40 protein-coding genes and 9 pseudogenes are annotated in these 57,671 nt (G+C 62.8%); 31 read left to right on the top strand and 18 right to left on the bottom strand.

The window, feature by feature from the left end:
• Window positions 1-185: 185 nt before the first annotated feature.
• Complete coding sequence (locus X741_RS140960; RefSeq protein ID WP_031258776.1) at window positions 186-2,846, bottom strand: EAL domain-containing protein; 2,661 nt, start codon at window positions 2,844-2,846, stop codon at window positions 186-188.
• A 552-nt stretch (window positions 2,847-3,398) separates the two neighbouring features.
• On the opposite strand from X741_RS140960, the pseudogene X741_RS1000000169080 reads away from it, so the two are divergent.
• Window positions 3,399-3,763 (top strand): annotated as a pseudogene (locus X741_RS1000000169080) (Tn3 family transposase); the annotation flags it as partial.
• 496 nt (window positions 3,764-4,259) lie between these two features.
• Complete coding sequence (locus tag X741_RS140970; protein WP_051410521.1) at window positions 4,260-5,969, top strand: adenylate/guanylate cyclase domain-containing protein; 1,710 nt, start codon at window positions 4,260-4,262, stop codon at window positions 5,967-5,969.
• 568 nt (window positions 5,970-6,537) lie between these two features.
• Here the strand turns inward: X741_RS140970 and X741_RS140975 are convergent.
• Window positions 6,538-7,944, bottom strand: coding sequence for an FAD-binding oxidoreductase (locus X741_RS140975; protein ID WP_023780135.1), 1,407 nt, complete (start codon window positions 7,942-7,944; stop codon window positions 6,538-6,540).
• A gap of 86 nt (window positions 7,945-8,030) precedes the next feature.
• On the opposite strand from X741_RS140975, the gene X741_RS140980 reads away from it, so the two are divergent.
• Window positions 8,031-9,062 (top strand): helix-turn-helix domain-containing protein, encoded by a 1,032-nt coding sequence (locus X741_RS140980; protein WP_023780134.1) that lies wholly within the window; start codon window positions 8,031-8,033, stop codon window positions 9,060-9,062.
• Window positions 9,063-9,275: 213 nt separating this feature from the next.
• Window positions 9,276-11,045 (top strand): adenylate/guanylate cyclase domain-containing protein, encoded by a 1,770-nt coding sequence (locus tag X741_RS140985; RefSeq protein ID WP_023780133.1) that lies wholly within the window; start codon window positions 9,276-9,278, stop codon window positions 11,043-11,045.
• Between the two features lie 448 nt (window positions 11,046-11,493).
• On the opposite strand, the gene X741_RS140990 is transcribed toward X741_RS140985, so the two are convergent.
• Window positions 11,494-13,218: an adenylate/guanylate cyclase domain-containing protein gene (locus X741_RS140990; protein WP_032928292.1), complete on the bottom strand. Its 1,725-nt coding sequence runs from the start codon at window positions 13,216-13,218 to the stop codon at window positions 11,494-11,496.
• A gap of 196 nt (window positions 13,219-13,414) precedes the next feature.
• On the opposite strand from X741_RS140990, the pseudogene X741_RS01000000167205 reads away from it, so the two are divergent.
• Window positions 13,415-14,425: pseudogene (locus tag X741_RS01000000167205) on the top strand (IS256 family transposase); the annotation flags it as partial.
• A 21-nt stretch (window positions 14,426-14,446) separates the two neighbouring features.
• On the opposite strand, the gene X741_RS140995 reads toward X741_RS01000000167205, so the two are convergent.
• On the bottom strand, window positions 14,447-16,279 hold the full coding sequence (locus tag X741_RS140995) for an adenylate/guanylate cyclase domain-containing protein (protein WP_023780128.1): 1,833 nt from the start codon (window positions 16,277-16,279) through the stop codon (window positions 14,447-14,449).
• A gap of 358 nt (window positions 16,280-16,637) precedes the next feature.
• Here X741_RS140995 and X741_RS141000 point away from each other — a divergent pair, with 358 nt between their 5' ends.
• Window positions 16,638-17,594, top strand: coding sequence for an IS481 family transposase (locus X741_RS141000; protein ID WP_031250500.1), 957 nt, complete (start codon window positions 16,638-16,640; stop codon window positions 17,592-17,594).
• Between the two features lie 11 nt (window positions 17,595-17,605).
• On the opposite strand, the gene X741_RS141005 is transcribed toward X741_RS141000, so the two are convergent.
• Entirely contained in the window at window positions 17,606-18,277 is a 672-nt protein-coding gene (locus tag X741_RS141005; RefSeq protein WP_023780126.1) for a GntR family transcriptional regulator, read from the bottom strand.
• Window positions 18,278-18,410: 133 nt separating this feature from the next.
• On the opposite strand from X741_RS141005, the gene X741_RS141010 reads away from it, so the two are divergent.
• From X741_RS141010 to X741_RS141040, 8 genes and pseudogenes are all read left to right on the top strand, one after another.
• Window positions 18,411-18,998: an amino acid synthesis family protein gene (locus X741_RS141010; RefSeq protein ID WP_023780125.1), complete on the top strand. Its 588-nt coding sequence runs from the start codon at window positions 18,411-18,413 to the stop codon at window positions 18,996-18,998.
• Window positions 18,991-20,790 carry an alpha/beta fold hydrolase gene (locus tag X741_RS1000000171585; protein ID WP_023780124.1) on the top strand — a complete coding sequence of 600 codons (1,800 nt, stop codon included), beginning with the start codon at window positions 18,991-18,993 and terminating at the stop codon, window positions 20,788-20,790. Before X741_RS141010 ends, X741_RS1000000171585 begins: the two co-directional genes overlap by 8 nt.
• Window positions 20,787-21,824 (top strand): LLM class flavin-dependent oxidoreductase, encoded by a 1,038-nt coding sequence (locus X741_RS141020; RefSeq protein WP_023780123.1) that lies wholly within the window; start codon window positions 20,787-20,789, stop codon window positions 21,822-21,824. Before X741_RS1000000171585 ends, X741_RS141020 begins: the two co-directional genes overlap by 4 nt.
• A gap of 10 nt (window positions 21,825-21,834) precedes the next feature.
• A pseudogene (locus tag X741_RS01000000167200) lies at window positions 21,835-23,375 on the top strand (aldehyde dehydrogenase).
• Between the two features lie 58 nt (window positions 23,376-23,433).
• On the top strand, window positions 23,434-24,438 hold the full coding sequence (locus X741_RS141025; protein ID WP_023780120.1) for an ABC transporter substrate-binding protein: 1,005 nt from the start codon (window positions 23,434-23,436) through the stop codon (window positions 24,436-24,438).
• A 59-nt stretch (window positions 24,439-24,497) separates the two neighbouring features.
• Entirely contained in the window at window positions 24,498-25,358 is an 861-nt protein-coding gene (locus X741_RS141030; protein ID WP_023780119.1) for an ABC transporter permease, read from the top strand.
• A 1-nt stretch (window position 25,359) separates the two neighbouring features.
• Window positions 25,360-26,160: an ABC transporter permease gene (locus X741_RS141035; RefSeq protein WP_023780118.1), complete on the top strand. Its 801-nt coding sequence runs from the start codon at window positions 25,360-25,362 to the stop codon at window positions 26,158-26,160.
• Entirely contained in the window at window positions 26,157-27,233 is a 1,077-nt protein-coding gene (locus X741_RS141040; protein WP_023780117.1) for an ABC transporter ATP-binding protein, read from the top strand. The genes X741_RS141035 and X741_RS141040 overlap by 4 nt, the downstream gene beginning before the upstream one ends.
• 387 nt (window positions 27,234-27,620) lie before the next feature.
• On the opposite strand, the pseudogene X741_RS141045 reads toward X741_RS141040, so the two are convergent.
• From X741_RS141045 to X741_RS141070, 7 genes and pseudogenes are all read right to left on the bottom strand, one after another.
• A pseudogene (locus X741_RS141045) lies at window positions 27,621-28,625 on the bottom strand (IS91 family transposase); the annotation flags it as partial.
• A gap of 104 nt (window positions 28,626-28,729) precedes the next feature.
• Window positions 28,730-29,719, bottom strand: coding sequence for a tyrosine-type recombinase/integrase (locus tag X741_RS141050; protein WP_023780115.1), 990 nt, complete (start codon window positions 29,717-29,719; stop codon window positions 28,730-28,732).
• On the bottom strand, window positions 29,716-30,621 hold the full coding sequence (locus X741_RS141055) for a tyrosine-type recombinase/integrase (RefSeq protein WP_023780114.1): 906 nt from the start codon (window positions 30,619-30,621) through the stop codon (window positions 29,716-29,718). Before X741_RS141055 ends, X741_RS141050 begins: the two co-directional genes overlap by 4 nt.
• Entirely contained in the window at window positions 30,621-31,853 is a 1,233-nt protein-coding gene (locus tag X741_RS141060) for a tyrosine-type recombinase/integrase (protein WP_245272787.1), read from the bottom strand. The genes X741_RS141055 and X741_RS141060 overlap by 1 nt, the downstream gene beginning before the upstream one ends.
• 148 nt (window positions 31,854-32,001) lie before the next feature.
• Window positions 32,002-32,193, bottom strand: a pseudogene (locus X741_RS1000000169065) (transposase zinc-binding domain-containing protein); the annotation flags it as partial.
• 3 nt (window positions 32,194-32,196) lie between these two features.
• A pseudogene (locus tag X741_RS141065) lies at window positions 32,197-32,406 on the bottom strand (tyrosine-type recombinase/integrase); the annotation flags it as partial.
• 142 nt (window positions 32,407-32,548) lie between these two features.
• A complete protein-coding gene (locus X741_RS141070) occupies window positions 32,549-33,550 on the bottom strand; it encodes a LacI family DNA-binding transcriptional regulator (RefSeq protein ID WP_023780110.1) in 1,002 nt (333 codons plus the stop codon).
• 194 nt (window positions 33,551-33,744) lie between these two features.
• On the opposite strand from X741_RS141070, the gene X741_RS141075 reads away from it, so the two are divergent.
• The 5 genes from X741_RS141075 (at window position 33,745) to X741_RS141095 (ending at window position 38,461) form a co-directional block, all read left to right on the top strand.
• Window positions 33,745-34,785 carry an ABC transporter substrate-binding protein gene (locus X741_RS141075; RefSeq protein WP_031250494.1) on the top strand — a complete coding sequence of 347 codons (1,041 nt, stop codon included), beginning with the start codon at window positions 33,745-33,747 and terminating at the stop codon, window positions 34,783-34,785.
• Between the two features lie 35 nt (window positions 34,786-34,820).
• Window positions 34,821-35,858, top strand: coding sequence for an ABC transporter ATP-binding protein (locus X741_RS141080; RefSeq protein WP_023780108.1), 1,038 nt, complete (start codon window positions 34,821-34,823; stop codon window positions 35,856-35,858).
• The gene (locus tag X741_RS141085) at window positions 35,855-36,742 is read left to right on the top strand and encodes an ABC transporter permease (protein WP_023780107.1); all 888 of its coding nucleotides are present in this window, start codon (window positions 35,855-35,857) and stop codon (window positions 36,740-36,742) included. Before X741_RS141080 ends, X741_RS141085 begins: the two co-directional genes overlap by 4 nt.
• Window positions 36,743-36,812: 70 nt before the next feature.
• The gene (locus X741_RS141090) at window positions 36,813-37,526 is read left to right on the top strand and encodes an ABC transporter permease (RefSeq protein ID WP_245272786.1); all 714 of its coding nucleotides are present in this window, start codon (window positions 36,813-36,815) and stop codon (window positions 37,524-37,526) included.
• 80 nt (window positions 37,527-37,606) lie between these two features.
• Window positions 37,607-38,461, top strand: a complete 855-nt coding sequence (locus X741_RS141095) for a 5'-methylthioadenosine phosphorylase (RefSeq protein ID WP_023780105.1) — start codon at window positions 37,607-37,609, stop codon at window positions 38,459-38,461.
• Window positions 38,462-38,856: 395 nt separating this feature from the next.
• On the opposite strand, the gene X741_RS141100 is transcribed toward X741_RS141095, so the two are convergent.
• Window positions 38,857-39,780 (bottom strand): SMP-30/gluconolactonase/LRE family protein, encoded by a 924-nt coding sequence (locus tag X741_RS141100; protein ID WP_023780104.1) that lies wholly within the window; start codon window positions 39,778-39,780, stop codon window positions 38,857-38,859.
• A gap of 131 nt (window positions 39,781-39,911) precedes the next feature.
• Here X741_RS141100 and X741_RS141105 point away from each other — a divergent pair, with 131 nt between their 5' ends.
• From X741_RS141105 to X741_RS141115, 3 genes are read left to right on the top strand one after another with little or no spacing between them, the layout of a single operon-like run.
• On the top strand, window positions 39,912-41,480 hold the full coding sequence (locus X741_RS141105; RefSeq protein ID WP_023780103.1) for a sugar ABC transporter ATP-binding protein: 1,569 nt from the start codon (window positions 39,912-39,914) through the stop codon (window positions 41,478-41,480).
• A gap of 9 nt (window positions 41,481-41,489) precedes the next feature.
• Window positions 41,490-42,557 carry an ABC transporter permease gene (locus X741_RS141110; RefSeq protein ID WP_013894030.1) on the top strand — a complete coding sequence of 356 codons (1,068 nt, stop codon included), beginning with the start codon at window positions 41,490-41,492 and terminating at the stop codon, window positions 42,555-42,557.
• Between the two features lie 13 nt (window positions 42,558-42,570).
• Window positions 42,571-43,668 (top strand): substrate-binding domain-containing protein, encoded by a 1,098-nt coding sequence (locus X741_RS141115; protein ID WP_023780102.1) that lies wholly within the window; start codon window positions 42,571-42,573, stop codon window positions 43,666-43,668.
• Between the two features lie 49 nt (window positions 43,669-43,717).
• Here X741_RS141115 and X741_RS141120 read toward each other — a convergent pair whose 3' ends face one another.
• The 3 genes from X741_RS141120 to X741_RS141130 form a co-directional block, all read right to left on the bottom strand.
• Window positions 43,718-44,737, bottom strand: coding sequence for a LacI family DNA-binding transcriptional regulator (locus tag X741_RS141120; protein WP_031250491.1), 1,020 nt, complete (start codon window positions 44,735-44,737; stop codon window positions 43,718-43,720).
• Window positions 44,738-44,785: 48 nt separating this feature from the next.
• The gene (locus X741_RS141125) at window positions 44,786-45,820 is read right to left on the bottom strand and encodes an L-idonate 5-dehydrogenase (RefSeq protein WP_023769175.1); all 1,035 of its coding nucleotides are present in this window, start codon (window positions 45,818-45,820) and stop codon (window positions 44,786-44,788) included.
• Between the two features lie 73 nt (window positions 45,821-45,893).
• Window positions 45,894-46,841 (bottom strand): 2-hydroxyacid dehydrogenase, encoded by a 948-nt coding sequence (locus tag X741_RS141130; protein ID WP_023769176.1) that lies wholly within the window; start codon window positions 46,839-46,841, stop codon window positions 45,894-45,896.
• Window positions 46,842-46,919: 78 nt separating this feature from the next.
• Between X741_RS141130 and X741_RS141135 the strand changes: the two genes are divergently transcribed.
• The 4 genes and pseudogenes from X741_RS141135 to X741_RS141145 all read left to right on the top strand — a co-directional run bounded on the left by X741_RS141135 (window position 46,920) and on the right by X741_RS141145 (window position 49,400).
• Window positions 46,920-47,675 carry an SDR family oxidoreductase gene (locus X741_RS141135; RefSeq protein WP_023780101.1) on the top strand — a complete coding sequence of 252 codons (756 nt, stop codon included), beginning with the start codon at window positions 46,920-46,922 and terminating at the stop codon, window positions 47,673-47,675.
• Window positions 47,644-48,181 (top strand): annotated as a pseudogene (locus X741_RS04790) (gluconokinase). The gene X741_RS141135 and the pseudogene X741_RS04790 overlap by 32 nt, the downstream one beginning before the upstream one ends.
• Window positions 48,178-49,062, top strand: coding sequence for an NAD(P)-dependent oxidoreductase (locus X741_RS141140; protein ID WP_031250489.1), 885 nt, complete (start codon window positions 48,178-48,180; stop codon window positions 49,060-49,062). The pseudogene X741_RS04790 and the gene X741_RS141140 overlap by 4 nt, the downstream one beginning before the upstream one ends.
• Window positions 49,059-49,400: a hypothetical protein gene (locus X741_RS141145; protein WP_023769180.1), complete on the top strand. Its 342-nt coding sequence runs from the start codon at window positions 49,059-49,061 to the stop codon at window positions 49,398-49,400. Before X741_RS141140 ends, X741_RS141145 begins: the two co-directional genes overlap by 4 nt.
• Before the next feature lie 94 nt (window positions 49,401-49,494).
• On the opposite strand, the gene X741_RS141150 is transcribed toward X741_RS141145, so the two are convergent.
• A complete protein-coding gene (locus X741_RS141150; protein ID WP_023780098.1) occupies window positions 49,495-50,613 on the bottom strand; it encodes an FAD-binding oxidoreductase in 1,119 nt (372 codons plus the stop codon).
• Window positions 50,614-50,727: 114 nt separating this feature from the next.
• Between X741_RS141150 and X741_RS141155 the strand changes: the two genes are divergently transcribed.
• The 5 genes and pseudogenes from X741_RS141155 to X741_RS04830 all read left to right on the top strand — a co-directional run bounded on the left by X741_RS141155 (window position 50,728) and on the right by X741_RS04830 (window position 57,476).
• Window positions 50,728-51,633 (top strand): LysR family transcriptional regulator, encoded by a 906-nt coding sequence (locus X741_RS141155; RefSeq protein WP_023769071.1) that lies wholly within the window; start codon window positions 50,728-50,730, stop codon window positions 51,631-51,633.
• Window positions 51,634-51,721: 88 nt separating this feature from the next.
• Window positions 51,722-53,800 carry a hydantoinase/oxoprolinase family protein gene (locus tag X741_RS141160; RefSeq protein ID WP_023780097.1) on the top strand — a complete coding sequence of 693 codons (2,079 nt, stop codon included), beginning with the start codon at window positions 51,722-51,724 and terminating at the stop codon, window positions 53,798-53,800.
• 4 nt (window positions 53,801-53,804) lie between these two features.
• Complete coding sequence (locus X741_RS141165; RefSeq protein WP_023780096.1) at window positions 53,805-55,790, top strand: hydantoinase B/oxoprolinase family protein; 1,986 nt, start codon at window positions 53,805-53,807, stop codon at window positions 55,788-55,790.
• Complete coding sequence (locus X741_RS141170) at window positions 55,787-56,089, top strand: (2Fe-2S)-binding protein (RefSeq protein WP_023769073.1); 303 nt, start codon at window positions 55,787-55,789, stop codon at window positions 56,087-56,089. Before X741_RS141165 ends, X741_RS141170 begins: the two co-directional genes overlap by 4 nt.
• Window positions 56,086-57,476, top strand: a pseudogene (locus X741_RS04830) (FAD/NAD(P)-binding oxidoreductase). The gene X741_RS141170 and the pseudogene X741_RS04830 overlap by 4 nt, the downstream one beginning before the upstream one ends.
• A 20-nt stretch (window positions 57,477-57,496) precedes the next feature.
• Here X741_RS04830 and X741_RS0135885 read toward each other — a convergent pair.
• Window positions 57,497-57,671: pseudogene (locus X741_RS0135885) on the bottom strand (D-amino-acid oxidase); the annotation flags it as partial.

Below are 57,671 nucleotides of genomic sequence, written 5' to 3'. Positions count from 1 at the left end.
CAGCGATGAACGCCGTCAAGGGCTGAAGGGCTGCATTTTGGTAACTTGGTTCCGAAACCGGAAGGGCAAGTTACGGGCCCACGTCAGTCATTCCAGCCATCCGATCCGTTGACCAAGCGGACGTGGCTGGGCCGAGACGGCTGGCAAGCTTGTACCTTTCGGTTGAAAATCGCCCATTTCAGGTATTAGGATGCTGTGCGCCTTCGAGGGCTGCTTAAGAACTCCACGATGCCGTGTGCGTTCATCGGCCGGCTCAGCGCATAGCCTTGCAGGATGTCGCAGCCCAGGTCCTTAAGGATCTTGGCCTGCTGCATCGTCTCGACACCTTCGGCGATGACTTCCACCCCCAAGGACCTTCCAATCTGCACGATCGACTGTACGACCTGCCGCTGCTGGGCTGACTCTGCGATTGGACCAATTAGCTGGCGTGCAATTTTCAGCCGTCGCGGCTGAAGTTTCATCAAGCTGACAATCGAGGCGTGGCCGGTGCCGAAATCGTCAATTTCTATATCGATTCCGAGTTCCTTGATCTGGTTAACGTTCCAGACCACAAGCTCATCATTGTCGTCGAGGAAGATCGACTCTAGAAGCTCGAACGAAACGGTCCCGGGTTTTATTGAAAGCGAATTCAGGCTATTGATCAGCTCCCCGTCCTGCAACCGCGTCGCGGAGACGTTCACCGAAGCGCGCGGCATCGACAGGCCGGCTCTTTGCCACCGATCGAAGTCTTGGAGAGTTTGTTCGAGCACCAGCCGGTCGATGATCGAAACGACATTCAACTCTTCCGCAATCCTCAGGAACCAGGCTGGCGTCTGAAGCCCGGCGATCGGATGGTTCCAGCGCGCCAGTGCCTCGACGCCCGCAACCTCTAACGTTTTCGCGTGGAACTGCAGCTGGTAGTGCGGAACAAATTCGTTGCGTTCCAACCCCGCGAGGATCTCATCGGCGACCCGTTTGGTCCGAACGATCTCGGACTGGAGATCTTCGGTGAAGAACTCATATCGATTGCGTCCCTGGCTCTTGGCCCGGTAGAGGGCTATGTCCGCGTTGACCATCAAGCGTGGGCCGTCGACGGGACCGTCCGCTTCGACCGCGATGCCGATGCTGACCCCGATACGACATTGGTGGTCTTTATAGGGCACCGGCTGTCGCAATCTCTGTAGAATGCGATCGGCCAGCTGGCTGAGTTGGTCAGTTGAGATATCGCGGGTGCACAGTACGACAAACTCATCGCCTCCCACGCGGGCAACGAAGTTTCCTGACCGAACAGTTGATGTCAGCACATTCGCGGTATGGATTAGCACGGCGTCGCCAACCGAATGTCCAAGTGTGTCATTGATTTGTTTGAAACGGTCGAGATCAAGATGCAGAAGTGCAGCGCCGCCGGCAGCCGTTGAATCTGCGACAGCATGCCTTTCCAGCATAGTGTCGAGGTAGCGGCGATTTGGAAGACCAGTCAGCATATCGTGTAGTGCGGTATGCTCATTGCGCGCTGTCGCCGCCTCTAGCTCAGCATTCCTCGTTTCCGCGAGGTTTTTTGCTTGCTCCAACTCCCGGGTCAGGGCCACATCCGCCGTCACGTCCCATTCCGCTCCGACCATTTTGTGATTGGTATCATCCCTGTAACTTTTGGCACGCGCGCGAAGATGTCGAACTACACCATTGGGAAGCACTACACGATATTCCGATGAGTATAGGCCGGTCGCAATCCCTTGTGCGAAATCCTGCTTGGCGTGCTCAAGATCGTCAGCGTGGATCGACCTCGACCACTCTTCGAAGGTCCTCGGTTCGCCATCCGCCGGCTTTCCATAGATTTCGTTCAGGCGGTCGTCCCAGGATATGATGTCCGAGTCGAGATCCTGCTCCCACACACCAATTTGTGATGCGTCAAGCGCAAGCTCCAGCCTTTCGGAGAGCTGTGCAAGCCGTCGTTCGCTGCGCCGTAGATCAGCATAGTGCTTATGCCGTTGCTCGAGAAGCAGCCCTGCAATGACGATTGGAACCAGTACCAGAGCGCCGCCGATGAGCATTGCAAGTCGCAAAATCCAGGCGCTGCGGGGCGCCGCATTCCAACCACCTTTGGGTATAGCGGCAATCTTCCAGGATCCTGTTGGCAATCGCACCTCGGCCGTGACGGGATTGCTTTCCATCACGTGCGCGGGACCGTAAAATCGCGCGCCGCTTTGGCCGAGAGCGTCCTTGCCCGTCAGCGCGATCTCGATCGGCAGTTTCTTGTCTAAAAGACCGCTGTCCTCGTACAGCCTCTGAATGTCGATCACGGCAGCCACTATGCCCCAGAACGTCTCGGTAGGGCGGTCACGGTCAAGGAAGACAGGAAATCGCCCGATAAATGCCTGACCTCCTTGTTTGAGTTCTACCGGTCCGGCCAACACCAGTTGTTTGGTATTGCGTGCCCGAAGTACTGCCTCACGCTGTTCTTCATCCTTGCGAAAGTCCAGTCCAATGGCCTTCTCATTGCCTTGCATCGGATACATCAACGAGATGACCAGGCCAGGGGCAGCGGCGATGTTTCTGAGGTGTATCTTCTCGCGAAAGAGGCTCTCTGCCAGCTGGGCAAAGCGGTCTTGGCTCATATTCGGTTCGGTGACGATCGTCGCGACCAGACCGCGCACGAGTTGAAGGTCTCCATTGACGTTGCCCTCAAGATTGGCGCGGATGAGGTTCATCTCCTTCGCGACGTCAACGCGCAATGCCTGATCGGCAACAATGCTGTTTTGATGGTCGGCAAAAATTCCAGCGAGCAACAGCACGATAAGGGCAATCACTGCCGGGACACGGGTCCAGGTCAGCAAAGCGTGGAAGCGCTGATGAATAGCATTTGCCAACGTGGAGTCTCGGTCAGAGCAACTTCCTATTGGCGCAGCATACCGGAGCACACTTAATCGATTCTTGGTGCTTCCAGTCAATATTTAGCAAGGCACATAGAGAGCGAGATCACATGGCAGTCCCGACGGCCTTTCGCGTCTCCAACAGCCTCTGACGTGCGTCGCAGGTGTCGGGCAGCGCAGCCGACCCATAGGCCGAGCGGGGGGCAATCCGGATGACGCCCTGCCGGGCGCACAAATTGGTCTTCGCGCTCGCTCGCCGATCCGGGCAAAGCGCCGCCAGGTCTATTTCGAGCTGCAGCCGGTGATCTATGACGATTGCCCGACCTTTCTCCCGGCCGTCGCCAGTTGGATCGACGCGGCGCGCCAGGAGGTGAAAGGCTTCGTGGCCGCTGTCGCAGTTCGGTGGCAAAAAGCTGCCCGCCGCCTTGCGGCCCCAAAGCCGCCTCGTCGATTAGCATTAGACCACTTGATCCTTTACAATGAACCAAAGGGCGAACAACGAGGAAGGCATGCGCGAGCGCTTCCAGCTGGAGGCGATGAGCGTGACCACTTCAGCGACGCTGCCAAGCCGGCCTCAACAAGGGCGAGGTAGCGCACAAACTCAAACGCGGAGTCTTCTTCCATGAGCGTGGCGAACTCCGCGACCGGTCGTTCGAAAGTCGGGCATTCCGCGCATCGGGCCTCAATCTAGTCGTCAGCGCGATCGTACACTGGAACACTGTCTATCTCGACCGCGCAGTCACAGAGCTCAAACGAGCGGGAAGGAACATCCCAGATACACTGTTGAAGCATATCTCGCCGCTGAGTTGGGAGCACATCAACCGACGGGCATCTACACCTGGGACAGCGAGCAACATCTCCCGGAAGGCTTCAGGTCGCTTCGGCTCCCGGCCGGGCTAAGGCGCGCCGCATAACGTTCCTGCTCCGTTCGACCTTAGCGTACGGATTTCGCACTGCTCTTGTTCCGACCCCAGCTAGCAACTCAAGGCCTGACTGATCGTTCGGCAGCCGGTGACCGGATCGTCGCGACCCTGTCGCTTCGACAAGGTCACCAGGTTGGTGCCGCCGCCATGGCGCAGCGACGGAAACAGGATACCGCGCAGCCGGGTCGTAATGACCAGGTCAGCAAGCTTCCACGATGAAGGTACTTGCTGTCGATACGAGCGATCTGGCACCAGGCACAATCCCAACGCCGCTGTCGGGCGTTTATCGGGGCGACAACGGCAATTGTTAGCTGATCGCACGCCAGGGCGCTGTCTCCGGCGTGAAGGGCGAACCACGCTCGCCAAAAACCTGCTCGACCGGCTGAGGCAAGTTTCTGGCAGACATTTGCGCCTTGTTGTAGATTGGTTGGGGCGATGGGAACGAAGAGGTTGGTCGGCAGTGGTCGGAAACGCTGCGCAGCGCCGTTTGGCTGCCATCCTAGTGGCCGACGTGGTTGGTTACTCCCGCCTCATGGAGGCGGATGAGCTCGGCACTTTTGATGTGATCAAGGAACGGCGAAGGGAGATCGTGGTGCCGGCCGTTCGAGAGCACGCCGGTCGAATTGTCAAGTTCATGGGCGACGGAATCCTGGCCGAATTTGCTAGCGCAGTAAATGCGGTGAGTTGTGCGCTTGAACTTCAGCTCCGCATGGCCAAGGCAAATGAAACGCTAGCAGATGCTAATCGGATCAGATTGCGGATAGGCATTAACCTGGGAGACATCATAGAGGACGAGTCGGATGTCTACGGTGACGGTGTTAACATCGCCGCTCGGCTTGAAACCCTGTCCGAGCCGGGAGGTATTTGCATTTCGGGCCAAATGTACGACGCGATTCAAGGAAAGCTCGAGATTTCAATCGAGGACATTGGGGAAAGCTCCCTCAAGAATATATCCCGGACAATTCGCGTCTATCGCATCAGGCCCAAAGATGCAGAAGGAGTCCAAGAAGCCCAATTTTTAAGGGTCAACGAGCGTACGACAGTGGCGGTATTGCCATTCGCAAATATGTCTGGCGACCCAGCACAAGACTATTTCTCCGATGGAATTACCGAAGACATAATCACGGAGCTTTCCCGCTATCAACATCTGTCAGTGATTGCACGTAATACGACAGCTCTGTTTAAGGATCGGTCCGTAAACGTGGCGGAGATAGGCCGCAAGCTTCGGGCTGATTTTGTGATCGAGGGAAGCATCCGCCAGGCCGGCAACAGGGTGCGTGCTACAGTTCAACTCATTGACGTTCAAACTGGGACTCATGCGTTCGCAGAAAAATTCGATCGAAGAATTGAAGACATATTTCAAGTTCAGGACGAGATCGTTGATGCTATTCTTGGCCGGCTTTTTTATAATTTGGATGAAGCAGCAAGCAAAGCTCGTCAGCGAAATCCGACGACAAGCACCACCGCTTATAGTTTGTGGTTGCGCAGCAGGCAGGCTTCTAGAAATGGCGATGAGGAGGATGCTATAAGCTGCCTGAATCAGGCGATCAAAATTGATCCTCAATATGCGAGAGCGTTGGCCATGTTGAGTGGCCTATATGGCTATAGACGATTTACCGGATCCGCACGTGACACTCATATGAAAATCGCCGAACTATCTCGCGGATACGCTGAAAGAGCTATCGCTGCCGACAAGACAGACGCCTACGTGCTTGAACAGGTAGCAGCTGCGTACCTAATGCTCGGGGATGGAGACAATGCAAGACGATATTCTGATAGTGCAAGTTTACTCAATCCGCGTGACATCTCCACGGCCGCCACACGGGCACTAGTTCTCGCGTTCATAGGCGAACGCAATCGCGCACGGGAAATAATTGAACGTGTATGTCGGGCTGAGCCACGCGTACCGCCGGGATGGACCGTTATCTTGGCAGACGTACAGTATCTAATGCGTGACTTTGAAGGAGCCCTTAATACCTACAGAACAATTAACGGCGCACCTTTCTATGTAAGATTGCTTCAGTCGATGTGCCTTTCCCAACTGGGGAGGATCGATGAGGCAAAAGCAATTCTAGGCGAGGCACCGACAGGTTTCGATATTCCAGCATTCGCCTGCAATTGTGCAGGCATGTGCGCACTGGCCGAAGACCATGAATTGTGGCTCGAGGGGTTTCGCAAAGCAGGCGTAGACGTGTGAGCGTCGTGTTCCGTTCTCAGTTATTGAAGACGCTTCTGCTCAGACTCAATGCTCAGTCTCGTCCACATCGACCGAGGCAATTTTTGTCGTCACCCGCTCGAGTTCCTCCACACTTGCGGATAGCCGCGTTCTCAGACTGGCGGTCCCCTATAGCATTCACTGCGCCCACTCTCCGAACACCGCCATGCCGTCACGAGCCCATCATGGTGGGCCTGGAATCGATCCTCGCAGCTTGCCGAAGGTTCTGCGGCCACGGGACCTCGTCGATCCAACGCTGAAGGTCGAGCCAATCAAGGTGAAGACACGGGACTTCCGATAGTGCTCGCATCGTCCGTGCTCAGCGGTAAACGCAAAAGTCGCCGTCTGAGATAGGGTGGAGAGCGGCCACCAAAGGTCAGTGACCATCGACTGCTTCGCGCCTCAATCTCGGTCGTTGCGGACAGATCTGTCACTGATTGAAAGCCGACATCGTGGCGATGACGCTGGGCGTCCCTCGCGGCTCAGCGCGTTCAAAGCCACTACGACCCAGGCAAGAGTCGCTACCGTACGCCCGACTTGAAGTTGCGCGTCAGTGCATTGGCAGGATGTTCTGGTTGAGGCGGAACAGATTGTCCGGATCGTATATCTGCTTGATCTTGGCGAGCCGCGCGTAGGCCTCGGCTCCCAGGGCGTCGCGCACGAGATCCGCTCCTTCGCCATGGCCGGGGAAGTTCAGATAGAGGCGCCCGGTCGAGTAGCGCTGCATCTCCTGCCAGAAGCTGCGAACCCAGCCGATGTTCGCATCGTCCTCGTCAGCGCCTGGCCAGATGGCGTCGAGGCTGAGCATGAAGGGCATGGAGCGGTCGCCGAAGGCGGTCGCATCGGCTGGGACGCGCTGGACGAAACCGCCGAACTTCCAGATCGAGGCGAAGGTCATTTCGGAGGGTCGCTTCGCCATCCGCGCGGTGATCTCCCCGATGACCTCGTCGTCGAGGCGCGAGAGGTAGGTGGATTTCCAGTAGCAGCGGTCGCGGCCTTTCGGGAACAGCCCGTCATAGAGCGACTGGATGGTGCGATATGGCATGCGGCCGCTGAAATCGACGAGCGGTTCCCCAAAGCTGCGCAACGGCGCCATGACCCGCTCGCCCTCGTCGGCCGGTCCGTCATAGACATGCGCGAGCGCCAGGACGCGCCGGCCCCTTGCATGCTCGGGGATCGAGGGATCGTCCGGCAGCGTGGAGAATTCCGCCAGGCCGCTTAGGCGATCGGGTGCGGTCTGCATGAAGTCGCGCCAGAGTGGAATGATCTCGTTGGCGCGCTCTTCGGGATAGGCCGGACCGCATAACATCAGCTCCGGCTCGATCGGGTGCAGCTTGAACTCGAAGCTCGTCACCACGCCGAAATTGCCGCCGCCGCCGCGCAGCGCCCAGAAGAGACCCGGGTTCTGCGTCGCGTCGGCACGGATGAGGCGGCCATCGGCGGTCACCAGATCGGCCCCCAGCAGATTGTCGACGCTGAGGCCGTGGCTGCCGCGCAGCCAGCCTATGCCACCGGAAAGCGTCAGGCCGGCAACGCCCGTCGCCGAGATGAGGCCGCCTGGCGTGGCGCGATCATGCGGGGTGGTGGCCGCATCGACATTGGCCCAGGTGGCGCCGCCCTCGACGAAGGCGCGATCGAGGCCGGGCGCGACCCGCACGCCCTGCATCAGCGACATGTCGATCATCAGCCCGCCGTCGCAGACGGCGTAGCCTGCAACATTGTGGCCTCCTGAGCGGATCGCGATCGCCAGCCGCTCTTCGCGCGCGAAATTTACCGACGCCTCGACATCGGCAGAACTCCGGCAGCGCGCGATGAGAGCGGGACGTCGGTCGATCATGCCGTTCCAGACGATCCGCGTCGTGTCATAGGATGGGCTCGACGGCTCCAGCACCTCGCCGCGCATGACGGCACGGAAGCTTTCGATGCTCGATGGTGCAAGGGTAGCGGTGGCGGCCATGTGGCGGTCTCCTCGTTTCACACACGCTAGCGCGGCGCGGGCACGGCCACTAAAGTCGAAAATGCTGAAAGGCGGTCATTTCTGCCATGGTTGAACAGATCGGCCCATTGAATGTGGCGATCCTTGCCGTTCCGGAGGCTACCGCCTCCACGATCTACGGCATGTTCGACCTGTTTTCCTCGCCCGGCAGGGATTTCCTGTTCATCACCAGCGGTGTGGCGGGCATGCCGCGCATGCGGCCCTATGTGGTTGCTGGGGACGGCAGCCCGTTTCGCGCTGCAAACGGCATCTGGGTGCGCCCAGATCACAGCCTTGCCGATTGCCCGCCACCCGACATCGTCTGTATTCCAGATTTCTTCGTCAATCCGGGAGAAAGCGTTGCCGGGCAGTATGACGCCGAAGCCGCGTGGCTGAAGCGAGCGCATGACGACGGCGCTATGCTGGCCAGCGCATGCTCGGGCGCGGTGCTGCTCGGCGAGGCCGGGCTGCTCGACAATCGCGAGGCCACCATTCACTGGGGCTATGTCGAGACGCTCACGAACAACTATCCTGGCGTTAAGGTGAAGCCGGGCCAGTCGCTCGTGCTGAGCGGCGAGGTCCAGCGCATCGTCATGGCCGGGGGCGGCTCAAGCTGGCAGGATCTCGCCCTCTATCTGATCGCGCGCTTCGTCAGCCTCAGGGAGGCGATGGAGGTCGCCAAGGTCTACATGCTGCAGTGGCACGACATGGGCCAGCAGCCCTTCGCCGCGCTGATGCGCTTTCGGCAGACCGACGACGCGGTGATCAACCGGTGCCAGAAATGGGCGGAACTCAACTATCGGACTCCGTCCCCCGTCGCCGCCATGACAAGGTTGTCAGGCTTGTCCGAGCGCTCCTTCGTGCGCCGCTTCGCCAGGGCTACGGACATGAAGGCGATCGACTACATCCACGCGCTCAGGCTCGAGCAGGCCAAGCAGATGCTGGAGACGGGCGATCTCCCTGTCGAAGCGGTGGCGAATGAAGTCGGCTACGAGGACGCGAGTTTTTTCGGGCGGCTCTTCCGCCGCAAGGTCGGGCTGACGCCGGCGCAATATCGCATTCGCTTCGGCGCTCTCCGGCGAGCTCTGAGCCGCGATTGAATCTCAACCGTCGCGGCGCGATGCCCACATTCCGCTTTGCGCCCAATTGCAGTCATTCGCACGGCCCAGTCCATTGACCAAAAGCGGACATCGCCAATGGCCAGGCCTCAGGCTGTTGTCTGCCCAAGGGTCTGGAACGACTGGAACCCAATGGCTCGGAGCTATCTTCCTTTGCCTCACCAGTAGTGCCAGACTGGATGGAGGGAGCATGACATGAGGGAGACGCGCAAAATCGCAGCGATCCTCGTCTCGGATGTGGTCGGCTACAGCCGGCTAGCCGGCGCAGATGAAGATCGCATCTTGGCACGGCTGCGGGCGCTGCGCAGCGATCTCATCGATCCCACCATCGCCGTTCATCGTGGTCGCGTCGTCAAGCGCACCGGCGACGGGAGCCTCGTCGAGTTCGGCAGCGTGGTGGAAGCAGTGCGCTGCGCGATCGAAGTGCAGAACGCCATGCTTGAGCGCAACGCCGGGGTGCCGGATGAACGCCGCATCGAGTTCCGGATCGGCATTCATTTGGGCGACGTCGTGCAAGAAGGCGATGGTGACCTGATGGGTGATGGCGTCAACATCGCCGCACGCCTGGAAGGCATCTGCGAACCCGGCAATATCTGTCTTTCCGAGCAGGCTTATTGGCAGGTCAAGTCAAGGCTCGACATCGCGATCAACGATCGCGGTGCGGTTCAGCTCAAGAACATCACCGAGCCGATCCGGGTTTATTCGCTACAGGTCGGCGTTCCCTCCAAGGCAAAGCCCGCGGCACCAACTGGACCGTCCCTTGTTCTAGAGAAGCTTTCACAACCGCTCGCACCTCCCGACAAGCCTTCGATTGCTGTGCTGCCTTTTATCAACATGAGTGGTGACCCTGAACAGGAGTTCTTTACCGACGGGCTGACGGAGGACATCATCACCGATCTGTCGAATGTGTCCGGCTTCTTCGTCATCGCCCGCAACTCCACTTTTGCCTATAAAGGCAAACCAACCGACGTACGTCAGATCGCTCGCGATCTGGGCGTCAAATATGTTCTCGAGGGCAGCGCCCGGCGATCCAACAAGCGGTTGCGCGTCAACGTGCAGCTTATTGATGCCGGAGAAGGCGGCAACCACGTGTGGGCCGAGCGCTTCGACCGCGAAATTGCCGACATCTTCGACGTTCAGGACGAGGTGACGCGACGCGTTGTTGAAGCGATCTCTGGTAAGCTTGGTGAAAAGAAACTTGTTGCCCGTACCCGACCGTCAAATCTCGAAGCCTATGATCTTTGTGTTAGGTCGCGAGGCAAGTGCAACAATTCCAGGTCCGACAACAGGGAGGCGTGTGCTGACCTGGAACGTGCCCTTCAGATCGATCCAAACTACTGCGAGGCGCACAGCAATCTTGCCATCTCACTGCTATTTGGCTGGATTATCTGGGGAGAGCCACAGGAGCCCGGCCGCGCAAATGCTCTGATACACGCGCAAAGGGCAGTGAAAATCGATCCCGACGATTCCCACGCTCGCAGGATCCTGGGCTGCGTCCAGCTCTACGAGCGCAATTGGGATGAAGCAAAATCCCAATTCGATGCTGCCGTTCGACTTAATTCCAACAATGCAGATGCGGTTGCCTGGACGGGTGAGCTGCAAATCTACTTAGGCGATCCGCAAGCAGCGCTGATAGCTTGTGGCGCGGCGCTCCGTATAAATCCCCGCCCACCCGGTTGGTATTTCTGGATCATGGGAATTGCGCAGATTTCCTCCGGTCACTATGAAGAAGCTGTGGCGTCCTTGAGCCGGGAAGAAACGTACGGGACGGGTTCGAGGGAGCACCTGGTTCCCGCGCTTGCCCTTGCCGGTCGCGTTCCTGAGGCGCAGGAGGAAGCCCGGCTCTTTCTTGCGGGCAATCCAAATTGGAGGGTTAGTGATTTGGTGGCGGCCTCACCTTTCAAGAGCCCGAGCGATGCGCAGCCGTTTGTTGATGGCTGGCGTCTGGCGGGCTTGCCAGATTAAGGCCGACGGGCATCACCTGAGCGAGGCCTGCGATTGTGCACTATCGACCGGTTCATCCCTGAAAGCCGCTGTTCCGATCGGTCCAGCCGGTCCGGGGTCGCAACGATTCTTTCCTCTACTACTTCTCGCTGCCAGCCCTTCGACGTCTTTGGTCTACTCGCTTAGAATAAAAGAAGTGGCCGGACGGACAGACCGCCGTTGGCAGGTGGGCTCCAGCACCGGACAATTTCCCACCCCTGGTCGCCCGCCACCATGCGCCTGGCGAGCATGCCGGTAACGGCCGATCGGCAATCGCACAATGCGCGCGCGCCTTAGAGGCAAAATCTGTCTGGGCACGAGTCGCCATGACCTCTCAGAGTCTTTGACCGGAGGCCCATGGCCGCTGAAAAAGCTGCTGCTCCCAGGTGCGGGGGCGCCGAGACAGCCGTTCGAACGGCGGTGGCCCGTTTCACTCCGACAGACCGGCCCTCCGCAATCCGTTGAACAGCTGATCACCCGCTTCCCTGTGCGCGTAAGGGCTCATCGCGACGACATCCCGCAAAGAGAGGTTCGGCTTGAGTTTCCGTCCTATCGCTAAGGCCTGGGCAGCCTCGGATGCATGGCCAAGTTGGGCGTGAGCGGCGGCAAGCTGAAGCCAGGCGCCGTATTCCTTCTGTGGGATATTGCCGAGGGCGGCGATCGCTTCGTCGTATCTCTCCAGGTCGATCAAGATCCCGCCGCGAATCCACCAGAACCAATGCGGTGGAAATTTGCTCCTCTGCAGCGCGTCGTCGATCTCGATCAGCGCCTCTTCTGGCTGGCCGGCAAATCGCATCCCTTCCGCCCGGTCGGCGCGAATCTCCGCGTCAGCGGGATTGAGATCGACAGCGCGGTTGAAATGCATGCTCGCACGTTCGTGCTGTCCCAGCCAGAGCGCGACCATCGCGTTGGCCTGCTGGACGGCTGCATCGTTGCTGTCCAGTTCCAAGGCCCTTTGCGCGGCAAGGCGGGCCTCTTCCAGAGTCAATGAATCGGCATCGGCCCAGTAGCTGCCGAGGTGCCCGATTGCGAGCCAGGCATGGGCCTGGGCGAATCCCGGATCGATGGAAATTGCACGAGCGAAGAAGGGTGCGGCTTCCCTGTCGCTGGCCCGGCGGGCGACTTCTCTACCTTGCATGAAGAAGTCGTAGGCGGTCCAGCTCGACGTTGGCTTCTTGCGCAGTTGCGCTACGGCGGTGCTCATCATGTGCCCTTCGAGCGTCGCAACTATCGCCGAGACGACCTCATCCTGCACCGCGAAAATATCGTGTGTTTCGCGGTCAAATCGTTCAGCCCAGACGTGGTTGCCAGTGTCGGCGTCGATCAGCTGCACGGTAATGCGTATCCGCTCGCCCTTTTTCTGCACGCTACCTTCAACAACAAAGTTCACACCGAGATCGCGCGCAGCCAGCACGGGGTTAACGCCTTTGCCGCCAAGCTGAAACGAGGCATGACGAGCGGCTACGGAAAGGTTCTTGAACCGGGACAGCTCGGTAATGATGTCCTCGGTGATGCCGTCTGACAGGTATTTCTGGCCGGGATCGCCGCTGAGGTTGTCCAGCGGCAGGATGGCTATCGAAGGCTTGTTGGAAATGGGTGAGATCGTCTGGGGTGCCATTGGCACGACGGTAGGTCCGCAATGATAGACGCGGACGCGCGTGCTGATATTCTTGAGCTGTCGTTCGCCCGCGTCCTCGAAGGCGGCGTCGACCTTGCCTCGGACCTCTTCGTGAACCTTGCCGGAAATGCATATGCCACCGGGCTCCGCCAGCGTCTCGAGCCGCGCGGCGATGTTGACGCCTTCCCCATAGATGTCGGCACCTTCGCCGATGACGTCGCCGAGATTGATGCCTATGCGGAGCACAATGCGGCTCTGATCTGGCAAGTCCGTATTGGCTTCCGACATCTTTCGTTGCAGCTCAATCGCCGCGCTCACCGCGTTTACCGCGCTGGCGAATTCGATGAGCACGCCGTCGCCCATGAACTTGACGATGCGGCCACCCCTTGCGCGCACCGTGGGCTGCAGGATCAAGGTCCGTCGGTCTTTGAGCGTGGCAAGCGTGCCTGCTTCATCGGACTCCATCAGCCGCGAGTATCCGACCACGTCGGCGACGACAATGGCGGCCAATCGGCGGGTGAAGCTTTCTTCGACCAATTTGGGCAGACCTCTGACAACCGGCTTTAATGATCGTATTTGCGCTCCTCTGAGAAGTCCATTCGCCAGGGAATCGGGCCGGCGCCAGACACGGTGGCGGGTAGTGTGCTGAGAGTTCTGCAAATTCGCTGAGAGAGGGCGGTCATGGCAGGCTGGTGATGTTCAACGTCACCGATTCCTTGGAAGGAACGCCACCATGACCAAGACAGAGGGTAAATCGACCAGCGCTGCCGTCAAAGACATTCTGCTTTCGAACCCGGAGGGGCTGCACGAAGTGATCCGTGCGGTAATGCAGGAGGTTCTCGAGGCGGAGATGGAGGAGGCGCTGGGTGCTTCGAAGGGCGAAACGCACGCCTGAGCGCCTTGGGTATCGCTCGGATTACTACGGCCGCACCCTGGTCACCGGGGTGGGCAAGCTTGAGCTGCGGGTTCCACAGGACCGGGCGGGTCACTTCTGCACCGAGCTGTTCGAGCGGTACCAGCGTTCGGAGGGGGCCTTGGTTGCGACGCTTGCGGAGATGTATGTACAGGGCGTGTCGACCCGCAAGGTCAAGGCGATCACGGAAGAGCTGTGCGGTCATGCGTTCTCGGCCTCGTCGATCTCGGCCATCAACAAGCGCTTGGACGAGAGCTTGAAGGCGTTTGCCGAACGCCCCCTTCAAGAGCCGTTTCCTTACCTCATCCTCGACGCGCGCTATGAGAAGGTGCGTGAAGCCGGCGTCGTCACGAGCCAGGCGGTGCTGATCGCGGTTGGCATCGACTGGGACGCCGGCGCCAGATCCTGGCCGTGGAGATGGCAAATCGCGAGAACCGTTCGGCCTGGAGGGACTTCCTCGTCTCACTGAAGGCACGCGGCCTCAAGGGCGTCGAATTGGTCGTGTCCGACGACCACGCCGGCCTGGTCGCGGCGATCGGCGAGGTGATCCCGGAAGCAGCCTGGCAACGCTGCTACGTGCACTTCCTCAGGAACGCGCTCGATCACCTGCCGCGCAAGCACGGCGACGACTGACTGCAGAAGTTGCGCTGGCTCTACGACCAGTGCGATCTCGCTGAGGTCAGGGCCGATCTCGCCGCATGGCTCGCCAAATGGTCGACTCGCTATCCGCGCCTGACCACCTGGGCGGAAGAAGCCATAGAGCAGACGCTGACTTTCTTCCGGTTGCCGCGCCAGCACCACAAGGATCCCAAGTCCACCAACATGCTCGAGGACGACGACGCAGCCGCGACGCTACGACACTTGACCATTTCGTCGAGGCATCTGGCCGTGTTTTGTTCGTCTTTCGAGCAACCCCGCCTTGCCAAGGCCGTCCATCAGATGGTCGTGATCTTCCTGATGCTGGTACCAAGCCGCACCCCGCCAGAACTCATCCCAATCCTTGAGCCGGCGGCCCGGGAATGCCGCCATGTCGTCCTCGGCAACCCGTAGAAATTCTTCCAGCATCGCTTTCGCTTCGGCCAAACGTCCGGCATAAGCATAGCTTGCCGCCAAAATCCCTCGAACTTCATTGATCGGTTCCGGAATCGACTTCAATGAAGCAATGGCGTCACCATACCGGCGGGCGGTGAAATATGCCCAGCCTTTGCCCCATGGGAACCAGGTGAAATCGTACGGGTTCTGCCGCTTCGACAGTTCGAACTGTTCGATTGCGGCCTCGGGTTGTCCGACGGTGTGAAGGAAATACGCGTAGTAACCCCTCGCTTCCGTGTCATTCGGATTATTTTGAACGGCCTTTTCGAGATGAAACCGCGCCTCCTCGTATTCTCCCCTGGCGTTGTGCACCATTCCAAGGATCCAGCGAGCGTTATTGTCGGCGTCATCGAGCGTGACCGCCCGCTTCGCAAATTCAATGGCCTCATTACGCAGTCGATCGCGATCCTCCGACCAGTGGGCCATTTGGGTCACAAAACAACAATATGCGTAGTAGGCGTGGGCCTGAGAGCTGGTGGGGTCGATTTCAATCGCATGGCGCGTCAGCATCCGGGCCTCTTCGGTGTCACTTCTGGTGAACTTCATGACGAATGCCCTGGCGCGCAAGACAAGGTCATAGGCCTTGAGCGCACTCGGACTGAGTCTGACCGCGCGTTCACGCCAAGCCGCCTCGACCCGACCGCCAACCGTGGAGGCGACCGCGCTAGCCAACTCGTCCTGGATGCCAAACAGATCTAGCAGGTCGCGGTCATAACGCTCGGCCCAAACGTGACTGCCGGTGACCGCGTCCACCAGCTGTGACGTGACGCGGATTCTGTTACCCGATTTCCGCACGCTCCCCTCGACGACGTAACGCGCGCCCATCTTGCGGCCGAACTCCTTTACTTCGATCGCCTGGCCCTTGAATGCAAAGGACGAATGGCGTGCGATCACCAGCAGTGAATGGAAGCGCGACAGTTCCGTGATGACGTCCTCGGTGATGCCGTCCGAGAAATACTCCTGTTCCGGATCGCCGCTCATGTTGTTGAAGGGCAGCACGGCGATCGACGGTTTTTCATTGGCGACCGACTCCACTCCGACCGGTTGCAGGAACGGCGCGTCGGGAAAGAGGTTGACATTGTAGACGCGCACCGGCCGCTCGATGTTCTTGAGCGTCTGCTCGCCCGTGTCTTCAAAGGTAAGGGCGAGCCTGTTGCCGAGACTGTCCCGGACAGAGCCGGATACGGCAACGCCGCCCGGCCTGGCGATGCTCTCGATCCGAGCCGCAATGTTGACGCCATCGCCGAAAATGTCGTCATCGTCGATGATGATATCTCCGAGGTTGATCCCGATGCGGAACTCGATGCGCCTGTCCGCCGGCACGTCGGCATTACGCTCGCGCATCTTATGCTGGATGTCGGCGGCGCAGGCCACCGCATTTACCACACTGGGGAACTCTACCAGCAAGCCGTCGCCGGTCAGCTTGACGATCCTGCCCTGATGCTCAGCGATCTTAGCGTCCACCAGTTCGTGGCGATGCGCCTTGAAGGCCGACAGGGTCCCGCTCTCGTCGAGACCCATGAGCTTGGAGTAGCCAACCACATCGGCCGCGAGGATGGCGGCTAGGCGACGCTGATTGCGTTCTTCGGCCATTAGCAATACGCTGACCTAGAGCGAAGGAAATCGTGTGGATTGTATGGGCCCTCAGGCGTGGAGTCTATCGCGCCCTTTGGCTGCTATTGGGTGGGTTCAGACCTTCGTCGCACCGCGCCGAACGTCCGCTATCGTACTTCGGGCGCCATAAGCCGACCTTCCGAATCCGGCCCCAAAGCTGCCGGCCGGCAATGCGCCTGATGTCGGTCGTAGAGGTCGATTCTGCGGTTGCCCGGAAGCAGACATTTCGGCAAAGCGCCTGGAAGGTTGGATAGCTAGATGTGAGCTTTCGGGAGGTTGTCCATTCGGACCGGACCGGGGAGACTGGAGTTACCAGGCTTCTCACCGGAGGGTCCGAATGAACAACCACAAGAATGCCCGTCTCACGCCGCTACGTCGAGAGGAGATGGCGCTGGCGGTGATAGAAGGCGCTTTCTCCAAAGCCCATGCGGCGCGTGTCTACGGCGTGTCGGCCAAGATCGTGGCGCGCTGGGTCGAGCGCTACAAGTCCGAAGGGCGGGCCGGCATGATCGACCGTTCCTCGCGGCCCGACCATATGCCACAGGCCACCGCTGCGTTGATCGCCGAGCGCATCATGGCGCTGCGGCGGCAACGTTGGACCGGCAAGCACATCGCCCATGAGGTCGGCGTCTCGCCCGCCACCGTTAGCCGCGTTCTCAAGCGTGCCGGACTGTCGCGGCTCAGGGATATCGAACCGGCCGAGCCGATCCGACGCTACGAGCGCGAGCATCCTGGCGAAATGATCCATATCGACATCAAGAAGCTCGGTCGTTTCGAGCGCATCGGTCATCGCATTACCGGCAAGCGCACCGGCAATGCCAGCTCGCGCGGCAGCAGTTGGGAGTTCGTCCATGTCTGCATCGACGACGCTTCCCGCATCGCCTTCTCACAGATCCTGCCCGACGAGAAAAAAGAAAGCGCCGTCGCCTTCCTCAAGGCTGCGGTCGCCTACTACGCCAGCCTCGGCGTCGCGATAGCCCGCGTCATGACCGACAACGGCTCCTGCTACAAATCGAAGGCCTTCGCCAAGGCCTGCCGCGAGCTCGGCCTCAAGCATGTCAGGACAAGGCCCTATACGCCGAAGACCAATGGCAAGGCCGAGCGCTTCATCCAGACAGCATTGCGCGAATGGGCCTATGCCATCGCCTATCCGACTTCAGATCACCGTGCCGCAGAGTTGCCGGTCTGGCTGCACAGATACAATTGGCATCGTCCACACGGCAGCCTAAAGTCCAAAACACCTATCAGTCGCCTCGCTCTAACCGAGGACAACCTGTTGAGGCTCCACAGCTAGACGCACGCGGATTAGACTAGGCGAAGTTTATCTCGAGCGATCTGCCAAGCCGATTCGACATGTCGCCGTGCCGCCGCTTCCGCCTCTTCGGGCTTGCGCGCGCGGATCGCATCCATGATCTCGTTCATCTCAGCGATCGCCGGCTCGCGCCGGTTGGCCGAGGCGATGGTCATCGAGCGGAGCTGGTTGATGCGGACATTCAGCCCGCTGACGATTTCCCAGGCAACACGTTTGTCCGCGGCCTCGAACAGCGTTTCGTAGAATTTCGTCGTCGCCCGCATCACTGCCGGCGGCGCCGCCGACGCCCATGCCTCGAACAGGTCCGCCAGCGCGCGTTCGAGCGTTGCCAGTTGCTCGCCGGTGGCCGACAGGGCGCAGGCGCGTGCCGCAATGCCTTCAAGCAGTGCCCTCAACTCGTAGATCTCGTCGGTGCGGCCGAGATCCGGCCTGGCTACGGCCGGCCCGTGCCCAGGGATCATCTGCACGAGCCCCTCGGCCTCCAGTTGCCGCAGCACCTCGCGCACGACGGAACGGCTGACGCCAAGCTGGTCGCAAAGCGGCCGTTCGACCAGCCTTTCGCCAGGTTGGAAGTGGAAATCCATGATGGCTTCGCGCATGCGCTCCAGCGCCAGCGTCCTCAAGGTCTTGGCGCTGCGGTCGATGCGAAGGGTGTCGTTTGGCATGTCTTGCCTCCTGCACCGCCACGAAAACAGATTCCATGCCCGGTTGACAAGGTACTTGGCGCTCCATAGCATGGTATACCATAAGATGATACAGGGATCAGACGGTCCCTGGCATCGCCGACCCGAGGATTCCATGCAGCCCGCCATTCGTAAGATCGTGACCTATACCGAGAACACGCTGATCGAAGGCGGCAAGGCCGCCCCCCGGCCGCTGCGCCTTATCGGCGTAGCCGCGGTGCTGACCAATCCCTGGGCGGGACGCGGCTTCACCGACGATCTCTCGCCCGAGATCCGCGCCTGTGCGCCTGTGCTCGGAGAGACCCTGACCCGCGAGATCATTGCCGTCGCCGGTTCCGGCGACGCGATCGAGGGTTACGGCAAGGCGGCCATTTGCGGCACGTCGGGCGAGATCGAGCATGCGTCGGCGCTGATCCACACGCTGCATTTCGGCAATCATTATCGCCGCGCCGTCGGCGCCAAGACATATCTTGCCTTCACCAACCTGCGCGGCGGGCCGAACACGCCGATCATGATCCCACTGATGGACAAGAATGACGAAGGACGGCGCTCGCATTACCTGACCGTGCATTTCCAGATCGGCGATGCGCCGGCGCCGGACGAACTGGTGGTGGCGCTTGGCGCGTCGATCGGCGGTCGCCCGCATCATCGTATCGGCGATCGCTATCAGGACCTCAAGGAGCTTGGGGACGTGCATGGCTGACGCTTCCGCATGGGCGCGACAGGGCACAACTTCCGAGGGCACCGGCTTCATCCGTGCCGGCGCTGGCACGCCGGTGCTGTTCATCCACGGCGTCGGCATGAACGCCGCGATCTGGCAGCCGCAGTTCGAACGCATGGCCGATAGCTTCGACGTCATCGCCATCGACATGCTCGGCCATGGCCTTTCGCCGTTGCCGCCGCAACACCCGGAACTCGCCGACTACGCCGACCAAACTATTCGCCTGCTCGACCATCTCGGCATCGACAAGGTGTCCGTCGTCGGCCACTCGATGGGTGCGCTCGTTGCCCAGGAGCTCGCGCTGCGCGCACCGGAGAGGGTCAGCCGCATCGTTTCCCTGAATGCCGTGTTCCGGCGTCCACCTGAACTGGCCGAAGCCGTTCGCCAGCGCGCGGTAGCGCTCAACGGCCGCAACGATACGGCCGGCACGGCGCAGACCATCGCGCGCTGGTTCGGCGATCCGATGCCGGCCGAGTTGGAGGCGGCAGCGCAGAAGACGGCATCCGCACTGAGCGCGGTCGACCCGGAAGGCTATGCCCGCACCTATCGCCTGTTCGCTCGTGCCGACGGCGATCATGCTGACCGCCTGCCAATGCTGGCTGTGCCGGCCCTTTTCATGACCGGCTCCGAGGACAGGAACTCTTCGCCGGCAATGTCGGCCGCGATGGCACACCTGGCGCCACATGGCCGCTGCACGGTGCTGCCGGGCGAGAAGCACATGATGGCGGTCGCGGCACCGGACCTAACCACGCGCCATATCGTTGACTTCCTCGCGGAGGACGAAGCGGCCAGGCAAAACAGCACCGCGGAGGCGAATACAGGGTTCGATATCGGCGAGTTCCGCCGTGCGCTGGGATCCTTCCTTACCGGCGTTACCATCGTCACCACGATCGGACCTGGAGGCGAGCCGCGCGGCTTCACCGCCAACTCCTTCACCTCGGTGTCGCTCGATCCACCCCTAGTGCTGGTCTGCATCGCCCACAAGGCATTAGGCCATCCTGTCTTCGCGACATCGAAAAGCTTCGCCATCAACATCCTCAACGAGGGCCAGAAGGCAGCGTCCGGCATCTTCGCCTCGAAAGCCGCCGACAAGTTCGCCGCCGTAGCATGGCGGCCGGGAAGGACCGGCAGTCCCGTTTTGGACGGCTCCGTCGCGTCCTTCGACTGCGACATGGAGCGGCTGGTCGAGGCCGGCGATCATTCGATCCTCATCGGCCGCGTCCGTGATTTCGAGCACAATTCCGCGCAGCCGCTCGGCTATTGCCGCGGCGCCTATGTTGCACCCGGCCTCAGCCAGGACGCGCTGGCCGCCACCCAGCCCGGCACCGATGTCGGCGCCATCCTCGAAAATGGTGGCCGGATCCTGTTCGTGGAAACGACGGACGGTTTTGAACTGCCGCGCGGCCGAGGGTTGGGTTCGGCAGGCGATGCCAATAGTCTGCGAGGACTGCTTGCGGCAACGGCCATCGAGGCCCAGCTCGGCTTCCTGTTCGCCGTCTGGGACGACGCCGGAACCGTTTCGCGCACACATGTCTACTATCGTGGCACGTTCGACGTGCCCGCTTCCAGCGATCGCGGCATCCGGCTGATCGAGATCGACGCGATCGAAGGATTGAAGATCGCCGATCCGGCGATCCGCTCGATGCTCGCGCGCTATGTCAGGGAATGCTCGGTGGACGCCTTCGGCGTTTATGTCGGCAACGATGTCGAAGGTGAGGTCCGGCCGCTCGCCACAGCCGGTGCTTCCGCCGTCAATACAGGTGACCACGGATGAAATTCTCGCTCTTCGTGCATATGGAACGGTCGGACCTGGCCAAGCCGCATTCCGAGCTTGTGACCGAGCTCGAGGAACTGGTCCTGATGGCCGAACAGGCAGGGTTCGAGACCGCCTGGATCGGCGAGCATCACGGCATGGAATTCACCATCTCGCCCAATCCCTTCATCAACATCGCCTATCTCGCGGCCAAAACCAGCCGCATCCGCCTCGGCACTGGAACCGTGATCGCGCCCTTCTGGCATCCGATCAAGCTTGCCGGCGAAGCGGCGATGGCCGACGTCATCAGCGGCGGCCGGCTCGATATCGGCGTCGCGCGCGGCGCCTACAGTTATGAATATCAGCGCATCTTTCCAGGCCTCGACGCCTGGGGCGCCGGCCAGCGCATGCGCGAGATCATACCGGCGATCCGCGGCCTCTGGGACGGCGACTTCGAACTCTCCGGCGAGTTCTGGCAATTCCCCGCCACCACCTCCTCGCCCAAGCCGCTGCAGAAACCCTACCCGCCAATCTGGGTGGCGGCCCGCGACCCGAATTCGCACGATTTCGCCGTCGCCAATGGCTGCAAGGTCCAGGTGACGCCGCTGGCTTCCGGCGATGACGAGGTGACGAGCCTGATGCAGCGCTTCAACGCCGCCTGCGCCGCGCATCCCGAGATCGAACGGCCGGAAATCATGCTTTTGATGCACACATTCGTCGCCGAGGACGCGGCCGACGCCGATCGCCTCACACAAGACCTGTCGACTTTCTATTGCCAGTTCGGCGCCTGGTTCCAAAACAAGAAGCCGGTGCATCAAGGGATATTGGAACCGCTGACGGCGGACGAGATCGCGGCCATGCCGCAATACGCGCCCGACAAGATCAGGCAGAACCTGGTGATCGGCGAAGCCGATGAGGTCATCGCCCGGCTGAAGGCCTATGAGGCGCTCGGCTACGACCAGTACTCGATCTGGATCGACAGCGGCCTTTCGCACGAGCGCAAAATGAAATCGCTGCAACTGTTCATCGACCGGGTGATGCCGGCCTTCCTCTGATCGCGAGCCCATGACCGACGCCCTCTTCAGGAATTTCATCGACGGCCGCTTCGACGAGCCGTCCGTCACTTTCAACAGTGTCGACCCGTCGACCGGGGCGGCCTGGGCGAAGATGCCGGCGGCGAGCGAAGCCGATGTCGACCGTGCCGTCGAGGCGGCGCACCGCGCATTGCGCTCAGACCCATGGCGAAGGATGACGGCGACCGCGCGTGGCAAGTTGCTGGTCAAGCTCGGCGACCTCGTCGCCGCCAATGCAGCACGCCTGGCCGAGCTCGAGACACGCGACACCGGCAAGATCATCCGCGAAACCCGTGCCCAGATCGCCTATGTCGGCGACTACTACCGCTTTTATGGCGGGCTCGCAGACAAGCACGAAGGCGCGCATGTGCCGATCGACAAGCCGGATCTCGACGTCACCATCCGCCGCGAACCGATCGGCGTCGTTGCCGCGGTGGTGCCCTGGAACTCGCAGCTCTTCCTCTCGGCCGTCAAGCTCGGCCCGGCGCTTGCTGCCGGCTGCACCATCGTGCTCAAGGCCTCCGAGGACGGACCGGCGCCGTTGCTCGCCTTTGCCGAACTGGTTCTTGAGGCCGGCTTTCCCCCAGGCGTCGTCAACATCCTCACCGGCTTTGGCCATGAGTGCGGCCGGCGCCTCACCAGCCATCCGCTGGTTTCGCGCGTCGCCTTCACCGGCGGTCCGTCGACGGCGCGCGCCATCGTCAGGAACACAGCAGAGAACCTCGCTTACACCACTCTGGAACTCGGCGGCAAAAGCCCGGTCGTCGTCTTCGCCGACGCCGATCTCGACAGCGCCGCCAATGCGGTGGTCGCCGGCATTTTCGCCGCGACTGGCCAGAGCTGCGTCGCCGGCTCGCGGCNAGCGCCGCCAATGCGGTGGTCGCCGGCATTTTCGCCGCGACTGGCCAGAGCTGCGTCGCCGGCTCGCGGCTGCTGGTCGAGCGTTCGGTCAAGGATGAATTCCTCGCCCGCCTGAAGCGCAAGGCCGAGGCGATCCGCATCGGCGATCCGCAGGATCCGGCGACCGAAATGGGTCCGCTGGCCACGCTGCGTCAGCGCGACTGGATCGAGAAGGTTGTCGCGGAAAGCCTTGCCGCGGGCGGCATGCTGGTCACCGGCGGAACACGGCCAGCCGGCAGCGGCTTCTATTACGCACCGACCATCATCGATGCCGGCGGCAGCGACCTGCCCTGCGTGCGCGAGGAGCTGTTCGGACCGGTGCTCAGCGTGCTTGCCTTCGACACCGAAGCGCAGGCGCTAGCGCTCGCCAACGACACGCCCTTCGGCCTCGCTTCGGGCGTGTTCACCAGCAATCTCGCTAGGGCGCACCGCATGGCGCGCGACATCCGTGCCGGCGTCGTCTGGGTCAACACCTATCGCGTCGTATCGCCGCTCGTTCCCTTCGGCGGCTACGGCCTGTCGGGGCTCGGCCGCGAGGGTGGGCTCGACACCATCAGAGATTACACACGCTCGAAATCCGTCTGGATCAACACCTCGGACGAGCCGATCCCCGATCCCTTCGTCATGCGCTGAGAACCGCGGGACAGGGTGCACTGAGAAAAACAAGAACAGACCAACAGAGGAGAATGACATGAAACTGATTTTGACCGGCCTGCTGGCCGGGCTACTCACGGCAACCGCCGCCAAGGCCGACGAGATGGCGTTCACCAGCTGGGGCGGCACTACGCAGGAAGCGCAGACCAAATCCTGGGCAGCCCCCTTCGAAGCCAGTTCCGGCATCAAGGTGCTGCAGGACGGACCAACCGACTATGGCAAGCTCAAGGCCATGGTCGACGCCGGCAATGTCACCTGGGATGTCGTCGACGTGGAAATGGATTTCGCCATAAAGGCCGGCAAGGACGGGCTGCTGGAGCCGATCGACTATGCGGTCGTGCCCAAGGCCGATCTTGACCCGCGTTTCAGCAATGAGCATGCCGTCGGCAGCTTCTACTACTCCTTCGTGCTCGCCTGGAACAAGGGCGCCGTCTCGGGCGAACCGACCGGCTGGGCCGACATGTTCGACACCAAGAAGTTTCCCGGAAAGCGGACCTTCTACAAATGGTCGGCGCCGGGCGTCATCGAGATCGCTTTGCTGGCCGACGGCGTGCCGGCGGACAAGCTTTACCCGCTTGATCTCGACCGTGCCTTCAAGAAACTCGACACCATCAAATCCGATATCGTCTGGTGGGGCGGCGGCGCTGAATCACAGCAGCTGATTGCCTCCGGCGAGGCTGCCTTCGGTCAGTTGTGGAACGGGCGTGTCTTCGCCCTCCAGCAGGATGGCACCGATGTCGGCGTCGCCTGGAAGCAGAACCTCACCGCCGCCGACGTGCTCGTCGTGCCGAAGGGCGCCAAGAACAAGGACAGCGCGATGAAGTTTCTCGCCGCCGCCACCAGCCCGACCGGCCAGGCGAAATTCGCCGAGGCAAGCGGCTATGCGCCCATCAACACCAAGGCCAAGGCGGAGATGCCCGCCGATGCCGTCAAGGCCCTGCCTGATGCCCATGTCGACGGCCAGATCAACCTCGACATGAACTACTGGGCCGAGCATCGCGACGAGATCGCCACGCGCTGGTATGCCTGGCAGACCAAGTAACACCGTTGCAGACCGACGGGGCGCGGCTTGCGCGCCCCGTTTCGAGACAGGACCGCTCGATGCAGGGAAGTTCTTTCAGACGCAGCTCGGTTGCCGGCCTGCCAGCCGGCAGCGGCAGCGCCTTGCCGGCCCTGCTTCTGGTTGGCCTGTTCTTCATCGTGCCGGTGGTTGCCCTGCTGCTGCGCAGCGTCACCGATCCCGAACCCGGCATACAGAACTACGCGGCGCTGTTCGGCAGCGACACCTATGTGCGGGTGTTCCTCAACACCTTCCTGGTCGCATCGGTCGTCACAGCCGTTACCATCCTGGTGGCATTCCCTGTTGCCTGGATGCTGGCGATCATGCCGCCGGCCTTGGGCTCGATCGTCTTCGGCATCATCATTCTGTCGATGTGGACGAACCTTCTCACCCGCACCTATGCGTGGATGGTGCTGCTGCAACGCACCGGCGTGATCAACAGGGCGCTGATGGGGTTGGGCATCATCCCCGAGCCGCTGCCGCTCATCAACAACCTCGCCGGGGTCACCATCGGCATGGTCTACATCATGCTGCCCTTCATGATCCTGCCGCTGGTCGGCACTTTACGCGCCATCGACCCTATGACGCTGCGCGCGGCCGCCCTTTGCGGCGCAGGCCCGTTCGAGGCCTTCCGCCGCATCCTTTTGCCGCTGTCGCTTCCCGGCATCGCCGCCGGAGGGCTGATGGTCTTCGTCATGTCGCTTGGCTACTTCGTCACGCCTGCCCTGCTTGGCGGCACATCGAACATGATGCTGGCCGAGATGATCGCCCAGACGGTGCAGTCGCTGCTCAACTGGGGGCTTGGAAGTGCGGCCGCCTTCGTCCTGCTTGTCGTCACCATGGCGATCTACGCAATCCAGCTTCGCCTGGTCGGCGCCAGGCGCGCCGGCGGAGGGCTCTGACATGCTGCTCGACTATGACCGGCTCGGATGGCTGCGCGTGGCACTTGTCGGCTTCACGGCGGCAGTCACGGCTTTCCTGTTGCTGCCGGTGGTCTTCATCGTGCTCCTGTCGTTCGGCTCGTCGCGCTGGCTGGCCTTCCCGCCGCCCGGCTGGACGCTGAAATGGTACCAGCAGTTGCTGGCTGATCCGACCTGGATCGATGCCGCGCTGACCAGTGCCCGGATTGCCGCCATGGCCGCCATCCTCGCCGTCGTCATCGGCCTGTTCGCCTCCTTCAGCCTGGTCAGGGGTGAGTTTCGCGGACGCCAGGTCCTGCGCGGCTTGCTGTTGATGCCGATGGTGCTGCCGGTCGTCGTGTTCGCCATCGCCATCTACGCCTTCTTCCTGCGCATCGGCCTTGCCGGCACCACGGTCGGCTTCGTCATCGCCCACACCATCCTGGCGCTGCCTTTCGCCATTATCCCGATCACTGCGGCGCTAGAGGGTTTCGACAAATCCATCGAGGACGCGGCCATAATCTGCGGCGCCAGTCCGCTGCAGGCACGGTTGAGGATCACCTTGCCGTCGATCAGGATCGGCATCTTCTCCGCAGCGATCTTCTCTTTCCTGGCCTCATGGGACGAGGTCGTGGTGGCGATCTTCATGGCAAGCCCGACCTTGCAGACCTTGCCGGTCAAGATCTGGGGCAGCCTGCGAGCCGACCTCAGCCCGGTCGTCGCCGCCGCCTCCAGCCTGCTTGTCGGCCTGACCTTGTGCCTGATGATCGTGACCGCACTCCTTCGCAGGAAATTGTCCAGATGACCCGGCCATTCCTGTCCATACGCGCGGTGAGAAAGACGTTCGGCGCCTTCGTCGCCGTCCATGACGTCACCATCGATGTGCCCAAGGGGGAGTTCCTGACGTTCCTCGGCCCGTCGGGTTCCGGTAAGTCGACGACGCTCTACGCCATCGCCGGTTTCCAGGATCCGAGTTCGGGCGATGTGCTCCTGGAGGACAGGTCGCTGCTTTCGGTGCCGTCGCACAAGCGCAACATCGGCATGGTCTTCCAGCGCTACACGCTATTTCCGCATCTGAGTGTCGCCGAAAATGTCGCCTTTCCGCTGCGCGTGCGCCGCCGACCGGATGGCGAGATCAAGCGCAAGGTCGCCGACATGCTGGCGCTGGTGCGCCTCGAAAACTTCGCCGACCGCCATCCGGGCGCGCTGTCGGGCGGCCAGCAGCAGCGCGTGGCGCTTGCCCGCGCGCTGGCCTACGATCCGCCGATCCTCTTGATGGACGAACCCCTGTCGGCGCTCGACAAGAAGCTGCGCCAGGAGATCCAGGCCGAGATCCGCCGCATCCACCGCGAGACCGGCGTCACCATCCTCTATGTCACGCACGACCAGGAAGAGGCTCTGCATCTTTCGGATCGCATCGCCCTGTTCAGGGAAGGCCGCATCGAACAGATCGGCACCGGTGAGGATCTTTATCTCAGGCCGGCAAGCGAGTTTGTTGCCGGCTTCATCGGCAACTCGAATTTCCTGCCGGCCGAGCATCTGCAAACCGCGGGCGGGGCGTCAACGATCCGCCTGGCCGACGGCTCGATCGTGACCGGCGTCAAGACGACAACGTCCTTTGGCCAAGGCCAGAAGGTCCGGCTGATGGTTCGCCCGGAAGCCTTCCGCCTCACGGCCGGGCCAACAAGCGCGGCACTCGCTGTCGAGATCGTCGATTCCGCCTTCTTCGGCGATCGCCGGCGCGTCGTGGCGCGTACGGCCAGCGGCGACGAAATCGATGTCAGGCCAACCTCGGATGCAGAGGAAGCGGATAGCGCCGCCACATCAGGTCAGCGCATCTTTTTCGATCCCGCTTCGGCGTTCCTGTTCCCGGCCTGATGGCCGGGATTGCGCCTCTGAAGGCGATTCCGTTGCCGAAAGAAAGTCCGCTTGTGAAAATGCGTGCTTAGAAGCTGTCAGTCCGCTTCCGTGAAGAGTTTCGGGCGCCGCCAGGCGTACGAAAGTCCCCGAGGAAGGAACCCGCGGGGCACAGTCGATGGCTATGGGGATTTCGATCTGCGGCCGATGTCGGCGATGTCGTGACCGCTGCTGGGAGGCGTCGGGATGGATGCGGAAGGGCGCTTCGTTGTGCCTCCGCGCGGTTTAGCCGATCCGGCACGAGGCTCGTTGCGACGCTGTCGGCGGCGATATTGACGATGGACACGCGTGGGTCCGTTGCCGGAGGCGGGGCGCCTGCGGGTGAAGGTTCGACCATGCCATGCCGGATCATGGAGTTGTCTCCCGGTTCGTCGCGGTTGCATCGGGCGGACCGCGTGGCTGCCTCCAGCGCTCGAACGTCTCGATGATGATCATGCGCCCGCCGCAGCAAGGGCATGGCGGGCGGAAGTCTTCCGGTACGGCGGGATCACCGGGGCTGGGCAGCTCGGTGACATCCAGGAGTTCGCGGGCGAGCGCAAGGCTGGCCTTGCGGGCGGAGCCGGCGAGCAGGCCGTAGTGCCGGATGCGATGGAAGCCGCGCGGCAGGACATGGAGCAGGAAGCGGCGGATGAACTCGTCAGCCGCCAGCGTCATGACCTGCTGCCGATCAACGCCGTCGCGGCGATAGTCCTTGTAACGGAAGGTGACGCCGTCCTGGTCGAACGCGATCAGGCGGCGGTTCGAGATCGCCACCCGGTGGGTGTAGCGCGACAGATAGGCGAGCACCGCCTCCGGTCCGGCGAACGGCGCCTTGGCATAGACCACCCATCGCTTCCCCCGAACGGGAGCAAGGTGGCGCAGGAAGGCGCGTCGCTCGGTGAGGTGCGCCATGGTCCCGAAGAACCCGAGCTGCCCGGCGTCGTGCAGCGCGAGCAGCCGCGTGAGGAAGAGCCGTTGGAACAGCTTGCCAAGCATGCGCACCGGAAGCAGGAAGGCCGGCCGCGAGAAGACCCATCGGCCTCCGCCCAGTGCCATGCCACCGCCCGGCACGATCATGTGTACATGCGGATGGTGGGTCATCGCCGATCCCCAGGTGTGGAGCAGGGCGGTGATGCCGATGCGCGCGCCGAGGTGTCTTGGGTCGGCGGCGATCGTCAGCATCGTCTCCGATGCCGCCTTGAACAAAAGGTCGTAGACGAGCGCCTTGTTGTGGAAGGCGATGTCGCCGACCTCGGCAGGCAGCGTAAACACGACATGGAAGTATCCGACTGGCAGCAGGTCGGCCTCGCGCTCGGTAAGCCATGTCCGCGCCGCCGCGCCCTGGCACTTCGGGCAGTGCCGGTTGCGGCAGGTAATGGGCGACGCCCATTACCTGCCTTATGGGCAAATCCAGTAATGGGGAGTTGGCGGCGACTTGATCGCGCTCTTGTGTCCGCCGCCGCCAACCCGGCTCACCATTACGAAGGGCGCTTAAGGAGCGCGATCAGCCTGTCGGACGGCTGGAACGCGCCGCGCCGCAGATGCGGTGGAACGATCGATTCCATGGCGTCGAGCTTCTCTGTCGGATCACCACGCGTGTAGATTTCAGTGGTCGTCAGAGTCGCGTGTCCCAACCAAAGCGACACCTTACGGATGTCCTGCGTTGCTTGCAGGATGATCATCGCGCATGTGTGCCTGAGCACGTGAGGCGAGATGCGTTTCTTGTTGAGGCCGGGATGCGCTCGAGCGGCAGTCGCTGCATGCTGTTTGAGCAGATAGGCGAAGCCCCATCGGCTCAGCGGCTCTCCCCGGGCATTGACGAACACCTCGGGTGCTGCAACCCGCCCGCGAACGGCGAGCCAGGCGCGCAGGGCTGCGGCCGTGGTCTTCCACAAGGGAAGCGTCCGTTCCCGCCGTCCCTTGCCCAGGACACGAATGCTCATCGACGACAGGTCGATGTCCTCGAGATTCAATCCCGTCAGCTCGGACACGCGCAGACCCGCACAAACCGCCAGATGCAGCATGGCCCGGTCGCGGATGCCATCGCGCGTGGCGGGATCCGGAGCGTCGAGCACCGCTTGCAGCTCCTCCCGCAGGAGATAGGGGACCAGACGCTGATCCGTCTTCTTGAATGGGATCGCCAGGACGCGGCGGACATGCTCCAGGGCTGCCGGCTGCCTGTATTCGAGGAAGCGGAAGAAGGACTTGATGGCCGCCAGCCGAACATTGCGCGTCACCGGCGCGTTTTTGCGCTTATCCTCGAGATACTCCAGGAAGTCGCTGATGAGACCGGCGTCGAGTTGCTCCAGCGTCAGCGCCGATGGCGAGACCTTCAGCCGCTTTGCAGCGAACATGAAGAGCAATTGGAAGCTCAGGGAATAGGAGTCGCGCGTATGCCGACTGACGCCCCGCTGGCGGGCGAGTGTCTCATCGAGGAACGCTTCGATGAGGGGAGCAATCGGCGTCATGATTGCCTCCCTTCGGTAATGAACCCTTCACCTGCCGCGGCGACGTCGCGAATGAGGTCGGCGGTGGCCTCCAGGTACCAGTAGGTCGCATAGATATTGACGTGACCCATGTAGGTCGCAAGCGCCGCCATATGCGCGCCGCTTCGGCTTCGATCCGTCGGACTGCCTTGCAGCGCGCGCACCGCAAACGTGTGCCGCAAATCGTGCAGACGCGGGCGGCGCTTCGCCGCCGGTACGATACCCGCCGTGCCGACCAGCCTGTCGAAGGTCTCTTTGACAGCAATGTAGCGCAGAGGCAGACCACGCGCGTCAACGAACACCGGATCAGTCTCGGAACAGGGCCGGCGATGCGCCAGATAGCCATTCAAGCCCGCTACTGCTGTGTCGTGCAGCGGCACCAGGCGGGTTTTCCGGAACTTGGTCTCGCGGATCAGCAGGCCGTCGCGCGTCACGTCGGCGACCGTCAACTTCAGCGTTTCGGAGATCCTCAATCCGGTGGCTGAGAGCAGTGCGATCAATGTCGCATAGGTCCGTGAGCGCAAGCCGCCTTTGGGTCGAAGCCGAAGGGCGGCCTCGATGAGGCGATCGATCTCCGCTGCTGGGTAGATATGCGGCGAGCGCCGCGTCTTGCGGGCACCGAAGTGATTAGCCGGCGGCAGCTCATGCCGGGCGTCTTCAACCCGGACATGACGCACAAAGCGGCAGACGGCTTTCAGTCGAGCATCGCGTTGCGCGACAGACGGTCCCCGCGCCGCCCAATCGATTGCGGTTTGCGTGTGGACTTGCGTTTGCCCGCGCTCGGTCGCAAAGGCGGCAAAGCTCCTGAGCAAGTATTCCGCATTCAGCATTGCGAATCCAGTGGCACGGCGGAGCGCCAGATAAGTCTCGATGGCCTTCAACATCAGAGAACCTCCGGCCAGGGCTGCGCGACTTGCTTCAGGAGCGTGACATCGGCCTTGGCGTAACGGGCAGTCGTGTCGATGCCTCGGTGCCGCAGGACCAACCCGATCTTCTCAAGCGGAACGCCATGGCGCAGCATCTCGGTCGCCGCCGTGTGTCGCAGGACGTGCGCCCCCTTGACTGGCGCCACGATGCCGGCCCGCTGCATGAGGCGTTTCACCAGCGACGAGATGCCGTCACCGTTCCGGAACGGTCGAAACGGCGCGATATTGCGGAGGAACACATGATCGCTCGGGCAGGTCGAAGGGCGACACGCGAGGTAGTCGGCGATCGCATCCCCGACATCTTGCGGCAGCGGCAGACGCACCTCATAGCGCGACTTGCCCGAGACCCGCAGCGAGCCCGTCTCCCACTCGATATCGTCAAGGCGGAGTTGCGCCACGTCGCCGGCCCGCAGCCCGAGGCGCACCAAAAGTAGGACGATCGCACGATCACGCCGGCGCGCAACGACTTCGCCATCGCATGCCGCGATCAGCCGGTTCACCTGCTCCGCCGCTAGATATCGCGGCAAGTCGGCAAGCCGCCAACTGGCAAAGCCAGGAACGACATCGGCGAGACCTGCTCGGCAGCGGCCTGTGACGGCAAGATACCGCAAGAACGCGCGCAGGCTGGTCGTCAGCTTCTCCACGGTTCCATTGCCGCAATGGCTCGCGCGGTCCAGGAAAAAGCTGCGGATAGCGGCTGGTTCCCACCGCTCTGGATCGTCCCCGAGTGCCGCTATCAAGTGGGCGGCGTCGCGGGCGTAGAGCTCGATGGTGGGATCGGACGCCCCGCGATGCTTGCGCAGCCACACTTTGAAGTGAGCCACCAGGCACGGCTCGGCACGCTGCAATGCGGCAGCGGCGGACCGGCAAACGCCAATTTCGACAAGGTGCTGGCGAAAGAGCCTGGCGCCAAAAATGGTGTGGTGGTTGCGACGCCCGCCCATGGCGCGCGGACATCGGCAAGCGCACAAGTGCTCGCTGAACACCGCCAGATCAATGTCGCTGGGCATTGCCCCTTGCCGAGCCACGACATGGCCGAGGTGCGCTGCCGCCCGCAAATATCGCGCGGCCGTGCCGGCACTATAGCCCTGCCGCTCGAGCGCGGCTGCGAAACCGTCAAGGTATGGTCCGCTTGGCCCGCTCCGCAAATGCCTCGGCAGCTTCGATGCCGAGAAGTAAATCTCCAACATGTTCGTCTCCGTTTCTGACCGGCCATTGGTGGCCGAGCTGATGGAGGCGCAGGACCGCGCGGTTATGGAGACAAAAAGCGGAACAATTCACCGAAAAATGCCGTTGTCGGCACGCCAACTCCCCATTACTGGATTTGCCCATAAGGCAGGAGTTGTAGGCGATCCGCCATTGGCCGCAGTCCTCGCAAGCCTCGACGTGACCGCCAAGGGCTGCGGTGCGGCAATACTCGATCGCCGACATGACCTTGAGCTGGATGAGGCTCAGGTGACCTGCATGGGCGGCCCGATAGGCGGGTCCGGCAGCACGGAAGATGTCGGCGACCTCGATCGAGGCGCGCACGGCTCAGATGTCGGGCGAGCCCTCTCCTGGCTTGAACAGCCCGAGCTTGTCGAGCGGGCTCGTCACGGCACGCACCGTCCGGGTCGCCACCTTCGCGTAGAGTGCGGTGTTGTTGAGCTTGGCGTGCCCGAGCAGGACCTGGATGATGCGGATGTCGGTGCCGTCCTCCAGCAGATGGGTGGCGAAGCTGTGACGCAGCGTGTGCGGCCCCACCCCAGGCGCCCTCCCGCGCAGCGGGTTCGTTCAACGGCCCAAAGGCTGCCGGTCAGCAATGCGCCTCATCTCGGACAAAAGAGGTAAACCGACGCGCTCCTCGAAAGCGGACATCGCGGTCACCGACAATCTTTCGGTCCGACTATTCGCCAGGGTCGAACTCACCTTTGAACAAGACTGCCGCGACCGGTCCAAGCGGATTGGCGATCCGGCTCTCCAGGACTTCGACGAGTTTGCGTCCGACAGCCGCTATGTCCACGAAATGAACGCCGATCTTCGCTGGCAGGAAGCGTGCCAGTCGCGTGCTGTCCCGAGTGACAATGTGGATGTCGCTGCCTGGCACAAAGCCTCTTCTGCCAACAGCGTGTAACGCCCCTAAAAGGCCCAGTTCGTTGGCGCATGCCAAGCCTGTCGGCGGATCTGACGACGCCAGCAGGCGATCGAACCAGGCTGCGCTCGATTCCACCGTGAACATGCCGTGCCCGATCAGCGACCGGTCGATCGGAATACCGGCCTCCGCCATCGCCCTTCCATAGCCGGCGAGACGCATGGTGCTTGCCTGATCCTCCGGAACGAGAAGCTGCAGCGCAATACGTCGGCAGCCCTTGTCCATGAGCCGTCGGGTTGCCTCATAGGCAATCTGTTCATTGTCGATATCGACATAAGGATACGCGGTATCCAGGTCGGTTTTTCCAAACGCGACGAATGGGATGCGTTCATCCAGCAGCAGTTTGACGCGCGGATCCCCCGACACCAGGCGTGTGATGATGAGGCCGTCCGCGCTATGCGCCTGAAGCAGGCGCTGCACGCTTTCGACCGGGTCGTCGTCGGGCGTGGTGGAATAGATGGATAGACTATAACCCGCTCTCCTCGCCGCCAGCGTCATGCCCTCGACCAGGGGGAGCTTCGCCAGATCGGAAAGGTAGTCGCGCGTTTCCATCGGCAGCACTGCCGTCAAGGTCAGGGTTCGTCCGGTTTTCAGCGCGCGACCATGATGGTTCGGGACATAGCCGACCCGCTTCGCTACCTCCTTGACGCGCGCCGTGGTCGAGGGATGCACTTCCGGCCCGTCCTTGAGCGCCCGCGATACCGTGGTCACTGAAAGGGAAAGTTCCGCCGCGATCTGTTTTAGATTGGCCATCATCGCCTGAATTCATTTGCGAAAGCGCCGGCTGATTTTGCAGAGCGTCGCAACGTTACCGGATTCCAACTCACGGTCAATCCAAGCTCTCGCTAAAGCAACTTGACTCCACTGTCTTTGGATGCAATCGTAACGTTACGATTGACGAAAATGGCGCTTTTGAGTGACATTTCAATGAGTCCTAGGGAGGAGAACCTATGTCTTGGCTACGCATTTCCTTGGCCGCAATTGCGGTCACCGTTGCCTTGCCCGTTTCGGCCCAGACGGTCACCATCACGACCGCAGGCGGTGAATATGGCAACGCCATAAAGGAGGCCATGTGGGCCCCCGCTGCAAAAGAGCTTGGCTATGATGTCCGCGAGGAGACGCAGAGCGACGGCCTGGCAGCGCTCAAGATGCAGGTCACCTCGGGCGCGGTCTCGACAGACATCATCCACCTGGGCTCACCGGAAGGCGCGCAGGCGGCCGCACAGTCGCTGCTGGAGCCGCTCGACTACAAGATCATCGATCCAAAGTCCGTGCCGGACGGCGCAAAGTCCGACTACTGCTACCCGTTCGACTCCTATGGCACCGTCATGTCGTGGAACACCAAGACCTATGGCGAGAACCCGCCGAAGACCTGGGCGGAGTTCTGGGATGTCGCCAAGTTCCCGGGCGGTCGCGCTCTCCGCGCCAATGCGCAGGATCTGATAGAGATCGCGCTGCTCTCCGAGGGCGTGGCGCCGGCCGACGTCTATCCCGTGCTCAGCACGCCGGAGGGTCTGAATCGCGCCATCAAGCGGCTTGAAGCGATCAAACCGAATGTCTCGGTCTGGTGGACCTCGGGAGCGCAGTCCGCGCAACTGCTGAAAGACGGCGAGGCGGATTTGCTGGTTACCTGGAATGGACGAGCCCAGACCGTGAAAGCCGATGGCGGCGCGGCCGACTACACGTTCAAGGGTTCCGTCATCGGCACGGACTGCCTAGCGGTGCCGAAGGGGGCGCCAAACAAGGAAGCGGCCATGAAGCTCATCGCGGCGATGACACAGCCCGCCCGCGTGGCCAAGCTGACCGACTTCATCGCCTATGGACCGGTCAATCCTGCCGGCTATGAGGGCGGCCTTATCCCCAAAGACCGTCTTAAGACCCTGGCGACCGCGCCTGAAAACGCAGGCACTTCGGTGTTCTCAAATGCCGGCTGGTGGGTCAAGAACGGCGAGGTCGCCCAAAAGGCCTTTGATGAAATGATGAACCGCTGAGTCTTGAATTCGCAGCTTCCAAAGCTGGAGCCATCATGAAGTCGCTCCCGATCACCGTCGACGGCGTGCGCAAGACCTATGGGTCTTATGTCGCGCTGGATGATGTTTCGCTCGACATTCAGGCTGGGGAATTCCTTACGCTGCTAGGGCCGTCCGGATCGGGCAAGACCACGTTGCTCATGGCCCTGGCCGGTTTTGTCCGGCTGGATCGCGGTAAACTCTTGTTGGGTGATCGCGACATCACCCGCCTGGCCCCCAACAAGCGGGACATCGGCATAGTCTTCCAGAACTATGCCCTGTTTCCACACATGAGCGTTCTGGCAAATGTCGAGTATCCCTTGGTGCTGCGCAAGACGCCGAAAGCCGAGGCCCGCCAGAGGGCGCTCGACACTTTGGCCCGCGTGAAGCTCGAAGGTTTGGCGGAGCGCAACATCGCCGCATTGTCCGGCGGCCAGCGCCAGCGGGTGGCGTTGGCGCGGGCGATCGTCTTCGAGCCACGCGTGATGCTGATGGATGAGCCGTTGTCGGCGCTCGACAAAAATCTGCGCGAAACCATGCAGTACGAGATCCGGCGTCTGCACGATGATCTGGGGATCACCACGATCTATGTGACGCATGACCAGCGCGAAGCACTGATCATGTCAGATCGGATTGCGGTGATGAATTCCGGCCGCATCCAGCAGATCGACACCCCACAGCGGATTTATAATCTTCCATCGACACGCTTTGTCGCGGAGTTCATGGGTGAGGCCAACATCGTGGCCCCGGGATCAGTGCGCAGAATCGACGGCGCCGACGTGTCGCGCGAAGCATTGATGATCCGCGCGGAAAGCTTTCATCTTGATGCGACCCTCGTCGGGCGAGACGGGGTGGCGCTTGAGGGAATGCTGCGCGCCAAGGCGTTTCGCGGTGAGAACTGGCTTTTGACGCTGACGCTTGACGGCGGGCAAGAAGTCCTTGTCTGCATTCCGGCGGCGCTGGCCAGTGACTGCGCCGAACTTGCCGCCGGTCAGCGGGTGACCGCCTATGCACCAGCAGCGAAAGTTCACGCGATACCGGGAGCGGTGCCGTGACCTTCCTTGCCGATCCTGCTCTCGCGGCAGACGCTCGACGCGAGCGGCGGTTCTTCCTCTCGCTTTCACTGCCTGCGCTGTTCATCGTCGGATTGGCGGCGATACTGCCCATCGTCTGGATCATCCGGCAATCTTTCCTGACCACGGCGGGCGAGTATACCGTCGGCAACTACGAGAAGGTGCTTTCGAGCGGACTGACATGGTCGGCGCTGGTCACAACCCTTGAACTGTCCCTGGGCACGCTGGCGATCTGCATTCTTCTCGGTACCCCCCTGGCGCTCGCCCTGGCCAGCGCCAGACCAAGGGTTGCCAATTTGCTGATGGCCTTCGTCATGCTGCCATTGTGGACCTCCATTCTGGTGCGCACCTATGGCTGGCTCGTCCTGTTGCGGCGCGATGGCCTGATCAACGCGGCTTTGACCGGGTCGGGCCTCACGGCCGAGCCATTGCCGCTGGTCTACAACTTCACCGGAACGCTCATCGGGATGGTTCACTACATGCTGCCGCTCTTTCTGCTGCCCGTTTATGCCGCGATGCGCGATATCGACGCCAACCTTGTTCGCGCCTCGGCAAGCATGGGAGCCACACTTGGGCAAACCATCCGCACCGTCATCCTGCCGCTTTCGACCGGCGGCATCTTCTCGGGTTCGTTGATCGTCTTCATCTACACCATAGGGTTTTTCATCACGCCGGCGGTGCTTGGCGGCGGCAAGGTAAATCCACTTTCCACCCGGATCGAGCGCACGCTATCGACGTTCCAGGATTGGGGCTCGGCGAGCGTCCTCGGCATTCTGCTGCTCGTTCTTATGACGTTGGTGGGGGTGATGTTCCTGGCTGCGCGGCGGCTGATTGCCGGGCGCAAAGTCGGTACAGCCCATGCTTGAAGCATATCCAGACAACAGGCTGGCCCGTATCCTCCTGTGGAGCTTGTGCGCGTTCATATTGGCGTTCCTGATGCTGCCGACGCTGGTGGTCGTGCCGCTCTCCTTTTCAGCGTCCGATCTCCTCGAGTTTCCGCCGCGCGCATACTCGTTGCGCTGGTACGAGAATTTCTTCGGTTCGGCGACATGGATGGCCGGGCTGAGGACGAGCCTGATCCTTGGATCATTGACGGCGACGCTCGCCGTGCCCCTGGCGCTGCTGGCCTGCATCTCGATCAACCGGCTCGGCGGAAGGACCGCCTTGGCTATTCAGGGCGCTCTGCTCACCCCGTCCATCGTGCCGGGCATCCTGCTTGCGATCGGCCTCTTCTTTGTGCTGGCGGCGCAACATCTGGTCGGAACGCTGTTCGGCGTGCTGGTCGGGCATGTGGTGCTGGCCATTCCAGTCGCCTGCATTGTGTTGTTGCCCGCACTGGCGCGCTTTGACTGGAACCAGGTGCAGGCAGCGCGCAGCCTCGGCGCAAACTGGGCGAGAGCCATTGGCGGAATAATCGTCCCGCAGCTTCAGATCAGTCTGTTGTCGGCCACGTTGATGGCCTTCCTGACTTCACTGGACGAGTCCGTCATTTCGATCTTCGTCGCCAGCGGTCAAAACAGCACGTTGCCGAAGCTCATGTTCCTGTCGCTGCGCGATCAGATCGATCCGACCATTGCGGCGATCTCGATATTGTGGACCGTCATCGTTCTGGTCGCAGTCCTGATCGTGACCCTTCGCCAAAAATCCTGACCGAGACTGGAAACATGCCTACGAATCATCACGCAGCCGATGCTCCGGCGGATCAGTCAACGGACATACCTCAGATAGGTTTGGCCATCATCACCGGCTCCGCAAACTGGGGGCTTGCCTTCCCGGAAGATGTCGAATTCGAGGGTGCGCGCACCTTGCAGCGCGACATGAGTTTTGAAACACCTTTCGGTCGCAGCGACAACTGGAAGCTGCTCGAGTTCGATGCTTCGATTACCGTCGAGGGCAAAACGAAACGTGCGTTGTGCATGTATTCGCACGGCAATCCCCGTGACTATATCGACCATTCCTGTCATCGGCGCGCGTTCTGGGTCTTGATGGAAGCTGGTGTAAGGCAAGTATTGTCCTGCTCGACCATCGGCGCCGTCAACAAGGCGATCAAGCCCGGCGACATGGTAGTGAACGCCGATATCATCGAACTGACGCAGACCCCGTTTTCACTGCTTCCGGGCCGCCAGAGCTTCGATTGCTCGGGCAAGCAGATCGTCTGCCCAAGATGTGCGGCGGTTCTGGTCGAAACCGCCCGCCGTCATTGGCCAGCCGAATGCCGCGTCCATGGCATCGAACAGCAGTTGGTCGCTGGCCACTGTTACGGTCCGCGGCTGACCACCCCGGCCGAAGCCTTGGCGTTTCGAAACCTGGGGGCGGATGTGCTCAACCATTCGATCGCCCCTGAGGCCACCTTGTCGCGCGAAATAGGCGCGTGTTTCGTGCCTCTTGCGTTCGTGACCGCAGGTTTCAACGACTATATGGACCGCAATCGCCAGGCATTGCTCCAGGAGGACGTGTTGCCGAGCCTCTCCATGACAGCCTCGCGGGTTGCGCTGGAGACCGCGGCACGTCTTCCGGCTAATCCTGAATGCTCTTGCCACGGCTTGAAGTCGCCCCAACCGGCAGAGCGTTCTACCCGGTTCTGAAAAGCAGCGACAGAGTCCGCATCGTCCACTCGCGACGATGCTGAGAGTCCGCTTTTGAAGGTCCCATACCCGAGACGTCCGAGCCGCTTCCGGCGCCATTGCGGCCGCGCTCGTAGCGCAAAATGTGGCTTGACCTCCTTGAACTGACTCAGCGCTTGCATGGAAACTGGATGTTGAGCCTGCGGGCCCACCAAAACTAACCTTTAGAACTCCGATTTTATTGCTTTTTGTAAATGGCCCACAATCCCCTGTCGGGAACAGTCCGCTTGGACAAACCGGCGTCTCATAGGCACGAGAGTTCGACCGTTCCAGCAGCTGGGAGCACCGGGTCGGCAGAGGCGATTTCTGAGCGAGTTCCCGATTTTTTTCAGCCAGTTTATGGGTCTTCCGAGGACTTAAGCTCGCGCAGCCGCATTCGCCACGATGAAGACCGAATAGAGCGACTGCCGTGCCGTGATGAACAGGCGGTTGCGCTTCGGGCCGCCGAAGGTGAGGTTCGCCACCGTCTCCGGAATGCGGATCTTGCCGATCAACGTGCCGTCGGGGTCGAAGCAATGGACGCCATCGCCAGTTCCTGCCCAGACGCGGCCAAATGTATCCACCCTGAAGCCGTCGAACAGGCCAGCCGTGCAGGTCGCGAAGACGCCGAGTTCCTTGAGCGCGGCGCCCTCGACGGCGAACTTGCGGATGTGCCGCGGCCCGTCCTTCTGATGCGTGACACCGGTGTCACCGACATAAAGGATCGTCTCATCCGGCGAGAAGGCGAGACCATTGGGCTTCGCCATCGTCGAGACGATGCGTGCCACTGCGCCCGTTGCAGGGTCGGCACGGTAGACGTGGGAGCCCTCGATCTCCTGCTCGGCGCGGTCGCCCTCATAATCCGTCGTGATGCCGTAGGGTGGATCGGAAAACCACACCGTGCCGTCCGAACGTACCACCACATCGTTGGGCGAATTCAGCCGCTTGCCCTCGAAACGGTCAGCGATCACCGTGATCGACCCGTCATGCTCGGTGCGGGTGACGCGCCGCGCCCGGTGCTCGCAGGTCACCAGCCGCCCCTCGGTGTCGACTGTATTGCCGTTGGCGTTGCTGGACGGCGCGCGGAAGACCGAGACGGCTCCATTGGTGTCGTCGTAGCGCATCATGCGGTCATTTGGGATGTCCGAAAACACCAGATATCGCCCAGCCGCGAACCAGGCCGGACCCTCCAGCCAGCGCCCTCCGGTCCACAGCCGCTCGACCGCCGCGTGGCCGACGAAGCAACTCTCGAACCGCTCGTCGAAAACCTCGAAACGAGCGCCCTCGATATCTCCGAACATGCCTTGTCCTCCATGAAACCTGCCTATCGTTAGCCTTCGCTGCCAGGCATTTTCAAGACTTGACCTGCAAAAATGTTAGCGATAACATCGGTCCCAATTCAGTCCGTTTGTTTGGCTTGGGAGGGCCATGGATGCGGCCCAAGCTCATAGAATTCATCGACATCTCCAAGCGCTTCGGCGGCACCCTGGCGTTGAAGTCGGTCTCGCTCGATATCCACGAGGGTGAGATCGTTGCGCTGCTGGGCGAGAACGGCGCCGGCAAGTCAACGCTGATCAAGACGCTGGCCGGCATCTACAAGCGCGACCAGGGAACAATCCGGTTTCGCGGCGAGGACTACCACCACCGCCCGCCGCGCCCGAACCAGCCGCAGAAGGTCGCCTTCATCCATCAGGATCTCGGCCTCATCGAATGGATGACGGTGGCCGAGAATGTCGGCATGGCGCAAGGCTTCTCGCGCCGCTCTGGCCTCATCGACTGGCGCGACACAGAGCGTCGCACCGAGAGCGCCCTGGCCCTGGTCGGCTGCGCCTTCGATCCGGCGACGCGCGTCCAGGATCTTTCCCGCACCGAGAAATCGCTGGTGGCCATCGCCCGCGCGCTCGCTACCGAAGCCGACGTGCTGGTGCTGGACGAGCCGACGGCAAGCTTGCCCGCGGACGAGGTCGAACGCCTGTTCCAGGCACTGCGACCGTTGCGCGAGCGCGGCGTCGGCATGATCTATGTCTCGCACCGCCTGGATGAAGTGTTCCGCATCGCCGACCGGGTCGCCGTGATGCGGGACGGCCGCATGGTGGCGGTCGAGCCGGTCGCCGAGACGACGCCGCAGGAACTGGTCGATCTCATCGTCGGCCGCCCGGCGCACCAGATGTTCGCCAAGTCGCGCTGGCAGGACGGACCCGAGCGGCTGAAAGTCGAGGACCTGCGCTGCGGCAGTATCGGACCGGTCCACTTCGAGGCGCGGTCCGGTGAACTTCTCGGATTGGTTGGCTTGCGTGGTGCTGGACAGGAGGCCGTCGGCCGCGCGCTGTTCGGCGCCGAGCCTTTCGACGGCACTATATCACTCGACGGCAAACGCCTCGACCTGTCCTCGGTCGGTGCAGCCCTTGCCGCCGGTGTCGGCTTGATTGCGCGCGACCGCACCGAGGAGTCGGTGGCGCTGTCGCTGTCCGTGCGCGAAAACATGTATCTCAACCCGTCCGCCGCCGGCCGCGGGCTTTTCTCTTTCATGACGCCGGCGCGGGAAAGCGAACTGACGCAGGAACTCGGTACTNCCGCCGCCGGCCGCGGGCTTTTCTCTTTCATGACGCCGGCGCGGGAAAGCGAACTGACGCAGGAACTCGGTACTCGGCTCGGGCTCCGGCCCAACGATCCGCATCTGCCGATAGAGGCGCTGTCAGGCGGCAACCAGCAGAAGGTGGTCGTCGGCCGCTGGCTGGCGACAGGACGCAAGCTGCTGATCGCCGAGGATCCGACGGCGGGTGTCGATGTCGGCGCCAAGGCCGAAATCTATCGGCTGATCGCGGCAGCCGTCGAAGCCGGGCTGGCGGTCGTCGTCGTTTCCACCGATTTCGAGGAAGTCGCCCATATCTGCCATCGCGCGCTGGTCTTCTCGCACAACCGCATCGTGCGAGAACTGGCCGGCGATGCCTTGACGACTGCGGCGCTTATCCATGCCGCCTCCGTGTCCGAAGCCGCCTGAGGAGTATCCATGAACTCGATCAAATCGACGGCGCTGGAGCCGACCCGCTCGGAACTCTCCGGGCTCAGCTTTGGCCAGAAGGCGGCGCGCTATCTGCCGGTCTACGGCCTCCCAATCCTGACGCTGCTGCTCATCCTGCTGTTCTCGCTGCTCCTGCCGCGCACCTTCCCGACGCTGCTCAATCTGCGTTCCATCGTCTCCGACAAGGCGATCATCGCCTTGCTGTCGCTGGCGGCGATGATCCCCATGGCTTCGGGCCGCATCGACCTGACGGTCGGCTACGGCATCGTGCTCTGGCATATCCTGGCCATTAGCCTGCAGACCGCCTTCGGCATCCCCTGGCCGATCGCGGTGCTGATCGTCCTGCTGCTCGGCGTCGTCACCGGCTTTATCAACGGCCTCCTGGTCGAGGTGGCGCGCATCGATTCCTTCATCGCCACGCTCGGCACCGGCACCGTGCTTTATGCTTTGGCCATGTGGTACACGGGCGGGCGCCAAGTCGTCGGCGTGCTTCCCGAAGGCTTTCTCGCCCTCAACGGCACGATGCTGTTCGGCCTGCCGATCACCGGCTACTACGTCATCGTCCTGGCGCTGGTGATGTGGCTTGTGCTCGAATACATGCCAATCGGGCGCTACCTCTACGCCATCGGCGCCAATCCCAAGGCCGCCGCGCTCAACGGCATACCGGTGCAGAAATTCGTCATGGGCGCCTTCGTCGCCTCCGGCGCGATGACGGCGCTTGGCGGCGTGCTGCTCGCCTCCAAGCTTCGCATCGGCCAAGCCAGCGTCGGTCTCGAATATTTGCTGCCGGCGCTCGTCGGTGCCTTCCTCGGATCGACCACCATCAAACCCGGCCGCGTCAATGTCTGGGGCACGATCATCGGCGTCGTCATCCTTGCCGCCGGCATTTCCGGTATCCAGCAATTCGGTGGCTCGTTCTGGGTGGAGCCGCTCTTCAACGGCGTCACCCTGCTCGTCGCGATCGGCATTGCCGGCTACGCGCAGCGGCGCCGGGGCGCTGTCGTGCCGCCTCCACCAGCCACCAGCCAACCAACAAAGACAAATGACAATGCTTAATGGGAGAAGAAACATGCATCGCAGAACAGTCCTTCAGCTCGGCGTCGCCTGCCTGGCGCTTGGCATTGCCTCGAACGCGCTGGCCGACCCGATGGCCGAGGCCAAGGCGGTGGTCGACAAATATGCCAGCAAGGTCGACAAATGGGATGGCCCGACGACCGGACCGAAAGGTGCGGCCGGCAAGACGATCGTGGTGCTTGGCGCCGATATGAAGAACGGCGGCATCCTTGGCGTCACCAAGGGCGTCGAGGAAGCAGCCGCGGCCCTTGGCTGGACCGTCAAGACACTTGACGGCGCCGGTTCCATCGGCGGTCGCACCGCGGCCTTCGGCCAGGCGCTGGCACTCAACCCCGACGGCATCATCATCAACGGCTTCGATGCCGTGGAGCAGAAGCCGGCGCTGGAGCAGGCCAGGGCAGCCAAGATTCCGATGGCGGCATGGCATGCCGCTCCGACGGTCGGCCCGATCGACGATCTCGGCATCATCGCCAACGTCTCGACCGATCCGATGGAAGTGTCGAAGGCTGCCGCCGACTGGGCTTTCGTCGACGCCAAGGGCAAGCCCGGCGTCATCATCTTCACCGACTCGACCTACCAGATCGCCATCGCCAAGGCCGACCGCATGAAGAAGGAAATCGAGGATCTCGGCGGCAAGGTGCTCGAATATGTCGACACGCCTATCGCCGAGACCTCGCAGCGCATGCCGCAGCTCACCACCTCGCTGCTGCAGAAATACGGCGACCAGTGGACTCACTCACTGGCGATCAACGATCTCTATTTCGACTTCATGGGACCGTCACTGGCGGCGGCCGGAAAGTCGGGCACCGACGCGCCGATAAACGTGGCGGCGGGCGACGGTTCCGAATCGGCCTACCAGCGCATCCGCTCCGGCCAGTTCCAGAAGGTGACGGTTGCCGAACCGCTGAACCTGCAGGGCTGGCAGCTCGTCGACGAGCTCAACCGCGCCATGGCCGGCGAGAAATGGTCGGGTTACATCTCGCCGCTGCATGTTGTGACGTCGGACAATGTCGAATTCGACGGCGGGCCGGATAACCGCTTCGATCCGGGCAACGGCTACCGCGACCAGTACAAGAAGATCTGGGGCAAATAGGCGCCGATGACGGTCAACGGCCGGCGGTCAACCCGCCGGCCGTTCTGTTTCAGGCTGTATGACGCGCGATCACCTTCGGCGTCATGCCGACGACCACCCGGTCGTCAGGCGCCCGGCGCCCGTTGAGCAGGTCGAGCACGAGATCGGCGACACGGATGCCGATCTCGTGCGCCTCGACATCGATCGTGGTGATCGACGGCACCGACTGCTCGGCGAGGTCATAGGCGCCGAAGCCGGCGATCGCGACATCCTCGGGGACGCGGATGCCGCGCCGCAGGCATTCCATAAGCGCACCGAAAGCGGAAAGATCCGAAACGCACATCACCGCCTGCGTGTCCGGCCAGCGCGAAATCATCTCGACCATGGCGGTGGCGCCCTCGCGCATCGATATCGGCGGCACGCCGGAGGCAATGATGCGCGAGCCATCGAGACCGCGTTCCTGCAGTGCCGCGACGAAGCCGCGCCGGCGATCGAGGCCACGCGTGTCGCGCGATGTGTCACCGCCGATGAAGCCGAGCCTTGAATAGCCACGTGCGACAAAGTGGTCGACCATCAGCCGTCCGGCCTCGGCGTTTGAAAAGCCGACGACATGACCGATCGGATCGGCCGGCAGGTCCCAGGTCTCCACCACCGGGACGCCGGCATTCTCGAGCATCTTGCGGCAGCGTGGCGTGTGCCGTCCGCCGGTGACGATGATCGCCTCCGGCCGCCGCCGCAGCAACTGGCCGACCAGGCGCTCTTCCTCCTCGACATTGTAGTCGGTGAAGCCGAGCAGGATCTCCAGCCCGCTGTCGCGCAGGCCCTCGGTCATGCCGCGCACCGTGTCGGCGAAATTGGCGTTGTTGATCGAAGGTATCGTCACCGCGACAAAACCGGACCGGCGCGACGACAGGTTGGCGGCGATGCTGTCGAAGACATAGCCGAGTTCGTCCGCGGCCCGTATGATACGGTCGCGCGTGTCCGCGCTGATGGAGGTATCGCTCTTGAAGGCGCGCGACACGGTCATCGTCGAGACGTTGGCGCGACGCGCGACATCGGCCATGGTCGGGCGTTTTGGCGAAGGCTGCATGGCCATACGTTATCGATATCACTGCGGAATGCAACGCACCGTCGCGGCTTACGAGAAGGCGATCTGAACCTTCATCGCCTGGCTGCGGTCGTTGGCGATTTCGAAGCCCGACAGCGCCTCGGCGAATGCCACGGTGTGGGTGATCAGAGGCTTCACGTCGATGAGCCCCTTGCGCATCAATTCGACGCCCACGGCGAATTCCGGATGGAAGCGGAACGACCCGTTGATGGACAGTTCCTTGGCGGTGACCACCGACATCGGCAGTGCCATCTCCGCACCACCAAGGCCGAGCTGAACGATCGTGCCGCGCGGCCGCAGCGCCGCGATGCCCAGCGCCAAAGCAGCGGCGGCTCCTGAACATTCATAGAGAATGTCGAACGTGCCCTTGTCGGCGAAATAAGGCGCTAGCCCATCCGGATCGGTTCGTGTGTTGATCGTGCTGTCGGCGCCGGCACGCGTGGCCATGGACAGGGTAAAATCAGTGATGTCGACGGCGACGATCTCGGCGGCGCCCGCGCGACGCGCGCTGAGGATCGACAACAGGCCGATCGGCCCACAGCCAGTCACCAGCACACGCTTGCCCAGCATCTCACCGGCCCTGCGCGTCGCGTGGAGACAGACCGCCAGCGGCTCGGCCATGGCCGCTTCGGCAGCACTCAACCCATTGGCCGGCACGCATTGCGGTGCGTCCGCCACAAGCATTTCGCGGAACGCGCCCTGGATATGCGGGAACGGCATGGCGCTGCCATAGAAGCGCATGTTGAGACACTGGTTGTGCATCCCTTCCCGGCAGTACCGGCAGCTGTAGCAGGGCCGCGACGGCGAGACCGCGACCAGCTGGCCTGGCCGCAGTCCGTCGACGCCGGGGCCGAGCTTTTCGATGACGCCGGAGACCTCATGGCCGAGAATCATCGGCTCTTTGAGGCGCACCGTTCCGAAGCCGCCATGATTGTAGTAGTGCAGGTCGCTGCCGCATATGCCGCCGGCGGCGAGACGCAGCAGCACCTGTCCCTGACCCGGCGCCTCGACCGGCCGGTCCTCGATGCGCAGGTCCTTCGCGGCGTGGATGACGATCGACTTCATGGTCAGTAGACTCCTCGGGCAATTCCAGGAAAAATGTGCAGCGGTTTTCCGTCCGAATCCGCGTAAGACAAGCCTAAAGCACCGGCGTGAGCAGCGGCTGGCCGGCGAAATGGGCGGCAAGATTGTCGCGCACCAGTTTGCCCATGGCCTTGCGCGTTTCGATGGTGCCCGACGCATGGTGCGGCTGCAGCAACACATTGTCGAGCGCCAGGAAGCGCGGATTGAGCTTCGGTTCGCCCTCGAACACATCGAGCGCGGCGGAGCCGAGCACCTTTGCCTCGAGCGTGTCGAGCAGCGCATCCTCGTCGATGTTGGATGCGCGCGAAATGTTGATCAGCATGCCGTCCTCGCCGAGTGCCGCAAGCACATCCTTGTTGACGACGTGGCGCGTCGCGGCCGACGCGGCAAGCGTCACGAACAGGAAGTCCGAACGCCGCGCCAGCTCGACCGGATCGGCGACGAACGTCCAATCCGGGGCGAAATCCTTCGGCGCGACGTCGCTGTAGGCGATGTCCATGCCGAAGCCCGCGAGGCGCTTGGCCACCTCGTAGCCGATGCGCCCAAGACCGAGCACGCCGGCCCGCCGGCCCCAGACGCGGCGCTTGAGCGGGTAGAGGCCCTTCGCCGCCCAGCTGCCGTCGCGCACCCAGCGTTCGGCGCCGATCACGCCACGCGACAGGCACAGCATCATGGCGATGCCGAGATCGGCGACGTCGTTGGTCAGCACGTCCGGCGTGTTGGTGACGCGCACGCCTCGCTCCCGGCATGCCGCGAGATCGACCGCATCGAAACCGACGCCGTAGACGGAAACAACCTCAACCGAAGGGCAGGCCTCGATCATGGCGCGGTTCGCGCCGAGCTCGCCACGCGTGGCTATGCCGCGCACCTGCGGTCCGATCTCGGCGAGGAAAGCCTGCTTGTCATCGGCCGCGAAATAGCGGTGCACTGTGAAGGCTTCATTGAGCGGCTCCTCGTCCCATGCGGGGTAGGGTCCAACCTGAAGGATGTGAGGCCGCTGCATCGGTTTTCGCTCCAACTGACTTGACAACAATGTTATCGATAACATAACAACATTCAACGACGAGAGGCAATCGGGAAAATGTCGTCCACACTGTTCGATCTCACCGGGCGCACGGCGCTCGTTACCGGCTCATCGCAGGGCATCGGCTTTGCGTTAGCCAGGGGACTGGCCGAAGCCGGCGCCAAAGTGGTCCTCAATGGCCGCGACGGGGCAAAGCTCGCCGAGGCTGCGGCGCGGATAAAAGGGGCGGAGACACTCGCCTTCGACGCCACCGACCATGACGCGGTCCGCTCCGCCATCGATGCTTTCGAGCTGTCCGGCGGGCCGATCGACATACTGGTGAACAATGCCGGTATGCAGTTCCGCACGCCGCTCGAGGACTTTCCCGCCGATGCGTTCGAGCGCCTGCTTCAGACCAATGTCGCCAGCGTCTTTCATGTCGGCCAGGCGGTCGGGCGCCACATGATCCGTCGTGGGCGCGGCAAGGTCATCAACATCGCCAGCGTCCAAACGGCACTTGCCCGCCCCGGCATCGCGCCCTACACAGCGACCAAAGGCGCGGTCGGTAACCTGACCAAGGGCATGGCGACGGACTGGGCCAAACACGGACTGCAGTGCAACGCCATCGCACCCGGCTATTTCGACACGCCGCTCAATGCGGCATTGGTCGCCGACCCTGCATTCAGCGGATGGCTCGAAAAGCGCACGCCGGCCCGTCGCTGGGGCAAGGTCGAAGAACTGGTCGGGGCCTGCGTCTTCCTCGCCTCCGACGCGTCATCCTTTGTCAACGGACATATCCTCTATGTCGATGGCGGCATCACAGCGTCGATCTGATCAGCCCCGCCGCATGGTCATCATGGGCGTTGCGGGGTCGGGCAAGACAACGATCGGCGAGGCACTCGCCCGCGCGATCTCGGCGACCTATGTGGGATGGTGACCAGCTGCATCCGGAGGCCAACATCGCCAAGATGAGCGCCGGCATTCCGCTTGCCGACAGCGACCGGTGGCCGTGGTTGGCAAAGGTCGGCGAAACCCTGAGGCCAGGCACAATGCCCGTCATCGTCGGCTGCTCGGCGTTGAAGCGAGCCTATCGCGATTTCATCACCGAACGGGCCGGTGCGCCGGTGCTGTTCATCTATCTCGACGGTTCGCGGGAACTGATTTCCCGTCGAATGCGGGAACGCACCGGCCACTTCATGCCGACCAGCTTGCTCGACAGCCAGTTCGCGACGCTGGAGATACCAGGCAAGGACGAGAACGCGATCAGGGTGGCGATCGACGCGCCGCTCAAGGAGATTGTCGCGGAGATAACAACGAAATTCGAGGAGTGGCCGTCATGACCAACAAAGTCGCACTGATCGGCGCTGGTGCCATGGGCGGGGCGATCGGTGAGCGCCTGCTTGCCACCGGCAATCGCCTCGCCGTGTTCGATCTCGACAAGGTCAAGGTTCAGGCGCTGGTCGCCAGAGGCGCGACCCCCATGGCAAGTGCGGCCGAGGCCGCTGGCGCGTCCGACTATGTCATCCTCAGTCTCAATTCGGCGGCGATCGTGCGCCGCGCGGTGTTCGGCGACGGCGGCGTGGCGACTGGAGCGAAGCCTGGCACGCTGATCATCGACATGTCGTCCATCGAACCCGATGCGACGCGTCAGCTCGCCGCCGATGCATGCGAGAAGGGTTTTCGCTGGGTCGACAGCCCGCTCTCGGGCGGTGCGCCGAAGGCGCTTACCGGCGAGTTGACACTGATGGCCGGCGGCGAAGAGGATGACGTCGAGGATGCCCACAATGTGCTGCGCGATGTTGCGGCCAACTACACCCATATGGGTCCGGCGGGCGCCGGCCAGACGACCAAGCTGATCAACCAGGTGCTGTGCGCGCTGAACTTCATGGCGGTGGCGGAGGCGACGCGGCTGGCGCTGGATGCCGGCGTCGACGTGCTGAAGATCCCGCAGGCGCTGAGGGGCGGCCGCGCCGACAGCGCCATCCTGCAGGAATACCTGCCGCGCTTCGCCACCCGCGATTACCGCCGCACCGGCCGCATCGACAATATGGTGAAAGACCTCAATGCCGCGCAGGATCTGGCGCGGCAGACACACACGGCGATGCCGCTGACGGCCGTCTGCGCCGAGGTGCACAGGCTGCTGACAGCCGCCGGACTGGGCGGCGAGGATCAGGCCGCATTGATGGAATTTTTCCAACGCAAGGACGAGGACGGCAAATGATCACGCGCTACGCACTGTTTGAAGGCAAGGTGAAGGATGGCCAGACGGAGGCGTTCCGCCGGGACGTGATCGAGACTGTCCTGCCGAAATGGAAGGCCTTCCCCGGTGCGCTAGACGTGCGCGTCAGCTTTGCAGAGAAGCGCGACGACGGCGCGCCGGAATTCCCAATGATCCTGGCCATCAACTACCCCGACATGGCGGCTGTCGACGCGGCCCTTGCCAGCCCCGTTCGTGACGAATCCCGCGCCGCGACCGAGGCGGTGCTGGGCAGATATTTCGAGGGCCGCATTCACCACCACGTCACCATCGCCAACGAGTTTCCGCTAGCCGGAGATTAGCCCCTATCATAGGGAATTTTCGACCCGGCAAACACCCGCTGCCGTATTGCTATCGAGGCGGCAGCGGCTGTGCGGATGTCACCAGCTGCTTTCTTCAGGCCGCGCGGGCGAAGCGATCGACCCTGAAATCGTCGAGCGGCGTTTCGCAACTGTCGGTCATGATGAGCTCGGCCATGGCATCGCCCACGCCCGGACCGAGCTGGAAGCCATGTCCGCTGAAGCCGAAGGCATGGAACAGGCGTGGCGTCGTCGCCGAGCGTCCCATGATCGGCAGCATGTCTCTGACATAACCCTCGCAGCCGGACCACGTGCGGATGACCGTAGCCTGCGCGATCGCCGGCAGCAGTCGCGCGACGGCGCGCAACTGCGTGGGCAGGCGCATTGGGTCGGCGGCCGCATGGCCTGGATCGAGGTTCACCGCTGCTCTTTCGGCCGCTCCGCCGAAGACGATGTTGCCCCGCTCGACCTGACGCAGATAGGCGCCATGGTCCTTGTTGCGCGTCCAGATGCCGACCACCGGCAAGATCTGATGCGGCAGCGGCTCGGTCACGCCCATCTGCGGGCCACGGGCGTCGAGCGGAACCGCTTCGCCGAACTGCGCGGCGATGCGCGCGCCCCAAGCACCCGCGGTGTTGAGCAGACACTCGGCGGCGAATGCACCTTTTGAACTGGCTACAAGGAAGCTGGAGCCTGTGTGCCGGATCGTCTCGACCTCAGTCGCCTCGGCGATTTCCGCGCCCAGCTTGCGGGCGGCCTCGGCGAATGCCGGTGCGATCAGCCTCGGATTGCCGCTGCCGTCCTGCGGCGAGAACGACGCCGCGATCGCCTCGGGACCGAGACCGGGAAAGCGGGCACGGATCTCGGGTGGGCCGAGCTCCTCGAGGTCCAGCCCCCAGGGCCGCGCCGCCTCGGCATAGGCCCGCATGTCGGCGAGGCTATCTTCATCGAAGATCAGCCGGATATGACCGGTAGCGCGGAATTCCACGTCGCGGCCAAGCATTTTTTCGGCCTCGCCCCACAGCCTGAGCGAGCGATGGGCCAGCGGAAGCTGGGACAGATGACGCCCCGTGCGCCGAATGTTGCCGAAGGAGGCAACCGTTGCTCCTGCGCCGATCCGATTGCGCTCGATCAAGGTAACGCGCGCGCCGCGCCGGGCCAGGAAATAGGCAGAAGCCGTTCCCATCAGTCCGCCGCCCAGCACGATCACATCCATGGCGCGGCCTCTTGCAGAACAGCACTCTATCCTTTGACTGATCTTGTCCGCGCCGTGGCATTGCGTCAAAGATGGGTTTGGACAGAACCCATAAGCTTAACCTATGGAGTGGCAATGCGGGCCCGGCAGCTCGAAGTGTTCATCGCCGTCATGCGCGCGGGCACCGTGACCGCCGCGGCGCGGATGCTGAACATCTCCCAGCCCGCTTTGAGCCAGATCCTGCTCCACACCGAAGACGAACTCGGCTTCACGCTGTTCGAGCGCGTTAAGGGCCGGCTGCGGCCGACCCCGGAGGCGCTCGAGATCTTCCCCGACGCCGAGCGGCTGTCGGCGGGGCTGGAGGGCTTGCGCCGCAAGACGACGGACCTGCGTCTGGGGCGGACGGGGCTGGTGCGGGTCGCGGCCTCGCCGCCGCCGGCCATGGCGATATTGCCGCGCGCGTTCACCAAAATCCGGGCTCAGCATCCCAACATAGTGTTGCGCGCTCATAGCGCGCCGATCGCCGCCATCGTCGACATGCTTCGCGCCGGCGACGCCAGTCTCGGCGTAGCCATGGACGACCGCCTGCCTCCCGACATCGAGGCGGAAGTGATCGGCAGCGTCGGTTTTGCTTGCCTGCTGCCCACCGGGCATGTGTTGGCCGGGAAAACCGAGCTGACACTCGCCGATCTCGCAGGCGAGGAATTGATATCGTATCGGGGCAACACCCGTCCTGCCGACGAACTGGCCCACGCTGCACGCGCGCAAGGTGTGACGCTTTCGCCGTCGCTCGAGATCGACGTATCCATCTCCGCGGTCGGTTTTGTCCAGGCCGGTCTGGGCATCGCCCTGGTCGACGCGCTGCTGCCTTGGCATCAGTTTGCCGGGCTTGCGGTCAGGCTGCTCGCAAATGGGCCGGAATTTCCGATTGCGCTGCTCACGTCTCGCACACGGGCACTTTCGCGGGCCGATGAGCTGATGCGCGACCAGATCCGCGCGGCCTGTTCCGCCGTGCTGGGTGAGCGTCGCTCGAAAGCATAAGCAAGGCTTATGTCCTTGCTCATCATACGTCTTGGACCCGCACCATCCGGCATGCCAGTTTTGCTTGGCAGACAGGAAGGGACGCATCATGGATGGTGCCATCGCGGCGGACGAGGCGCGGAACGAAGCCGACTGGAAGGTCGGCGTCGATATCGGCGGCACATTCATCGATTTCTGCGCGCTGGAAGCAAATTCTGGGCGCGTGGCCTCGCTGAAAGTTCTGACGACGCCAGAAGATCCGGGCGCCGAACTGATGACGGGCCTCACCCTTCTGGCCGAACGCGAAGGCTTTGATCCCAAACGCGTGACGCGCTTCGTGCATGGGACAACGGTCGGCATCAACACCATCATCCAGCGCAAGGGCGCACCACTGGCGCTGTTCACCAATGCCGGCTTCGAGGACGTCATCGAACTGGCGCGGCTCCGCATGCCGCACATGTATTCGCTGTTTTGCTCGCGGCCGGACCCGCTGATCTCGCGCGACATGGTGTTCGGCATTCCGGCCCGCATGCGCGCCGACGGAAGTGAATCCCAGGCACCGGACATGGCGGTGGTGGCCAGCGCGGTGGCAGCGGCGAAAGCGGATGGGGCGCAGGGGATCATCGTCTCCTTCCTCCATTCCTGGCGCAACGCCGCGCAGGAGGCTGCCGTCAAGGCGACGATCGCGCGTCTCGCTCCCGACCTCTTCGTCTTCTCTTCGGCCGAGGTGTGGCCGGTCATCCGCGAATACGAGCGCGGCTCGACCGCCATACTCAATGGTTATGTCCATCCGCGCGTCTCGGGCTATTTGACAGCGCTGGAAGAGCGGCTGAAGGACCGCAGCGTGCCGGCCCGCCCGATGCTGACGAAGTCGAACGGCGGGCTGATGAACGCCGCCGAAGGCAAGCGCGCCTGCGTGAACATGCTTTTGTCGGGAACGGCCTCCGGCGTCATCGGTGCCTCGTGGCTGGCGCGTCAGGCCGGCGAAGACAAGGTTCTTACCCTCGACATCGGCGGGACGTCGGCCGACTTCGCACTCATCATCGGTGGCGAGGCGCAGTTCGGCACCGGCGAACTGATCGGCGAGTTTCCGCTCCATATCCCCTCGGTATCGGTGAGCTCGATCGGCGTCGGCGGCGGCTCGATCGCCAGCGTCGACGCGCAAGGGGTGCTGCGGGTTGGGCCTGAGTCGGCCGGTTCGACACCGGGACCGGCATGCTACGGCCGCGGCGGCGAGCACGCGACGGTGACCGACGCCATGGTGGTGTGCGGATGGCTCGGTCACAGCGAGATGGCCTACGGCCAGCTCCGCATCGATACCGGACTGGCGCATCGCGCGGTCGGCGAGCTTGCCGCCCGGCTCGGCCGCCCGATCGAGCAGACGGCGCAGGCGATCCTCGACATTGCCGTGTCGGAGATGTTCGTCGACGTCGAGAAGCTTGCCTCGCGCGCCGGCGTCGACTTGCGCGATTTCACGCTGATGCCCTTCGGCGGCGGCGGCCCGATGCTCGGCGCCTTCCTTGCCCGCGAACTCGGGATGAAACGCGTCATGGCGCCCCGCCGGCCCGGCGTGGTGTCGGCGCTGGGCGGGCTGGTGGCGGATCTGCGCGGAGACTTCATTCGCACCATCTTCAGCCCGCTGTCGGACATGTCGCTTGCCGGAATTGGCGAGGCCTTCGAGGCTCTGGCGCGTGAGGGGCGCGACTGGCTTGCGGCGCAAGGTCATGACGCGGAGGCGGAGCTCAACCTCTCCTGCGACATGCGCTATGTCGGACAAAGTTATGAGATCGAGGTCGTCCTTCAGCCGCAATGGCTGACGGACGGGAATGCGGTCGCCATCGCACAGGCCTTCCACCTCACCCATCAGCAGCTCTACGATTTCCACGACCCGGACGGCGAGATAGAACTTGTGAATGTCCGGCTGTCCGCCATAGGCGCCGGACCGAAACTATCCCTCCCTGAGGCCGAAGAAGTGGAAGTTGCGGCCATCCCGGCGCGCCGGCTCCCGGTCTATACGGGCCTGAACGTCGAGACCGTCGACCTCTACGAGCGGCACGCCCTCGTAGCCGGCAGCAAATTCCACGGTCCTGCCGTGGTCGTGCAGGAAGACACCACTTTTGCCATTCCCGCGGGAGCGCAGGCAAGGGTCGACCGTCACCTCAACCTTTTGCTGACCTTCCCGGAGTAAAGCCATGTTTGACCGGACAAACCTTCAGATCCTGGCCAACCACGCCCGCGCGGCCGCCGAGAACATGGCCCATACGCTGCACCGCACCGCGCACTCCGCCTTCGTCAAGGAGACGCAGGATTTTACAGTGATGCTGATGGACCGTTCAGGCGCAACCTTCGCCGTGCCGATGGAACTCGGCGCCACCTGGTATCCGGGGCTTTCATATCACCGCGCGATCGCGATGGTCGACGACTACCGGCCGGGGGACGTTGCGTTCACCAACGATCCCTATTCCGGCCACGTCGCCACGCACGCGCCCGACACGCATCTGTGGAAGCCGGTCTTCGTCGACGGCGAGATCGTCGCCTGGACCGGAGGGCATATCCACAACACCGACATGGGCGGCGCGGTGCCGGCTTCGCTCAGCAGGGCGCTGACCGAAATCCATCAGGAAGGCATCCGCTTTCCACCCATGAAGCTGGTGAACGAGGGCGTCTTCGATGAGACGATCCTGCGGATCATGAGCACCAATGTGCGCAAGCCCGACCTCAACATCGGCGACATCAAGGCGCTGGTCGGCGCGCTCAACACCGGCGAGCGCAAGATCCAGGCGATCGTGAAGAAGTTCGGCAAGGCCGGCTTCATCGAGGGCGTTTCCGCGCTTCTCGACCATGCGGAGGCGCAGGCGCGCGACGTGCTGCGCGCCATGCCGGACGGCACATGGCAGTTCGCCGATTATGCCGACGAGGATTCGGTCGAAGCCAATCCTTGCAGGCTGAAGCTGACGCTGACGATCAAAGGCGACGAGGCGGTGCTCGACTTCACCGGCTCCGATCCGCAGCTCGGCTCCTCGCTCAACGTCCCTTCAGGCGGCGACCCGCGACACACCATGCTGCTGGTGGGCGTCTATTACGTGCTTTACACGCTCAACCCGAAGATACTGCTCAATACGGGCCTCACCAGGCCGTTTACCTGCATCACGCCCGAAGGTTCGGTGCTCAATCCGGTCCATCCCGCTGCTGTGGGCATGCGCTCGCTCACCTGCGCCCGGCTGCGGTCCGTCATCTTCGGCGCCTTCTCGCAAGCCGTGCCGGAGCGCCTGCCCGCAGCACCTGCCGGCAACAACTGCATCGTCAATGTCATGACCACGGACGAGCGGACCAGCAAGACTGTCATCACGGCGGTGAATCCCGTGGTGGGCGGCGGCGGCGCGATGCCGCATCGCGACGGGACCAATGGATCGGGCGCGGATGCCGCCTATCTCAAGAACACGCCGATCGAGATCACCGAGACCGAGACCCCGGTCGAATTCGTGAAATACGGGCTCGCCAGGGACAGTGGCGGTGCAGGGCGCTGGCGCGGCGGCCTGGCGACCGAGATGGCTTTCCGTGTCTTCGCCCCCGACTCCAGGATCACGGCGCGCAACCGCGACCGCAGCTTCTTTCGTCCGTGGGGCGTGCTGGGCGGCAAGGCAGCCGGCCTATCGGACATGATCGTCAACCCAGGGACCGAGCACGAGCGGCGGCTGGGCAACATCGACACTGCGGTGCTGCAGCCTGGTGACGTGCTCGATATCCGCTCCGCCGGGGGCGGCGGGCGCGGCGATCCGCGTGAGCGCGAACCCTGGCGCGTCGCGCAGGACGTGCGGCGTGGCTATGTCACGCGAACGGCTGCCGAGCGCGACTATGGGGTCGTCATCCGTGACGGCGAGGTCGACGTGCAGGCGACGGAAAGACTGCGTGCGCGGCAGGGACCAGCCGTCGGCCATTTTCATTTCGGTCCGGAGCGCGATGGCTACGAAGCGCAGTGGACGCCCGCGGCCTATGACCTGCTGACCGCCATACTGCGGGACTTGCCGATCCACTGGCGGTTTTTCGCCAAGACGGAGATATTCCGTCGCATGAAAGGGCGCTCGGGACAGGAAGGCGTCCAGGCTGCATTCGATGCGGTCTGCGAACGGTTCCCCGAACTGCCCAGTCCTCGCACCGTGCGAGAGGCAGCGGAATGATCACCGCCGGCCGCATCGTCCGGCTGGCCGAGCGCGACCGCGCAGTGGTGCATTTCTTTCTCGACGGTGAGATGCGCGGCGCCCTTGCGGGCGACACCGTGCTGACCGCCATGCTGGCATCAGGACACGCATTGCGAAAATCCGAATTCGGACCCGAGCCGCGCGCCGGCTTCTGCCTGATGGGAGCCTGCCAGGATTGCTGGGTCTGGCAGGACGAGGGACCGCGCATGCGGGCGTGCTCGTCACTTGTCAATCCAGGCATGCGGTTGCGCACGACGCCACCGGAGAGCTGGCCGTGAGCGAGACCTCGTCGCCGCGGATCGTGATCGTCGGCGCCGGTCCGGCCGGCATAAGGGCGGCCGCGACGCTGGTCGAGGCGGGACTTCATCCGGTGGCGATCGACGAAGGCAATCGCGCCGGCGGCCAAATCTATCGCCGCCCACCTGATGGGTTCGTCCGCACGCCCAAGCAGCTTTATGGGTCGGAGGCGGCGAAGGCGCGCGCGCTGCATGCGCTCTTCGATCGGTTGGTGGCAGACGGGCGGCTTACCCATTGCGCGGACAGCTCGGTCATAGCAGTGCATGAAGGTCGGCTGCAGATGCTGGGGGAGGGCGGCGTGCAGCTAGTCAGCTATGATCGCCTGATCCTTGCCACCGGCGCATCCGATCGTGTCGCTCCAGTCCCCGGCTGGCAGAGCGCCGGCGTCTACAGCCTTGGCGCGGCGCAGATCGCGCTGAAGGCGCAGGGCGTCGCGCTCGGGCGGCGCATCGTGCTCGTCGGATCGGGGCCTTTGCTGACGCTGGTCGGCACTCAGCTCATCAAGGCTGGAGCGGATGTGGCGGCGGTGCTCGACACCTCCCCCTGGCGCCAGCAGATGCGGGGGCTCTGGGACCTTGCCGCCCGGCCGTTGGTCGCGCTGCGCGGTCTGGCCCTGCGGGCGAGGCTCGGCGGCCGCTACCATGCGGGCGTGAAGCTCGAACGGATCGTCGCCGACGGAAAGGGGGTCTCAGCGATGCGCTGGCGCGACGCCGGCGGAAGGCAACACCTCACGTCATGCGACACGATAGGCATGGGCTGGCATTTGCGGGCGGAGACGCATCTCGCAGACTTGGCGGGATGCGCCTTCATTTATGACGAGCAGTGGCGGCAATGGCTGCCAAAGACCGACCGGATGGGGCGCGCCGGCGGCGGAGTCTATCTTGCGGGCGATGGAGTTCGTCTTCTGGGAGCAGATGGCGCGGAGATCGCGGGACGCGTTGCCGCGGCGGCGTNCTTGCCGATCTCGGATTGCCGGCGCCTTCCCTCGGTGCCGATCTGCGCAAGCTCGCGCGGCTCGAACGCTTTGCCCGTGGTCTGGTTCGCGCCTTTCCCTGGCCGGCGGCGATGGCGCGGGCACTCCCGGACAACGCGGTCGTCTGCCGCTGTGAAAACGTGACCGCCGCGGCCGTGCGCCAGAGCTCCGATTTCGGCGGCAGCGAAGCCAATATGGTCAAAGCGCTGTCGCGCGTCGGCATGGGACGATGCCAGGGGCGCTATTGTCAGTTGGCCGCCGTCGAACTCATCGCGGCGCAGACCGGCTGCACGCCTGGCGCTGTCGGCCGGTTTCGCGGGCAGGCGCCTGTCCGCCCGGCGCCTGTCGGCGCCTTTCTGCAGGACGGCTCATGGCGTCGCGGAGACCATGTCTAGATGTCGCAATGTATCGTGCCTTAGAAGTCGGCAACTTTCCCCCAGGCTGAAGCGTCGAAGCGCCTGGGATCGTAGGATTGCGGATCGACGATCGGTTTGGAACCAGTCATCAGATCGGCGACGAGATGCCCGGCGCCGGGTCCGATGCCGAAGCCATGCCCCGAGAACCCGGCAGCCAGGAAGAAACCCGGAACA

This window comes from Mesorhizobium sp. LNHC221B00, assembly GCF_000502935.1.
GTDB lineage: Bacteria > Pseudomonadota > Alphaproteobacteria > Rhizobiales > Rhizobiaceae > Mesorhizobium > Mesorhizobium opportunistum.
This window is presented reverse-complemented; position numbering and strand designations above follow the sequence as displayed.

Excerpts from the sequence above, each read along its gene's own strand:
- X741_RS140980 (WP_023780134.1), top strand. The coding sequence starts at position 8,031 with ATGGTTGAACAGATCGGCCCATTGAATGTGGCGATCCTTGCCGTTCCG.
- X741_RS141060 (WP_245272787.1), bottom strand. The coding sequence starts at position 31,853 with ATGTTGGAGATTTACTTCTCGGCATCGAAGCTGCCGAGGCATTTGCGG.
- X741_RS141050 (WP_023780115.1), bottom strand. The coding sequence starts at position 29,719 with ATGACGCCGATTGCTCCCCTCATCGAAGCGTTCCTCGATGAGACACTC.
- X741_RS141070 (WP_023780110.1), bottom strand. The coding sequence starts at position 33,550 with ATGATGGCCAATCTAAAACAGATCGCGGCGGAACTTTCCCTTTCAGTG.
- X741_RS141040 (WP_023780117.1), top strand. The coding sequence starts at position 26,157 with ATGACCCGGCCATTCCTGTCCATACGCGCGGTGAGAAAGACGTTCGGC.
- X741_RS141005 (WP_023780126.1), bottom strand. The coding sequence starts at position 18,277 with ATGCCAAACGACACCCTTCGCATCGACCGCAGCGCCAAGACCTTGAGG.
- X741_RS141020 (WP_023780123.1), top strand. The coding sequence starts at position 20,787 with ATGAAATTCTCGCTCTTCGTGCATATGGAACGGTCGGACCTGGCCAAG.
- X741_RS141025 (WP_023780120.1), top strand. The coding sequence starts at position 23,434 with ATGAAACTGATTTTGACCGGCCTGCTGGCCGGGCTACTCACGGCAACC.
- X741_RS141115 (WP_023780102.1), top strand. The coding sequence starts at position 42,571 with ATGCATCGCAGAACAGTCCTTCAGCTCGGCGTCGCCTGCCTGGCGCTT.
- X741_RS140985 (WP_023780133.1), top strand. The coding sequence starts at position 9,276 with ATGAGGGAGACGCGCAAAATCGCAGCGATCCTCGTCTCGGATGTGGTC.
- X741_RS141120 (WP_031250491.1), bottom strand. The coding sequence starts at position 44,737 with ATGCAGCCTTCGCCAAAACGCCCGACCATGGCCGATGTCGCGCGTCGC.
- X741_RS141090 (WP_245272786.1), top strand. The coding sequence starts at position 36,813 with ATGCTGCCGACGCTGGTGGTCGTGCCGCTCTCCTTTTCAGCGTCCGAT.
- X741_RS141010 (WP_023780125.1), top strand. The coding sequence starts at position 18,411 with ATGCAGCCCGCCATTCGTAAGATCGTGACCTATACCGAGAACACGCTG.
- X741_RS141170 (WP_023769073.1), top strand. The coding sequence starts at position 55,787 with ATGATCACCGCCGGCCGCATCGTCCGGCTGGCCGAGCGCGACCGCGCA.
- X741_RS141080 (WP_023780108.1), top strand. The coding sequence starts at position 34,821 with ATGAAGTCGCTCCCGATCACCGTCGACGGCGTGCGCAAGACCTATGGG.
- X741_RS141160 (WP_023780097.1), top strand. The coding sequence starts at position 51,722 with ATGGATGGTGCCATCGCGGCGGACGAGGCGCGGAACGAAGCCGACTGG.
- X741_RS141055 (WP_023780114.1), bottom strand. The coding sequence starts at position 30,621 with ATGTTGAAGGCCATCGAGACTTATCTGGCGCTCCGCCGTGCCACTGGA.
- X741_RS141110 (WP_013894030.1), top strand. The coding sequence starts at position 41,490 with ATGAACTCGATCAAATCGACGGCGCTGGAGCCGACCCGCTCGGAACTC.
- X741_RS140995 (WP_023780128.1), bottom strand. The coding sequence starts at position 16,279 with ATGGCCGAAGAACGCAATCAGCGTCGCCTAGCCGCCATCCTCGCGGCC.
- X741_RS141145 (WP_023769180.1), top strand. The coding sequence starts at position 49,059 with ATGATCACGCGCTACGCACTGTTTGAAGGCAAGGTGAAGGATGGCCAG.
- X741_RS1000000171585 (WP_023780124.1), top strand. The coding sequence starts at position 18,991 with ATGGCTGACGCTTCCGCATGGGCGCGACAGGGCACAACTTCCGAGGGC.
- X741_RS141100 (WP_023780104.1), bottom strand. The coding sequence starts at position 39,780 with ATGTTCGGAGATATCGAGGGCGCTCGTTTCGAGGTTTTCGACGAGCGG.
- X741_RS141155 (WP_023769071.1), top strand. The coding sequence starts at position 50,728 with ATGCGGGCCCGGCAGCTCGAAGTGTTCATCGCCGTCATGCGCGCGGGC.
- X741_RS141135 (WP_023780101.1), top strand. The coding sequence starts at position 46,920 with ATGTCGTCCACACTGTTCGATCTCACCGGGCGCACGGCGCTCGTTACC.
- X741_RS141075 (WP_031250494.1), top strand. The coding sequence starts at position 33,745 with ATGTCTTGGCTACGCATTTCCTTGGCCGCAATTGCGGTCACCGTTGCC.
- X741_RS141140 (WP_031250489.1), top strand. The coding sequence starts at position 48,178 with ATGACCAACAAAGTCGCACTGATCGGCGCTGGTGCCATGGGCGGGGCG.
- X741_RS140975 (WP_023780135.1), bottom strand. The coding sequence starts at position 7,944 with ATGGCCGCCACCGCTACCCTTGCACCATCGAGCATCGAAAGCTTCCGT.
- X741_RS141035 (WP_023780118.1), top strand. The coding sequence starts at position 25,360 with ATGCTGCTCGACTATGACCGGCTCGGATGGCTGCGCGTGGCACTTGTC.
- X741_RS141000 (WP_031250500.1), top strand. The coding sequence starts at position 16,638 with ATGAACAACCACAAGAATGCCCGTCTCACGCCGCTACGTCGAGAGGAG.
- X741_RS141125 (WP_023769175.1), bottom strand. The coding sequence starts at position 45,820 with ATGAAGTCGATCGTCATCCACGCCGCGAAGGACCTGCGCATCGAGGAC.
- X741_RS141165 (WP_023780096.1), top strand. The coding sequence starts at position 53,805 with ATGTTTGACCGGACAAACCTTCAGATCCTGGCCAACCACGCCCGCGCG.
- X741_RS141150 (WP_023780098.1), bottom strand. The coding sequence starts at position 50,613 with ATGGATGTGATCGTGCTGGGCGGCGGACTGATGGGAACGGCTTCTGCC.
- X741_RS141130 (WP_023769176.1), bottom strand. The coding sequence starts at position 46,841 with ATGCAGCGGCCTCACATCCTTCAGGTTGGACCCTACCCCGCATGGGAC.
- X741_RS141030 (WP_023780119.1), top strand. The coding sequence starts at position 24,498 with ATGCAGGGAAGTTCTTTCAGACGCAGCTCGGTTGCCGGCCTGCCAGCC.